The following is a 57671-nucleotide window of genomic DNA, read 5'->3' on the forward strand; positions in this document are numbered from 1 at the left end:
GCACATACGTTATACGATTCGACTTCCTGGATCGTAAGGCAGGGTTTTGATTTCAAACAAAGAAGCGATCCAAAAAAAGAATATTCCGGTTCTTGAATGTTCTTTGTTATAGATTGAGGATCGTGTTTTTTGATTCGAATTATAAATCGTATATCAAAACAATTCCGAGAATTGGAGATTTGTTTTTGAGAAGGATCGTTTGGGGAGAATTTGTCCGTTGTTCCGAGGATTTTACTTAATAAGCGGTCGTCTCCGTCCTGATTTTGGACGGAGTGAGGTGTGGTCATAGAGAGCGAGGCGCTTGAGTTTCTCGGTGACGGACCGCTACGGGCAAATTCGGTTCTATCATAAAAATCGAATAGACGCTAGATGAATTCAGAAGCATCCAACTATAGGGGAGCTCCTACATTTTTTTTGCGGGTAGGCCGCGCATCGAATCAATCCAATTTCATTCTATAACTCGGCGGAACGCTCTCAGGACTCCGCAAAATGCTCCCTACGGGTCGCATTTTGGATCGCGTTGAACTCAGCCGTACAAAAAAAATCCCCGAGTCGACCCGGGGATTTTTTTTTATTTTGAAAGGAAGTGTAAAACTTATTTCAAAGGTTTGAATTCTAAGGTAACCACTCCGCGAGTAGCCGATTTTACTTCCAAAGATTTGGTCGCTAAGAAGGAGAATCCTCTATCTTTTTTGTAAACCAATTCTTCTTGGAAAAGAGCGTCTTTACCCGGATAGATTACTTCCCACTCGGAACCGTTCGTATCGGAAGTTCTTACGTTCACTTCTTTCGCAGCCGTAAACTCGGTCAGATCGTCTTTGAACTTAGTCGCTTCGTCCGCGTTCAAACCGGTAAACTTCAGAACGATCGGATTGTTTTCGGTGAGGTTAAACCATTCTTCTTTTAACTGATTGTTCACTTTTTTAGAAACGGAAGTCGCCCATTCGGTGATCGCCTTTTCTCTGGAAACTTTTTGCGTGATGTCCGCGCCGCGTCCATCCGCGTTTCCACTGTCTACGATTTTACCGTCGCCCCAAAGAAGAACCACTTTGTAAGTTCCTGTTGCCGCGGTGTTATAGATGGTTCTTTCGAGAGCCTTTCCGTTTACGGATTCAAGGGGTTGCTGATCTTCGGTTTCCACGGTCGCAAGAACCAGAACTTCCGCTTGCAGAGCTTCCGCGAGAATCTTGATCAGAGGAGAACCTTCCACTTTCTCGGCGTCCACTTGATTCTTACCGACTTTCTTTGCGGTAAGAGCGGGATCGATGATCTTGTTTCCGCTTTTCTTCAGAGCTTTGATGATCTCCGCTTCTCCGAAATTATTCGGACCTGCCGGAATTACGGGAGCTCCTCCCACTTTTCCGAGAACCAAAACCGCGACTCTAGGATTTCCTACGTCCGCGAGAAGGTTGTCTACCGCGGTGGAGATTTTGGATTCTTCCACTTCGCAGCGAACTGTGAGTTTTAACATCGGCTGAGTATCGATTTTGCCTTCAGCCTCGTCGATGATATCGTAGCTCTTAACGAATGCGTCCGTTTTAGAAAGAAGGCTGGAACCTAAACTTTCTCCATCGGAAGCCTTGCTCTTGTTGCTGATTTCTTCGCCGATTACTTTACGAACGGCGTTGATCTTTGCGTCTTTCAGAGCTCTTTGTTTTGCGATCTGCTTGTCTCCGTTATAAATGGGAGCCTCGCCGATTACGGTAACCTTGTTACCTTCTTTTTCATAGAACTCTTTCTTCTTACCACGAGTGGATCCGGAAGAACCGCAGCTGACTGCGAAAGAGATAACTGCTAAGGCCGCGATAAGCCTGGTGGTAGGGAAACGATTCATTTTGTCGTTTTTCTCCTTGAAGAATAGGTTTGGGGGATTTTTGTAAACAAAATAGGAATTCTCGGATGCTCTACACAAAAATAAAGAAAAAATTCTTCCTTTTAGTCATTTTTTTTCTGTTCCTCCCTTCGGTTGCCTGCGCTGAAAAAAGCTTTCGGAAACATATCGCCGATGCGAAGCTGATTCCTTCGGAAAACGAATTTTATAACAACGTTCTTCCGGGACTTTCAGGCAAAAACGTAATTCTCATCACCAATCCATCCGGTATAGGAAGAAGCCCCGAACGGATTATCCGTGAATTTAAAAAACACGACGTAAAGATCAAACATCTGATCGGACTAGAACACGGATTTCTCGGACTGGAAGAGGACTTCAGTAAATCTCCCGTAACCGTGGATGAATTTTTCAATCTTCCGATCTATCATATCTACCGCGTAAAGAATGCGGAACTACCTGCGATTTTGAAAGGAGCGGATGCGATTCTTTTCGACGTGCAGGATATGGGAATGAGATGTTACACCTATCTCACGGTTTTAAAAAGAATCATGGACGGGATTCCAGATCCTGCCGGAACGAGATTGATCGTACTCGATCACGTAAACCCGGCTTTGTATCTCAAGGGAAGAGGGGAGATGATCGACAAACGGTTTCTCAACTTCGCGGGAGAATTTCCCTCTCTCTTTTTCGGAGGTTTGACTCTGGGAGAATCCGCTCTCTTTTACAACGCGGAATATCTGGATAAAAAAGTTCGATTGGAAGTGATCGCACCCAAAAACGCGAAACGTTCCTTCGATTGGGACAAGGAAGGAATTCCTTGGACGACTCCTTCTCCGAATCTTCCCACCGTCGACTCCGCGATCAATTATCTCGGTTTGGTTTTATTGGAAGGAGTCAACGTTTCCGTCGGACGCGGAACGACCGCGCCCTTTGTTTACTTCGGAGCGCCTTGGATGAGCGAACCCGAAAGGCTGGCGGAAGAATTGAATCAGAATTCCGGCGGAGATTATTACTACCAAACCGTATTTTTCAAACCCGTTTTCGGGCCGTATAAAAACGAAATCTGCCGCGGACTTCGACTAACCGTCGTAAATCGAAAATACGATCCGTTGAAAATGGCTTTTAAGTTGATCGCGGGTCTGAAAAATCAATACAAAGAGTTCAAATGGAGATCGTATCCGGACGGAACGCATAACATCGATTTTCTGTGGGGAACGGAATCCTTTCGAAAAGCGGTCGACAGCGGAAAAAGTTACGATCAGTATTCTGAATTCTTAAATTCTGCCGAGAAAGAATACAATGAGAAGATTAAAAAGTATTACCTCTACTAAAAAATCGTACGTGTTTGAGACTTCGACTCGAATTACGCTCGGAGGAATTCTATTCTTATTTTTGAATGTTTCCTTTTTATCCGCGGAAGAAGCGAAGTGGAAGGAATATTCTCTCCGAGAATTGATCGGAAGATTGAAATATTACACATACGCGAAAGTGGCACAGAGTTTGCGGAGGGAATACCCTACCGCTCAGGAACAAGTTTGGGAGAATTCTTCCTGCACTCTTAGTTTACCGGAATTGCCGGGACCGTTTTTCTGCGGACTTTTGAAACAACAAAGCCCTTCTTCTTCCGAAACGTCCGGAAAAAATCCCGCGGCTTCTTCATCTTTATCTTCCGACAAGGTCACTTCTTCTCCGGAGGTTGTATCTCCGAATTCCGATAAACTTGCTTCCGCAACTCTGCCGCCGATTCCTTCTCAGTCGCTTGGAATGCACGGAAATACGAAGGAATATAAGAATATTCAACTATACTCAGGAACCACGATCTCGGGCAGAAATGTGGTTCAAATCGTTTCCGAAGAAAATCCGGGGGAATCACTGAGGGCTTTCTATCTAAACAACGGACAGCTCAGTCACTACGAATTTCAGGATAGAATCCTGATTTTCGATTGGTCCGGTTCCAAGTTGAACGCTATCTTGGAAGTAAAAGTGGATTCGATCTTAAGACCGCTCGGCGGAAGAGAAATCCTATTTCCATGAAACCGATCGTTTCCGGTTTCCTTCGGATGATGGATCATCAAGGAATCGATCCGGTCTCTTATATCTGGGTCACCGCGACTTACGATTCCGATTCTTCCGAAAAACAAGTGGCGCGTATTCAAGAAAATTCTAAACTTCTAAACTATATCGGACAAAAGGTGAAACTCGAGTTCACCGGAAAGATCCGCTGCGTTTCCTGCGGGAGAATCACCAAAAAAAGTTTCAATCAGGGGAACTGTTTCACTTGTTTTCAAACGTTGGCCGAAAACGATCTCTGCATTTTAAGACCGGATACGTGCCACTTTCATCTCGGAACCTGCAGGGAACCCGATTGGGGAGAATCCCACTGTTTTATTTCGCATACCGTGTATCTCGCCAACAGCTCCGCGATCAAGGTCGGAATCACGAAGGAAAATCCTGTTTCCAATCGATGGGTGGATCAAGGCGCGGTTCAGGGAATCCCTCTGGTCGAAGTGACTTCAAGAAGAGACGCGGGAATCATAGAGAAAGAACTTTCCAAGGTTTTATCGGACAGAACGACCTGGCAAAAGATGGTCGCGGGCGATCCGGAACCGATCGATCTCGCGGAACGCAAAAAGGAATTTCTGCAAAAAATCGAGGAACTCGATTTGGATCTGGATTATAAAATTTCTCCGCAGGAAATCCCGACTACGATTCGGTATCCGGTGCAGGCTTATCCGAAAAAGATTCAATCCTTGGCCCCGGAAAAAAATCCGATTATCGAAGACGTTCTTACCGGAATCAAAGGACAATATCTTCTCTTTCAATCCGGTGTGATCAATATCCGCGCGTACGGCGGTTATGAAACCGTTTTGAGCGTCGACTGAATGTAGGAACTGCTACGATTTTTTAGTAGCAGATAACGGACGGTTTGAACGCAAATTGTGGGAACTCCAGCAAATTCTTATAAAACGCGACTCATTCCACATTCACTGAGAAAGTTGTGGGAACTCCTGCAAAAGATCGTAAACCGCGGCTGATTCCGTAGACGAAGTGTGGGAACTCATACAAGAATCCCCGATTTCCGTCGGGAAAATTCTGCTTTGATTTTGATCGAAGATTCGAAAAGAATGTCTTCCTATGAAAAAGATTTTCCCAAAGCTGATTCCGCTTTTTGTCGTCGTTTATTTTTGGGGATGCGGCGCGATCATTGATTCCGTCGTTCCGATCGAATTGGATCTTCAGATCGGAAAATCCTTTTTGGAAAACGCAAAAGACGGAAAGGAAGGAATGCACATTCTCAAAAATGCCGCTCTGGAAAAATACGTAAAATCGGTCGCGGATAGAATTCTCAAATCGGACAAGATCCAATACAAAAAGGAATTTCCGTATAAGATTTCCATTTTGGACGACGACGATACGATCAACGCGGTTTGTACTCCGGGGGGATATATCTTCGTTTATACCGGACTTTTGAAACTGATTCAGGACGAGGCCACGTTAGCCGCCATTCTCGCGCACGAAATCGCACATGCGGAAAAACGGCACTCCGTAAAACAGATCATCAATTCCCTCGGAATTTATTTCACCATCTATATCGGTCTAACGATTTTTCTCGGATCGGACGCGGCCAATCTGATCAACCTAGGCTCAAGAGTAGGCGGAGAAATTCTCACCTTGGCGAATAGCCGTTCCGCCGAAGCGGAAGCAGACGCAATGAGTTTTGAATATTTGAAATCCACGAAATACTACCCCGGCGCTCTCGAATCGTTTTTCATTCTTATCGAAAAAAAGGAAAAGGAAGAAGGGGGAAGCGGTGCGGAAAAACGAATGATTAAATTCTTATCCACACACCCCTTGAACGACGAACGAATCGCCGAAAACAAAAAGCGTTTGGAAAGTATCGGAAATCCGAAAGCGACTTCCGAAAATCTTTATACGGAACGTTATCAGGCCGCGATGAAGCGCGCCTTCGGCGACGCGGATTGATTTAGAATCGATTTCCGTTTAGAAAACTACTTGTAATCGGATTCAACTTTTCTAAAGTTTTGCAATCTATGCGATTGGAACACAAACTCAAACGATGGGTGGAAGCGGGATTGATTCGCTCCGAACAATCGGACGCGATCTTACATTTCGAAGAAACCCGTAAAACACCGTATCTTTACTATTCGTTTATCATTTTAGGGGTGGTGGTCATCGGAATCGGCGTGATCGCCATCATCGCCGCGAACTGGGAAGAAATTCCGGATGTTCTGAAGTTAGGAGCCGGTCTCGGCGTTTTGTCCCTCGTAGCGGGGCTTGCATTTTGGAAACGGGAGAACGGAAATCTCCTAACGGTCTTTCTAGTTTTGAATTCGATCTTGATCCTGGGAATGATCGGTCTCGTTTCGCAGGTTTATCATCGAGGCGGAGAATACTACGAAGCCGCGGCTCTTTGGTGCGTATTGAACGTTCTCTTTTTGATCGCGACGGATTCAAAGACGTTGATTCATCTTTGGACCGTCGGATTTCAGATCTTCATTACGGGATGGATTTTGGATCAACCCGGCTGGGAGATGAATCGCTGGAATCAGTATTTTTATTTTTCCACGGTCGGATTCTTTACGATCTGGACCGCTTCCGAACGATTCTCCTTGGAATCCAGAAAGGCTTCCTTCTTTTTATGGGCGGTTTTATTTTTAGTGATCGGAAGTTCTTATTTCGGTTTCCGAGGAACCCATGATTATACGTTCTACGGAACTCCCGAAGAAAATCCCGCTCATTGGATGGATGCGGTCCGACAATATCCTTGGACGCAAGTTCTGCTTCGTTTGTTCACGATCGTTCCGGGTATATTCTTAATTTTGAATACGGATGCGTTCACGAAATCGCAGAAGAAGTCTTTCGGCTTCAGTCTGATTATTTTCTTTCTTTTATATCTGCCGATTTATCTGCTCTATTCTCATGGAGAATCGGTTTCCGCAAGCGTTTGGAATCGGATCGTTTCCATGATTCCTGCTTTTCTTTTTATCGTATTTTGGCTGGGAATCGCTTCCGGGTTTCGCGCGCACAAACGGATTTTCGATCTCTCCGTTGCGATTATCGGAATTCGATTCCTGTATTTCTACTTCGACCTATTCGGAAGTTTGACTTATACGGGATTCGGTTTGATTCTTTCCGGGCTCTTGATCATCGGATTTACGATCGGATATTTAAAATTGAAAGGAAGAGTGAGAACTTTCTTGGGAGAACAGGAATGAGAACGTTCAAAATTCTTTTGATCCTTGCGTTGGCGACTCCGGTCGCATTCTTTGCATCCGAAATCGTATATTTGGAATTCGTAAAGAAGTCGGGAAAGGAACTGATTCTTCCCGTAAGCGGATATGATCCGCGCGATCTGTTATCCGGACATTATCTGCGTTACAACATCGAATACCAATCGTATTCTCTCTGTCAGGCGGCCGACGGTGGAGAATCGCTTCGTTCCAAGGCAAAGTCGAGCAAGGACGGTGGAACACATTGTGTTTGTTATTCGCATCCCGGAAAGATCGAAGAAGGGGACGGAACCTTTGTGGAAGGCTGTAATCCCGAAACTCTTCAGGATAAAAAGATCTGCAAGCTGTATCTCCGCGGCGAATGCAGATACGGAAGATTTACGATCGGCAACGAACGTTTTTACGTGAATGAAACCAAGGCTCTCGATTACGAAAAACGCCTTCGGGACGAAAGCGTTCACATTCGTTTGAAGGTCGATGGAGACGGAAAGGCGATTACCGATTCTCTGATTTGGGCGGACGGATCTTCGCTGTAACTTCGTTGAGACTGCAGAAGTCGTTTTCTCCGAAACCGGCTTTCATTCCAGATTCGTAGATCTCAGGAAGATTCTTACAAAGAGAAAGGTTCGTATCGGTTTGTTCGGCCAGTTCCATCGCGTGATGAACGTCTTTTCTCATATTCTTTAAAGAGAAATGAGTTTCGTAGTTTCCGGAAAATACGAACGGAAATTTAAATTCTGCGATCCCCGATTTTGCGGCGGATTGCAGAAGGATGTCCTTTAAGATGTCCGGTTCCACTCCCGAGTTTTTGGCGAGTTCGAATCCTTCCATATATACCTGAAAAATGCCCGCTTGGATCATGTTCAGTGCGAGTTTCGCTTTTTGTCCGCTCCCTACCGAACCACAATAAACCGTATTCTTTCCGCAAATAACAAAGAAGAATTGAATGTCGGCGACTTCTTCCCGATTGGCTCCCACCATAAAAAGAATCTGTCCGTCTCTCGCCGCGTTTTTGGAACCGGTCATGGGAGAATCGTAAAATCGAATTCCGCGTCGGGAACATTCTTCCGCGAGTTTGAGGGTGAGGGGAAGAGAAGTGGTTCCGCAATCGAGGATGATCTTGGGTTTTACATCGAGAAGTCCGGACGAGATCGTTTCCCGGATTACCACCTCGTCTTCCGTCAGACAAAGGATCACAAGATCGGCGCCTTTGGCGGCTTCCGAAGGAGAATCAAAAAGAAGAACGTTTTCCGATTTTAGATCGTAGAGTTTGGAAAGATTTCTGGAATAGAGGCGGAGTTTTTGATTTTCCTTGGCGAGGTTGATTGCCATACCTCGTCCCATAATTCCCGTTCCGATGATGGATATTGTGTATTCTTTCATTATAATATACTAAAATACTTTGCGTCGTTTTTAAATTCGATAAATAATCGCCGATCGAAAAAATCAAACCGCACGGTTTTGAAAAGTCCGATTGCGATTAGAATGCGCTGAGCGCAGCCCGGATAAAGCTCGTAACCGGAGTTTGTTCCCTTGTATCCTCGAGACCTTCCCGAAGTTCGCGGAGAACGATCTGTGCGTCCGTCAAAACCGTGTTTACGTTCTTATGAACGTCGTCGTTGTTGATGAGCCTTCCTAAACTTCCGTCTCCCGTGTTTATTTTGGTCGTGATGTCCGCGATGTTCGAGAATGTTTTACGGATATCCCCTCGGTTTTCGGAGATCAACTCCGATAAACTCACGAGAGGATCTTGCAAAACCCTACCTTTCAAAGCGCCTGCCGCTTTGTAATCGATCATCGTTACGGGTGTGGATCTCTTTTTCAAACGTTCTGATTCCGGATCGGTCGTTCCCGGATCGATGGAAATCACGCGTCCGGTCAAAAGGCTTTCATTTTTAATGATGATGTCGTAGTTGTCGTAAAGGAGAATCCTTTCACGAAGAAGCATCGTGATTTCGACTCTGGTTCCGATTCCTGTTTCTCCTTCTTGGACCTCGGCTCCGTTTTCGTCGATCTGAATCAGCCGAATCGAGGAAACGTAACCGAACGGAACACCTTGAACGGTGACCTTGTTTCCAACCTTGATTCCTTCCGCGTTTCGAAACGTGACCTTCATGAATTCACCGCGTTTTTTTACGGGGCCTCCTTCGGTTACGATCGTAAAATATCCGACCACCGCGATGGCTGCGGTAAAAATAACTCCCACGAGAAGATAACGCAACGAACTCATATTCAATTCTCCTTATGTGATCGGTTCGATCCTATTTGGTTTCCAGGATCATCGGACCGGTTGTCTTTCCGTGAATGAATTGCTGGATCAACTCGTTGTCCGAATTTTGGATTTCTTCCGGGGTTCCGGTAAATACGATCTTTCCCTTATAGATAAAACTGATTCGATCCGCGATCTTATACGCGCTCGACATATCATGCGTGACCACGACTTGGGCAGCGCCCGTTTCCTTTTGGATCTTTAGAACGAGTTCGTTGATGACGTTGGACATCACCGGGTCCAGACCGGAAGTGGGTTCGTCATAGAGAATGATTTCCGGATTGGTAGTGATCGCTCTTGCGATTCCCGCTCTTTTTTTCATACCGCCGGAAATGTCGTTCGGGAAGTTATCCTTGGCTATGACCATATCCACCAGTTTTAATTTCTGCATTACGATTTCCTGAATTTTCTCTTCGGATGCGAGTTTGTGTTCGCGTAAGGGAAGCGCAACGTTATCGAAAACGGTCAGCCAGTTGATGAGAGCTCCCGATTGAAAGAGAACGCCCATTCTCGCGCGTAGTTTTTCCTTTGTTTTGGATCCGACTCGGGAAATGCTTTCTCCGAAGATGAAACAATCTCCAGCATCCGGCTCGAGAAGACCGGTGATGTGTTTGAGCGTGACCGACTTTCCGGTTCCCGAAGGACCGAGAATGACGAGAGTCTCTCCCTTTTTTACATGAAGGTCGACTCCGGTGAGAATCTTTCTTTTGCCGAAAGCCTTATGGACGTTTTTGAGTTCGATTGCAAACGTTTCCATGATCGTCATTCTCTATAAAATAAGGCGGTGATCATATAACCGGTAAAGATCACCATTAAGAACGAAGTGACCACCGATTCTCTCGTGGCGCGACCTACGCCGATCGCTCCGCCCGAGGTTCTAAGACCGTGCGAACAGGAAATCGCGGAAACGATGATCCCGAACACGAACCCCTTAAAAATTCCCACATACAGATCCTTCAGACCGGGAATGGAAGCGATTCGATCGAACACGTCTCGAAAATAGGTAAAGTAATCGATTCCCAGCTGGAAATACCCGACGATCGCTCCGCCTAAAATCCCAAGGATGGTTGAATAGACGCATAACACCGGTACCATGATCGAAAAACCGAAAATCCTCGGAAAGATCAGATAACGCACTGGATCGATGGACATGACTTCGAGCGCGTCCACTTCTTCCGAAACCTTCATCGTTCCGATTTCCGCCGCCATCGCCGAACCGATCGACGCCGCGAGAATCAAAGCAGTCATAAACGGGGACATCTCTCGGGTAAGAGTGATCGTCATCAAAAGTCCGATCTGTCCTTCGGCGCCGAAATCCTTAAGTCCGAGTCCGGTGTTCAACGACATGATCATTCCGGTGAAAACGGCTACGATGGAAACTACGGAGATGCTTCCTACGCCGGTGATATACATCTGATCCAGAATTTCTTTCCGTTTAAAAAAACTGTAAGGAAGATTTAGAACACTCTCATATACCAGAAGGATTGTAAAACCGCTCGCGTAAAAAAATTCGGTAAGGCTTTCTTTGATACGTTCACTCATATTTTGATAAACCAGAGGAGCTGAAGATTCCGGTTCGTTTCGATTCTTTCATAACCGATAAGACCGTAAAGGAATTTCCAGGAAGTTTTTTCGGGGGTCAGCGAAAGTTCCAAAACGAAAGGAATGCTCGCGTGGAATTCCGTTTCCGTCCATCTCTGCGTGTAAGCCCGCATCAATACGGATACCCTTTTTTCTCCGTTGGAAAGTTTCTGGTATTCGAAGATCGACCAGAGAGGATCCCAGACTCGGTCCACGATTTCGGACTTGATCGGAAACAAAGAAAGCACGTTCCAAACCATGTTTCCTTCCCGATCCTTTTGATACTTGAAAACGGGCCAGAGTTTTAAGTAACTTTCGTCCCGATCCCACTGAACGTATTTCCGTTTGGAATGAAAGTAAAACGGAATCAAAAAAGTGTCATCGGATTTGATATGGTACGTGTCCGTCTGCAGGTGAAAGTAGAACGGAGTTACGAACGTGGTTTGTTTCGACGCGAATCTGTAGTATCCGTAAAACGGAAAGAAGATCAGTTTTCTGTAGTCTTCGTCCTGATTGCTTCCGTATTGGAATAGGAAGAAGAGGGCGTTGAAATCCTTTTCTCCCGTTCGGCGATCGTAACCGTAACCGATAAACGATCCAAGCAAAGGAACGATCAAAAATCCTCTCGACTTCATGTTTCCGGCTTCGGAATCCTTGAACCCGAACAAAGGAAAGAAGATCTTGTAATGAACGGGTTCCCGTTTGTCGAGAAACGTGCTTCCCCATTGAAAGAAAGGCCACAAGACCGAATAACGTTCGTATTTTCCTCGATGGACTTTTCGAGAATAAAACGGAAAGAATCGGAATTCTTCCCTGGTTTCCGAGGAAGCCGTCAAAAAGATCGGCCATAAAACGGAAGTCGCCTCGTAGTCCTTGTATTTCCAATTCGAGTAGAGCGGAAATAGAACGAAACTCACTTCCGAATATCCGATCTTGTTTCTCAGTTTTCCGGCAAACGGAAAAAAGCCGAAATACTTCTCACGTGCCGTATCCCCCCAACCCCAGAAAAAGAGAGGAGTCAGGACGTCCGAATCCTCTCCCACGTCTTCGTGTAAGGTGGAAGTTCCCGTAAAGAAAAAGAGAAAGGTCCATACCTTCCAATAGTTCGTTTCCTCGCTGTAATAAATCGGATAGAGAACGGTTTGAAATCGATATGCGGATTTTTCTTCCCGGTAACTCGAGTAGAAGGGACGGAAGATGACCTCCGATTCTCCGGCTCTGATTTCTTTTTGATAGAGAAACCAGAATTGATCATACTGGGATTTGAATTCACCCACCGGTTTGGAAGGGTATTCCGAAAAGATGTTTTCAGAGGAGATGAGCAGAATTACGATGCAAAAGATTCTCAACTTCTTTAGGAAGTTTCGACGGAATCCATTCTTTGGGGAGAATTTCTTTTGGCTAAGATCGCAGTCTTTTTTGGTGGCAGTTCTACGGAACACAGTATCTCGATTCGAACCGGTTGTTTTATTTGTAAGACTTTGCATGCGATGGGGCATTCGGTCAAACCCATTCTCTTGACCAAGGACGGAGGCTGGGTGGTTCCTTTAGAATATCGGATGAATCTCCCGTTCGAGTCAGTGAATTCTCCCGATTCTTTTTTGGAGGAGTTTCAAAAAAGGAACGGTGTCTCCAAAACCGATTCGCTTTCTCATCTCGACGCGGACATCGTTTTTCTCGGTCTTCACGGAGGAAAGGGAGAGGACGGAACGATCCAAGGATTTCTGGGAGTTCTCGGAATTCCTTATACCGGTTCGGGCGTGACCGCTTCCGCGATTGCGATGGATAAAACCCGCGCGAATCGGATTTTCCTGCAAACCGGTCAGAAGGTCGCTCCGTTTTTTGAAATCGGCAAATTGGAATATACGATTTCTCCTGACGCCGCGATTTCCAAATTGGAAACCTTGGGTTTTCCGCAATTTCTAAAACCGGTGGAAGGCGGGTCCAGCGTTTCAACGCATAAAATTACGAACAAAGAACAGCTTGCTCAAGAACTCGAACAGATGTTTCAAACCGACTCCAAGGTGATGAGTCAATCCTTTCTCGCGGGAGTGGAAGTTTCCTGCGGAGTTTTGGAAAGATATAGAAACGGATCGTTTTCACGGATAGCGTTACCCGCAACCGAAATCGTTCCCGGCGGAGAATTTTTCGATTTCGAATCCAAATACAAACAAGGCGGTTCTCACGAGATCACGCCCGCCCGAATTCCGGACGAACAAATGAGGAAGGTTCAAGAACTTGCGATTGCCGCCCACGAATCTCTCGGATGCCGAGGTTATTCCCGGACCGACTTTATCATCGTAAACGGCGAACCTCATATTCTCGAAACGAACACGTTGCCCGGCATGACGGAAACGAGTTTGATTCCCCAGCAAGCAAAGGCCGCCGGAATTTCCATGGAAGAAGTTTTTGCCGATCTGATCGAGATCGGACTCAAAAGTTCGCTTCATTGAGTTGCGTTTTTGGACGGCGCCTATTTTAGGGGCCGAGCTTTAGAAACGACGTCTTCTAATTTGAGTCGCTCGTGTTCCGGAATGTGCGTTTTGTAGTTTGTAATATTTTATAAAATTAGGATATTACAAAAAGCGCAAGCTTGGAAAAGAAATTCGGACGAAAGCGGACGCGGGAAAGATCTCTGAAATACGCCTTGTCCTCGATCTTGAACTTTTGAATTTCGCAGAACTCGATAAAATCGAGGACCGAAAGGAAATGGAGGTTCGGCGTATTGAACCAGCGATAGGGAAGAAGGTCGGTTACGGGAGTTTTGCCCGTGGTCAAAATCGTCCAACGAACGTTCCAATGACCGAAGTTCGGAAACGCAACGATGACTTTTTTTCCGATGCGGAGGGATTCTTTTAAGATTTCTCCCGGGTTCCTCGTTTCCTGGATCGTTTGGTTGAGAATGACGTAATCGAACCGTTTGTCCTGATGGTGTTCCAGACCCTCGTCGATGTCGCCGTGATGAACATAAACTCCTCGCTGGATACATTCCACGATGCAGTCCTCGTCCTTTTCGATTCCTTGGCCTCGGATTCCCTTTTCCTTTAAAAGATACAATAACGTTCCGTTCCCGCAACCCAAGTCCAAAACCCTCGAACCGGACGGAATTAGATTGAGAATATAGGCGAAGTCCGGTCTTTCTTTCAAAGCCAGATCGATGGATGTCTTTTTTTCCAAAGGGGTCATAACGTGGATCGTGTTTCTCTAATTCGGGTTTTCCAAAAATCCTTTGAGGATTTCCATTTGTTTCGGATTCTTCAGTAAAAAGGAATCGTGACCTTCTCCGGATTGAAGTTCCAGATAAAACACTCGTTTGTCGGCCGCTTCCAAGGACTTTACGATCTCCCTCGATTGAGCCGGAGGATACAACCAATCCGAACTATAAGATACGATCAAAAATCGGCACGTCGCGGGGGAAAGGGCCGCGGTCAATTCCTTGCCTTTGCCTAAACTGTAATGATCGAGCGCCTTGGTTACGTAGATATAAGAATTCGCGTCAAAGCGATCCACGAAGCTTTCCCCTTGATAGATGAGATAACTTCCCACGGCAAAGTCGGTCGTTAAGATGTTTCCACGCGGAGGGTTTCTGCCGAATTTCTCTCTCATTTTGTCGTCGGAAAGATACGTGATATGACCGACCATTCTTGCGAGGGCCAAACCTTTCCGCGGAGAATTTTCGTCGTAAAGGCCGTTGTTCCAATTCGGATCCGAAAGAATCGCTTGTCTTCCGACTTCGTTGAACGCGATCTGCATCGCCGAATGTTCCGCGGTGGAAGCCATCACGATACAGTTCGAAAGCGCGTCCGGATAGGCGATGCTCCATTCGAGAGCCTGCATTCCGCCCATCGAACCCCCGGCCACACAAAAAAGTTTTTCAATACCGAGAGATTCCACCAGACGTTTCTGCGCGCGCACCATGTCTTGGATGGAAACGAACGGAAAGCGGGAGCCGTACGGGGTTCCTGTTTCCGGATGAATCGAAAGAGGACCGGAGGAACCTTTACAGCCTCCGATCACGTTAGAGCAGATGATAAAGTATTGATTGGTATCGAAGGATTTACCGGGACCGATGTAGTCGTCCCACCAACCCGGTTTCTTCTCCGCTTCGGTATGAAAGCCCGCGGCGTGCGCGTCTCCCGAAAGAGCGTGGCAGATCAGGATCGCGTTGTCTTTGGAAGGGGAAAGAGTGCCGTAGGTTTCGTACGCGATTACGACCGGAGATAAAACGGAACCGTTGTCCAAAGGAAGTTCTTTGAACTCGGCGTATTTGGTTTCAACAATTCCGATCGATCCGGATTCATTCATAGAGTTGCTTGCCACTTTCCTTTCCACCGGGTAACTTTTCAGTTACTTTCTTGGACGAGAAGGGAAAAGAAAAGTGGCGTCCGATTTCCAAAAAAGTCAGATCGCCTTCGGGATCAAACTTTCTTCAGAGCTTCTTCCAGATCGAAGAGAATATCTTCGATGTTTTCCAAACCGACCGAAAGACGGATGAAGTCCGGAGTTACACCCGCGGAAAGTTGTTCTTCCGGAGTCAACTGTTGGTGCGTAGTCGAAGCCGGGTGAATCGCCAAGGACTTCGCATCGCCCACGTTTGCGAGAAGGGAGAATAACTCGAGACCGTCGATGAACTTCTTCGCTTCCGCAACTCCTCCTTTGACTCCGAACCCGAGGATCGCACCGTAAAGATCATTCTTATGATACTTCTTTGCTAATGCGAAATTCTTGTCCGTTTTCAAACCGGGGTAGTTGACCCAAGATACTTTCGGATGTTTACTCAGGTATTCCGCGACTGCGAGAGCGTTCTCGGAATGTTTGCGGATACGGAGCGGAAGAGTTTCCACGCCTTGCAGGATTTGCCACGCGTTGAACGGAGAAAGTGCTGCTCCGGTATCGCGCAAACCTTGCAATCTCGCTTTGATGATAAATGCGATGTTCGCTCCGCCGAACGGTTCGAACTTACCGAAAACATCCCAGTATTTCAGTCCGTGATAACTCGGATCCGGTTCGGTAAAATTTTTAAATTTCCCGTTCCCCCAGTTGAATTTACCGGAATCGATGATGATCCCGCCGATGGAAGTTCCGTGACCGCCTAAGAATTTAGTCAGGGAATGAACTACGATATCCGCACCGTGTTCGATCGGATTGACCAAATACGGAGAAGGGAGGGTGTTATCCACGACAAAAGGAACGCCGGATTCGTGCGCAACCTTGGCGATCGCGGCGAGATCCAACGTATCTAATTTAGGATTCCCCACGGTTTCCGCGTAAAAGGCTCTGGTCTTATCGTTCACGGCCTTACGGAAATTTTCGGGATTCGAAGGATCCACAAAGTGAACCTTAATTCCCAGTTTTGGAAAAGTATAATGAAGAAGGTTATAGGTTCCCCCGTACAAGGAAGCGGAAGCGACGATTTCTTGTCCCGTTTCCACGATGTTCAAAAGCGCCAGCGTTTCAGCCGCTTGACCGGACGCGGTAGCAAGCGCGGCAACTCCACCTTCCAAAGCGGCGACTCTTTGTTCGAGGACGTCGGTGGTCGGATTCATCAGTCTCGTATAGATATTTCCGAATTCCTGCAGGCCGAAAAGACGAGCTGCATGGTCCGTATCTTTAAAAACGTAGGACGTGGTCTGGTAAATCGGCACGGCTCTGGAAGTTGTGGTTGGGTCGGGGGATTGTCCTCCGTGGAGCGCGATCGTTTCGGGTTTATAATTTCTTGGCATTCGGCTAGTTCTCCTTTTCTCGAATTCTTAGAAATTGGTTTAGAATGTCAAACAAAATTCCGTTATAGCAGACTTAATTTCTGTTTCTGTGGATCGATTTGTAAAAAAATTTCCATTGCAATTCTAGAGTTTTCTGATCTTATTCTCCCCCTAATGCCCGTAAATCGCATATTTTCCGATTTTAGATTCGTAGGAGGAGCGATTCAAGGCTCGTTTCTACCGATAATTGAGTATGCTAAAGATGAAGGAGAATGAACGGGATTTTTAAGAATCTTCGGTGATCCATCCGACATGACCAAACGCTCGAAATATCTATTTTCTTTCCTATTTCTTTTCTTTGCCATTCAGACAGGAATTCAGGCTCAACTCTGGATGCCTCCCGGCAGACAATACATGCATCCCGCAGATCCGTTTACGTATGATCTCGGGATCAACAAATACCAGAACGACTACTATCTCTATGTCGCACCGACGGTGAACTTCAACTTCGGGGGGGATTTCGGAGCGTCTTTGACCGTTCCTTTGAACTTTTTGATGTATGACGTCGATCCGAAACAGGAGAATTCCAAAATCGGAAAGTTGCGTTCCTTCGATTACAACGAAAAGAGCGATTATCTTCGATTGATCAACAATATCTGGTTCGGACAATACGGAAAATACACACCCGGAGAAGTCACGTATTCAGCGTATTTGGGAAAGATGTTCGACGGTTACATCGGACACGGAACGATCGTAAACCGATACGTCAACAACCAACGACTGGATGTGTACAACGTGGGTCTTCAGGCCGACATCAACAGCGATTACGGAGGGGTGCAGGTATTTGCAAACTCCATTTACACGAGAGAAGTCAGTTCCGCCCGCGTTTATATCCGTCCTTTCGCCGTAGGATTCAAACTCTTTGATATCATCACGGGCCGCGCGAAATTCTTAACCATGTTGACCGTGGGACAGGGAAACGTAGCGGACGAGGCGGGAAGAAAAAAGGTCTACGAAGAAGTCGGAGCGGAAGAGAAAGAATCTTATCGCGCTTTGATCGAAGATCAAAAGACGAAAGAGAAAAAAGAGGAGATGATTCCCGCGGATAAAAAACCGGAAAAGCCGCAGAACCTCAAAGAACTTTTCAATCAGGATAACTTTAGCAATCGTTTTGCGATCGGATACACGACCGCATTCGACAACAAGGCCCCTTTGGAATTGAAGTTCGATACGACCGGAAAACTAAGAGTGGACGACAACAACAATCCTCTCGTAAAATCCACGGAGAAGTTGACGATCACCGGTTTCGACTTCGAATACAAATTGTTAAGCGCCAAATATATCGAACTCACTCCGTATTACGACGTGAATAAGATCAAACAGATCGACGGAGCGAAAGGAACGCATTACGGAGCGATTCTTCGTTTGGGCGGCAAGGACATCTATCTTCAGGTAAAACCGGAATACAGAAATATGACCGCCAATTATATTCCGATGTATTTCGACAGTTTCTACGAATTGGAACGCTATCAAAGCAATCTGCAGAGCAATATCCCGCAGACGAAACTCGAAGCGGCAAAGTTAGCCGATCCCGATGCCGCCAAGGTAAAAGGATACTTTACGACCGTGTTGTTCAGCTTTTACAGAATCGCCGTCGAATCCAATTACGAAAATTATTCCGGACCGAACAACTCTCGGGTGTTCGTCGGGGTTTATATTCCATTGGGCACCTTGGTTCTGTTAAACGGATATTATATGAAGAAGGGTTTCGACGAAAACAAGGAAGCCTTTAAACTCGACGATCGTTCTCAAGGCGCCTTGGAACTCGCGATCAATCTCGGATTTGCAGCGGTTCGTTTGCAGAACGTCCGCAAGTGGGTTTACAATACGACATCGAGTCAATACGAAGCGCAGGACGAACAGAAGGTTCTTTTTTCGAGCAACTTAACGTTCTAAAAAGAGTTCCGATTCTTCCAGTCGGGCCAAAAGAAACGCGACGGCGGTTTCGGTCCGCAAAACACGGCTGGAAAGGTGAAGGGTTTGAAATCCTTTTTCTTTCCAAAAATCGATTTCACTTTTGATAAAACCGCTTTCCGGGCCGATAGCCGCCAAAATTTTCAAGGGAGAATCCATTCGAAATTCTGCATGCGATTTTTTTTCGCGAATGATTCTCGACGGAGAATCTCCTTTTCGATCTAAAATCCAACGAAGTCCGAAACCGCTTTCCGCGGAAAGAGTTTCTTCTAAAACAGCGTCCGCTCGTTTTTCGAAATCCCAGCGAACCTTCGGCAGAAAGATATTTTTTCCTTGTTCCATCCCTTCCACAAGTTCCGATTCGATTTCGTTTCGATTCCAAATCGGGGAGGTTCGATATTCTTTTCTGGCGTTCTTACTCAGAAAGAAGCGGATTGTCGCCACACCCCAGGTTCCGGCCAACTGGAGAATCTTTCGAACCGTCGGGGGACGGTTGACCGCGATTAAAAGATGCACTTCCGGAAAACGAGGTTTCGGAATCAGAATCGGTTTGTACGTTCCGGTCAATGCCTTGGGTCCGATTTCTTCGATCTTAAGTAAACCCAGGCTTTTGTCTAAGAGTCCCGTTTTCAGACGGTCTCCCGATCGTTTATTCAGAATTTTGAATATATGTTCGGTGCGTTGCGGATCGTTGATGGAAAAACGGTTCGAGTTTCCGATTCTCCATTCTTCTTTGCAGATTAAAAGATTCAAGGGAAGAGGACGCGCTTAGATTTCAAATTTCGGTTTGGTTTCTTGCTGCGGAGGAGTGGTGGAAGGTTCGTCCGGTATGATTTCTTGCGGCTGCGATTCTTGAGGGGTAGTCTGATCCGGAAACGGATTCTGATTTTGCAGATCGGAGAACGGAGAAAAGAAACAGGTTCGAACGATTCCGATCGCTAAGAGTATGAGTAAAAGATTTCTTGCAAACCGTTTTCCGGGCGTTTGTCCGAAGGTCTGCGCGCTTGCGGTACGAAACCGGCGCCCGAAGTCGGATGTGTTTTGACGGAAACGATTCCAAAAGGTTTCGAGAGAACTTTTACGATAGGGATTGTCTTCTTTGGAATCCTTTTCAAAGTAGCCGTCGCCGTGTTTTCCGGCGTTGTCCGGATCGAATAAAAAAGATTCATAGCACCGCGGACACCGGACGGTCAGTTTTCCCAAATCAATGGGAATCCTGAGTTCCGTCTGGCATCGGGGACAAGGGAGAATGTATCGCACTTTTTAGTAGCGGAGAGATTCCTTCAGAGCGTCTACGTTCTCTTTGTAATTTTCGTTTCCTAACTGATCGTTGTAATCGAAAATTTTGGTAAAGAGTCTATCAAACTGGTCCAGATGTTTGATATAGAATTCCTTTTTGAACGAGTTGCGGATCGGGTGAGTTTTTGTGTTCTCAACGCCCGCGAGGATGTATTTCCCGACGCCTTTTTCAGCGGGGGTTTCCGGACGACCATACTCCGGATAGTTGTCTTTTTGAAAGAAAACTTCCACCTTATCGTTGTGAGACGGTTGAGTGTTCGGTCCTCTGTCCATCACTTCGGAGATGATCTTGTCTTCCAGAACCATATTATTCTTATAGATTTTGGATTTCAGTTTGTTGATATTTCTTGGAGGTTCGGATCTAGGCTCAGGATCATTGCTGTTTTGACCTTCGAAGTAGATCTCCATGTATTTTGCGAGAGATCCTTGAACGGTTTTGTTCAATCCTCTTTCTTCATCGCGGATAAAGTCGTAAACTTCCACACGGATGCAGTTGTTTGCCGGATCTTCCTGATTGAGTGCGGGAGCACATTCGTCGTTGTTCGCCTTTCCTTTAAACAGAACGGTTCTGAACGGGAGAACTCTCACTTTCATCTTCATAAGAACCGTATGACGTGTCAGTCTTTGGTTCAATTCGAAGATCTTTTCATCGAGTTTTCTCTCTGTTTCCAGAATGGACTGGCCTAACTGAGCGTCTGATTGTGATTTCTGGTCTGCGTTGGAATTTTGCTGAGAAAATACCGCAGTAGAAATTGCGACGAGAACTACTAAAAATAGCTTTTGAAGTTTCATTTCCCCTTGTCCTTAGTAAGCGGATATTTGAATTTTACTTATCAGACGTATATAAATCATACGCTGGTCGTAAAATCCTATGTGTATTATCGGGAATAATAGACTCCAGATTGAATGAATGCACCACTTTTTATTCAAAAATCCGATATTATTTCGATCGGGTGGAGCTATTTTCCAGATACAGTTCATACGGTGGTGGGACCGGTTTCAATCCTTTTTCAATGAGATAGGAGGCCCATTTACGCTCCACCAAATCGCAGAAATCCCGAATCGTTCTTCCCGAATGTCCGTTTAAACCTTCTGAGATTTTGGTTCGCTCGGTTTCGGAAAGATGGACGGCATATGTCTCCAGAACCTTAGCACGTTCGGAAAGATCGGGTAACGGGAAGTAGATGGTTCGATCGAATCGGGAGAGAAGAGCGTGATCCAAATCCTGCTTTCGGTTCGTAGCTCCGATGGTAACGGAATTTCTCTGGCTACTGAAACCATCGATCTTTCGTAACAGAACGGAAAGAATCTTACGAGTGGCTTCGAACATTCCTTCTTCTCTGCTTCCTGCGAGCGAATCGATTTCGTCCAGAAAAATCAAACAGGCGGGAAAGAGCGCGGCCGCATCGAAGACGTAGGCCATGTTCTGCGCGCTTTCTCCATAGTATTTACTCATGATGGATTCCACCGGAACATAGATCAAAGGAAGTCCCGTCATACAGGAAACTACGCGGGCCATCGTCGTTTTTCCGACACCCGGATCTCCTTCAAAAAGAACGGCTCGGGGCCTTGTATCGCTCGGAAACTTGCGCGTGAGTTTGGAGAGTTCCGCGAGCATGTCGGGGTTTTTTAAAGGAAGAATGATGGATTCCAGAATCTGTTGTTTTACCCCGTCGTATCCTGCGACTTGATCGAAGGTAACTGATTTTCCGTTCTTCTCCGCGTCCAAGGGATGAAAGACTTCTACGCCCAGAGACGCCAAGAGTTCTTCCGGTTTTGCGGTTTCGGCCCCTTTTTCCGATTTTAAGAATTTAAAGAGTTCGAGGGTCGCGAACAATTCTTCTCTTGTAAAATCTCCCTTTTTGGTGATTTCGACTCGATTTTTGGTTCTTCCGGAATAGAATCGAAAACGGATCGTATCCAAAAGATTTTTGGTTTCGAAGAGATTTTCATGGAGGGCTTGGATGCAGTAGTATCCCGGCTCGAACGTATGAATTCGCAGGTTCTCGATATGATTCTTCAGAATTTGAAGACAATCAAAGAGGGCCGTTTTGGAAACGGAGGAAACACCGAATTCTATCTTAAGATCTTTTTTTTCGGAGGTTACAACGGGAAGATCGGCGTTGGAGAATCCAAGCGCGCTCAGTTCTTCGTGTAAAAAGCTCTTGGTTTTCGTAAAATCGACTTCGGAAGGAATCGTGTTGTCGGAAGCCGATTCGGAGGATGAGGGGGAACTCAAAGTGTATAATACCTCGTTTGAAACTGAAAATACTGTTGTAGGAATCTAGGATTCTGTCGATTTCTTTACTATCGGATTCGTAAAGGAGAAGGAAAAATGGGAGAAGGGTCACTCTCACAGGAAGATATAGACGCCCTTTTGACGGGCGGAGGCGGTGACGCCGCACCTGGAGCCGGAAGCGGATCCGATTTTAATCTCAGTGGAGAATTGGATTCTCTGTTGGGCGGAGGAGGCGATGCTCCCGGAGGCGGAGGGGGCGGATCGGATGCGCCTTCCTTTGCGGATATTTCCGCGGCGCTTGGACCTTCTTCGACCCCTGCACCTTCCGCGCCAAGACCGGCTTCTCGTCAAGCTTCGCCGTCTCAATCCACGAACTTAAACTTACTGATGGACGTAAACCTGGCTCTTACGGTGGAGTTGGGAAGAACCAATATGTTTATCAAGGACGTAAACGGTCTGAACGAGGGTGTTGTCGTAGAATTGGATAAGAATGTCGGCGAAGATTTAGATATTCTTGCCAACGGCCGCTTGGTCGGAAGAGGTAAGCTCGTCGCGATGGACGATTTTTACGGGATTCAAATTACGGAGATCGTGGAACAAAGCAGAAGACTTTGATTTGTATGAGTTTCCACATCCAATCGAATATCGAACGAATTCGTCGTAATCAGAAATTCGTATGAGTTCCCACAAATTTGGAAAATTCCGTGACTTCTACTCCTCTCCGTTTTTGTATGAGTTCCCACACGGAGATTCGTCATACGACAAAATCTCCGTGCTTCGACAAATCGAATCTTAATTTTTCTGATCAACGTTCCCTAAAACGGATTTCAGGATGGAACGGAAATTCGTCAGATTCAACGGAAGAACGATTTCCGTTTTCTTGCCGGAAATCTTTTCAAATTCCTTAATGAACTTCTGGCCGATTCTGAGTTTGACCGCGTCTTTTCCGCCTTTTGCATTGATGGACTGAGCCAAAAGTTCGATCCCTTTTGCGGTAGCGGTTGCGATCGCTTCCACTTCCTTCGCGACCCCTTCAGCCTCGTTGATCCGTTTTTGTTTTTCCCCTTCGGACTTGTTGATCGCTTCTTCCTTAAAACCGAGAGAACGGTTGATTCTCGCGTCGCGATCCCCTTCGGATAAGGAGATTTGCGCCTTCTTCGTGATCTGCGCTTTTTTCTCTTTTTCCATCGCTTCTAAGATCGATTTCGGTGGAGTGATGTTTACGATCTCGTAACGATTCACCTTGATTCCCCAAGGCTCGGTAGCTTGATCGAGCACTTCTAAGATCTTGCTGTTGATCGCGTCCCGTGTTTCGAACGTAACGTCCAAGTCCATGGTTCCGATGATGGCACGCATCGTGGTTTGCGCGAGCTGGGAAGCGGCGAATTGATAGTCGTTGATTCCGTAACTCGCTTTGTGCGGATCCAACACTTTCAAATAAAGAATTCCGTCCATGTCCACTTTCACGTTATCCTTGGTGATACAAGTCTGCGGAGGAACGTCGGTCGCTTGTTCCTTGAGAGTGTGGTAGTAGGCGTCTTTTTCGATAAAAGGCCAAAGAAGATGAAGGCCCGCATGCAGAGTTCTACTGTATTTACCGAACTTTTCGACGACGATACAATCCTGCGCTGAAACGATTCGAATCGAGCGGTAGAGTTTGTATGCGAAGTAGATTCCGAACAAGGTCCAGAATATCATTACGAACGTGGTTTGAAACGTTTCCATCTTATTGACCTTCCTTTTCTTTCGGAGCTTTGGTTTCCGGAAGTTTTCCGGTAACTTTGGAAAGACCTTCGAACACTCCCGCGATGTTTGCGAGTTCGGCCGGAAGGATCGTAGTTTTGGAAACGCTTAGAATTTCACCGAGGCCCGTGAGATAATCTTCCGTGATTTGTAAATTGACCGCTTCTCCGCCCCCTTCGCGAGAAATCGATTCCGCGATCATACGGATTCCTTTGGCTTTTGCCTCTGCGATCAGCTCGATCTCCAAAGCCTTTCCTTCGGCCTCGTTGATCTTTTTCATTTTTTCCCCTTCGGAAACATTGATGGCTTCTTCTTTTTCACCTACGGAGCGATTGATCCGGGAAAGTTTTTCTCCTTCCGAGATCGTGATCTCAGCGCGTTTGACGCGCTCCGCTTTTACTTGCTCTTCCATTTCATGGAGAATTTCTTTCGGAGGGGAAATGTTCTTGATTTCGTATCTTGTCACCTTGATTCCCCAAGGATCGGTCGCTTCGTCCAAAGCGCGCACAACGTGGGAATTGATATCGTCCCGTTCCGCGAACGTCTGATCGAGAATGAGTTTTCCGATTTCGGAACGAAGAGTCGTCTGCGCGAGTTGTTGCGTCGCGAGCATATAATTTTCGATGGCATACGAAGCCTTATACGGATCGACTACTTTCAGATAAAGAATTCCGTCCACCGCGATGGAAACGTTATCCTTTGTGATACACATCTGCGGAGGAATGTCGATCGCGCTTTCTTTGAGACTTTGTCTGTACTTGACGACTTCGATGACGGGCCAGAGAAAATGAAAACCCGCTTCCAAGGCTCCTTTAAAAACTCCCACGCGTTCCACGACGTAACAAAATTGTTGAGGAACGATGATGAACGTTTTTCGAATCAGATAGATCAGCGCTATGAAGAATAGCGTGAATATAAACCCTGCGGACATAGTATCTCCTTTTTATTTTTTATTTCAGAATGAATTCAGTCTTCCGGAAGTTCCAAGGGTTCCACGAGAAAGGTGAGATTGTCTCGGCTTAAAATTCTCGCTTTGCTTCCTTTGGGAATCCGACTCTTTTTGGAAACGGCGTCCCACTCGACTCCTTGAAAGAGAACTCTTCCTCCCTTACGTTCCACAAGAACGTCTTTGACGACCGGAACCAATCTTCCGATCTGATCATTTTCCGGAACCGAGTGTTCTGTTTGAGCCGGAAAGATTTTCCGAATGGTCTCGCTTCCCGCGTAGATGAGAAGAGTGGAAAGCGAGGCCCACAACCCGAGTTGCCACCCGAGGGAAATATCGAAAAAATAAACGACGATTCCCGTGAGAATACCGGCGGTTCCCAAAAAGGCGACGAAGGTTCCGGGTATAAAAAATTCGGCGAGAATCAAAAGAACGCCGCCGCCGATCCAGAGCGTTACGGGAAGGTTGGAAAGAAAATCAGGCATGAAAGACGCATTCTCCCGAGTGGAACAGATTCGTAAATTTTTTTCAGAGTTCAATCCGTTTTTTCTATTTTAAAAAAAAGGGAAACGGACGGAACTATCCAGAGAAAGGCATGAAAAAGAAACTTCTTCTCGGATTCGTTTTAGCGCTCTTCCTCCTGCAATTCCTACCTTTAAACCCTCCCGGTGGAGACAATCGAGAGGAGATCGAAACCTCCGACGAAGTCAAAAAAATATTGAGGAAATCCTGTTACGACTGTCACTCCGATCTGACGGTCTGGCCTTGGTATTCCAAAATTTTTCCGGTCAATGCGTATCTCTATCATCATGTGGAAGAAGGAAAAGCGGAACTTAATTTTTCGCAGTGGAAGACTTTGACGAAAAAGGAAAAATCCACAAGAGGCGATTCGATTTTGGAAACCCTCGAAGAAGGAGAAATGCCTCCGGCGGATTACGTGCTTTTTCATCCATCCGCAAAAATCTCCCCGGAAGAATTGGACGTTTTGAAAAACTGGATTCAAGACCTGGAAGAAGAGTATCAGAAAGAAGAATGAAAAATAATCTGGCAAAGACGTTATGACTGGGAAAGACAAAAAACTCTGGGGCGGAAGATTTCAGGAAAAGGCTTCTTCGATCATGGAACGGATCGGAGAATCCGTATCCTTCGATCATAAACTTTATAAGGAAGACATTCAAGGCAGCGTCGCGCACGCAAGAATGCTGAAACAAATCGGCATCTTAAACGCAGAAGAATTGTCCAAGATAGAAACTTCCCTCGACCAAATCAAAACCGAACTCGAAGAAGGAAAGCTCGAATTCAAAAGCGAGCTCGAAGACGTTCACATGCACATCGAATCCCGATTGACCGAACTCATCGGCGAGACCGGAAAAAAATTGCATACGGCCAGATCGAGAAACGATCAAGTAACTCAGGACGTACGGCTTTATATCCTTCATCAAGGAAAAGAAATTTTAAAATCCATCGTATCGCTCCGACGTTCTTTGTATGAAAAAGCCAAACAAAGCGTGGACGTAATCCTACCGGGTTATACGCATTTGCAGGTCGCGCAACCGATCCGTGCTTCTCAATATCTTCTTTCCTGGTTTTGGGCCTTGGAGAGAGATCAGGAATTTTTTCGGTTTGCGCTCAAGGCTTCGGAAGAATTGGCCTTGGGAAGCGGAGCGATGGCCGGCGTGAATTACCCGACCGATCGGGAATTCTTACGAAAAGAATTGGGGCTTTCTAATATTTCCCACAACTCTATGGACGGGGTTTCCAGCCGGGATCATATCCTGCAATTTCTATTCGCTTGTTCGCAGTGGATGATCCACGCGTCCCGGATCTGCGAAGATATCATTTTGTATTCTTCGCAAGAGTTCGGAATTTTGCGTTTGCCCGATTCGTTGACGACCGGTTCTTCCATTATGCCTCAAAAGAAGAATCCCGATATAGCCGAACTCATCCGCGGAAAAGCGGGAAGGGTCATCGGAAATCTGAATCATCTTCTCGTGATGCTTAAGGGATTGCCTTCCACTTACAATCGAGATCTGCAGGAAGACAAGTTGGCTCTCTTTGATTCGATCGAAACGGTCGGGATCAGTTTGGAAGGAATTCGGGAAATGATCGAGGGTTGGGTTTGGGTTCCGGAAAGGGCGGAATCTTCCTTAAAAAACGGATTTGCTACCGCCACCGATCTCGCGGATTTTCTCGTGGACCAAAAGAAAATTCCGTTTCGAACCGCCCACGAGCTTGTGGGGACGCTCGTCGGTTTATGTGTGGAACGAAAAAAGACCTTGTTCGATATACCGGAATCGGATCGAATTTCGATTTCCGAACATTTTGCGGGAAAGGAATACGAGGACGCCGTCTCTCTTTCTCTTTCCGCCGATAAAAAAATATCTTATGGAGGAACTTCCAAACAAAGACAAGAAGAGCAGTTAAAAATTGCGCTGGAATCTTTACGGGAAGCCGAAACATTGTTTGTATGAGAATCATCACCGGAACCGTTATCCTTCTTTCCTTTTTTGCGTGTAACCGAAATCCGTTTGCACAAAACCGTTACCAACCGGAAGTTTATACTCCTTCTTCGGTCGTAGTTCCCAAGCCGGATGCTGCCGTGATTCCCTTACCGGAAAAACCCGCCGTGTATGCGATCTTCTTAACGACTCAGGGAAACATGGCTGTGGAGCTTTTCGATCAGGACGCGCCGAAAACCGTTCAGAACTTTATCGATCTGGCACAAGGTGAAAAAGAATTCTTAGCAAGAAACGGACAAAAGGTGAAGAAACCTTTTTACGACGGACTTACGTTTCACCGAGTCATAGAGAACTTTATGATCCAAGGCGGTTGTCCGAACGGCGACGGAACCGGAGGACCGGGATACCGGTTCGACGACGAGATCAACGGAAAGTCACTCGGTCTCGACAAGATCCAAGCCGGACAAGCTCCGTATTATCAGTATCAATTGCAAAGAGCAGTCGCCAACGAACTTCAAATTAAAAACAGGGAAGAAGCCGAGTCAAAACGGGAACTGATCGAAAAAGCGTTCGAAGACGCAAAGAAGTTGTCCGTTCTAGAAATTCTTTTTAGAACCGGATATAAATACAATGAAACCTTAAAGTCTCACAGAGCGATCAAAGGTTCTCTCGCGATGGCGAATGCCGGACCGAACACGAACGGATCCCAATTTTTCATCAACCAAGTCGATACTCCTCATTTGGATGGACTTCATACGGTGTTCGGACAATTGGTTTCCGGAGCGGACGTAGTGGATCGGATCGTAAAGGCCGGAAATTCCAAAACGACGATCAAAAAAGTTCTCATCGTAGATAAAAGAGCGGCGGCGACCACGGCACAATGAGCGCCGCGCCGAACAAAGCTCAGGCGGGATTGTATCTCGCCGTGGTTCAGGAACTGGCGAGTTATTCCGCCGGTTCCAGCACGAGCCGCATCCTGGACCGCTTGTCTTTGCTTCCTGCGCACGATCAGGATTCGAGAACCGCCGTCTTGGAAACGAGCGCAGGGAAGAATCTTCCGGATCGTTTGGTGGGAATTCTGAAACTTTTTCGGATCATCCATTCCAAACGTCAGGAAGTGCATTCCTTTTACGAAACGGCGATGTCGAAATACGGAACGATCAATTCCCTCACTGCAAAACGAAGACCGACCGACGACGAAGCCAAGATCAAACAGATTCTGACGGATTATATTCTAAAAATTGAATCTTTTTTCGAAAAGAACGATATCGGGGACGAAGCGCTCATCAAGGAGATCAATCGGTTTCTGACGGAGCTCGAATCCTTCAATTTGTTAAACGAAGACAACCTTTCCTCGTTGATTCTTTCCTCGAAGGCGATCTCTCTGATTCAACCTCCGATGGAAAAGCTTATTTCCTGTTACGACGACTATGAAAAAGTGGAGCCGATCCTCAAACGATTGATCCGAATTGCGGAAATGCTCATAGAAGACGCCAAATCTCCGGGGTAAAAAACCGTATTTTTTCGCGGCTTTTGGGAGAAATTGCCGAAAATAAACCAGAATGATCCGGATTCTTTTCGCAATCGTACTCACGCCTCTGGTTCTCGTTGCGTTTCCTAAACGGGATGCACGCGGTTCCGTATCTGAAAATTATCTCAAACAACAAGGAATCATCACCTTGGATTTGAAAAAGATCCACTATCGGGAAAACGATCGGATTCCCGTAAAGATGTCCATTACGAATACGGGAAACGAAGTCGTCCGCATTTTTCCTTCCGGTCGCGATCTTGAATCCTATCGAATCGTAGTTCGTGACGAGGACGGAAATCAAATCCCGGAAAGAGACGAAGAACGGCGGATCGATCCGGTTTTAAAACGGAGAAACACGATCGAATCTCTGGAAGGAAAAGAAATCAAAGAAATCATTCTCCATAAGGACGAAGTTTTCTCGAAAGAAATCGATCTGAATTCCCGCTTTGATCTGAACCCGGGAAAGAAGTATTTCGTAACGGCCTATTTTCATCCGAACGTTCAGGAAATGCCCGCGCTCTTTATCCGTTCCCGCAATCAGCCTTATTTCTTTTACGAGGAAAAACACAGCGAACCCGTTCTTTCCTCGATTCCGGAAAAAGATCCGACCGTGGATGGGCTCGAGCCGGAAGAGGTGATTCATTTGTTTCTCGGTTCGGAAAAGAAAAAGAATTGGACACATCACTTTAAGTGGATCTATTTTCCGGAATACGTGCAGGCGTATGATCAATATTCGGAAGAATACAATCGCGCGGAAGAATCGGAACGCGATTTTTTACTGGAGAATTTCAAACGATATTTGACCGAGTCCAGAGCGGGACTTCTCCATTCGTATCGAATTTTAAATACCGAAACCGTAACTCCGAGTTTGGCAAAGGTGACCGTTTTTGTGGAAAGAAGACTGAATCGACTGCGTTCTAAATACGAATATACATACACTCTCCGAAGGGTTCCCGACGAACAAGGAGGCTTTTGGAAAGTGTCTAACTTAGTAGCGAAGGTGAAGAAATGACAGAGATTTTATCCCAGGATGAAATTGACGCGCTACTCAGCGCCATCAGTTCCGGAGAAGTCAACGAATCGGATTACGCTTCCGTTTCCGAACAGAAAAAAGTAAAGATCTACGACTTCAAACGTCCGGATAAATTTTCAAAAGACCAGATTCGTACTCTGCAGATGATGCACGAAACTTTTGCGCGTTTGGCTACTACTGGTTTATCGGCGCAGCTTCGAGCCCTCGTATCCGTTCACGTCGCTTCGGTGGATCAGTTGACGTACGAAGAATTCATCCGTTCGATTCCGAACCCGACTACACTTGCCGTAATCAATATGGACCCTCTCCGCGGTTCCGCGATTTTGGAAATCGATCCTTCGATTTCGTTTACGATCATCGATCGTCTGTTCGGTGGTAAGGGAGAACAGGCAAAGATTTCCAGAGAACTTTCAGAGATCGAGATGAGCGTAATGGAAGGGATCATCGTGAGAATCCTCGGGAACATGCGGGAATCCTGGTCCACGGTAATCGACTTAAGACCGAGGCTGGGGAACATTGAAACGAATCCTCAGTTCGCTCAGGTCGTTCCTCCCAACGATATGGTGGTTTTGATCACACTCGAAACCAAGATCGGGGAAGTGGAAGGGATGACGAACCTTTGTATTCCTTACATCACGATCGAACCGATCATCAATAAGTTGTCGGCGCAGTATTGGTATTCTTCCATTCGAAAAGGGGAACTCGACGAGAACCGCGCCGTGATCCAAGAGCGTCTCGATCAGGTTGCGATTCCGTTGATCGCAGAAGTCGGTTCGGTGGACGTTTCCATCAACGACTTCATGAATCTTTCCGTAGGCGACGTGGTAAAACTCGAGAACACGTCCACGAGATCCGAGATGATCGTAAAGGTCGGAGAAAGAAAGAAGTTCAAATGTCTTCCGGGAAGAGTGGGAAGCAGACTTGCGATTCAGATCGGAGATCGAGTCGAGGATATTCCCGACGAACTCTTGGGTTCCACCCGTTCCGAGCAGGAATATTAAGAGAACGCATAAAAAAAGCGGTTTAACGCCGCCTTTTAAAATTCGAAGAAGGCTTCTTGCGGGAAGCCGCTCGACCAGGTTAGGATTTGGAAATTATTTTTTCCACTGGATACATTCGCCCGGGCATTCGTCCATTTCTTTCTGAACGATTTTCCAGTCTTCTTCCGGGATCGGAGCTTGGTTTACCATTTCTCCTCCGATATGAGTTTCCGAAGTATCATTGTCATCCATTTGAAAGTATTTCGGAAGATTGTCCGCACATTGATTGCAGGAAGTGCAGTTGTCCTTGTCTACATACGCAATTTTAGTCGCCATAGGCCTCGATTCTCCTGGGTTGGTTCTCCCGGTCGCTTAAAAAACAGGTTCCAAGATCAATTTTCTAATCACTACTTAGACGGCAAGTCCTTTTCTTAGGTTCTTCCTTTAGGAAAAGCGTCGTTTGAGTCCGTTTCGGTAGAATTCGGGATACTAGATTATGGAAAACAGGGAAAACTGTGGACTTGAAATAAATTTCATGCTACTTTGCCCGGAATAGAATTTGTAAATGGGAGAACCCGAAATGATTCAAAAAGGTTTATGCCTTGCATTGATCGTCTTATTCGCTATCGACTGTGGAAAATCCAAAAAGGATGATTTGCAGGGCGGAGTTTTTACCTTTATCAAAGGAACCGTTAAACTTTCGGATAAAGCAGGAAAGGAAAAGAAAGTAGGACTTTCGGAGTTCATTCTTCCGGAAGATAAAATCGAAACGGGAAAGGATTCCTACGCGGACGTTCAATTGATGGACGGAGTTATCATCCGTATCAAAGAAAATACGAGTCTGACGTTGAACAAGATTTATGTGGATTCGAAAAACGCGGAGATCTATTCGGATATCAGCTTAAACAAAGGAAAGATTTTTTCCAAGGTTGGTACGAAGCTGAACAAGTCCTCCGGATTTAAGGTTTCCACTCCGACTTCCACCGCGGCCGTTCGCGGAACCGATTTCCAGGTGGAAGTGGAAGGAAACAAAACCGAGACGCTCGTTTCCGATGGGGCGGTAGAAGTCGTCGATAACGACAATCCAGATCAAACCAATACCGCGGACGCGGGCGAAAAGATCGTATCCGACGGTAAAACTCAGAAAGAAGAAAAACTTTCCGAAGACGAGTTGAAGGAACTTCAAGAAGACGCTGCGACCGTTCAATCCGTGACCGAAGAACAAAGACAAAGAATCGAAGAGATTCTGAAGGACTTTAAGGAGAATAAAGAAAGAATTCTCCAAGGTTTGGAGGAACAAAAACAAAGAAACCAAGAACTCATCAACGCTACGAAAGAAGAAAATCGTAGAATGATCGACGAGGTGAAAGAGTCGGGCAAAGCGGAAAAAGAAGCGATTAAAAACGCCGCGGACGAAGAAAGAAAGAACATCAAGTCCGGGATCGACAAGGATAAGGAAGCTTTGGAAAATTCCAGAAAATCCCTCAAAGACCAGGTTAAACCTCAATAAATTTAACATTTAAACCGTTTGATTCAAAACCCCCGGCCTTGCTGTTCAACGAAGTCGGGGGTTTTTTGTGATTCTCGGCTTGATTCGAATTTCTTTTTTACATTGAAGTGGCAACCACAATGTTAATACTCTTCGGTAAAAGAGTACCCTTAAATTCTTTGAGATTCTATCCGCCTGTTCGACAAATCAGTGAATTTTATTTGAAAAAAAGACTCTTCTCAAAAAACTGTATTTAAATTTTAAAGTATTCTAAAGGAATCTATGAAACAAATCATCTCCATTTTGGCCTTAATAGGCACGCTCGGTTGTGTGTCGTTACCTGAATCGCTTAAAAAGAAGGCATCTGCCGATCAGTCTATCCTCGCGGTTTCTATTTCATTACAAGCTCCGATTGCATTTTTTTCAAAGGATGCATCTGACGTTTTATTCGTAAAATTGGCGAATCCGAAGGACAAAAAGTCCGTTGCAAAGATTATTCCAAGCAATTTTTCTGCAGATGGTTACGTTTATCTAGTCAATGCCGAACCGGGTACATATACTGTGATCTTGGCAGGCGCTGAAAAACAAAATCAAAATGATACTCCCGTAATTCACTATTTAAACAACGAAACAATTGAAAAAATCAAAATCAACGTGAATAAGAACGAATTAGTTTATGGTGGTAAGTTCACTTTAAATTCTAGCCAAGAAGATACTGCCTGGGGAAGAGTTGATAAAACGAATCGTGATCGAATGTTAACCTCAAGCAGCGGAGGTGATTTTTCTAGAGCTTTATTATACGCTTCTTGGCTAGATAAAGCCGAGTTGAACGATGAAGGAAAACAAAGTTTCTTAGCAAAAGCAAAAGAGATTTTCGCCGAGTCCGAGTGGGCTTCTATAGTTAAATAACTTTTTGAAACCGAGTGCAAAAGAGATTTTTGTACTCGGTTGAATTTTGTCGGAACTCCGACAAAACCTCACTCTCCCTTTGCGTCGTTTCTTAGTTTAAAATAAAGAATAATCGAAGTGAAGATGAACGTGAACACGTTCGCTAAGATGATAGGAAAATCCTGTTTGAGGCAGCCGTAGATAAACCAGAGAACCACACCGGTCACGAAGACGATATACATGTTTCTGGAAATGTCCTTCGTGCTTCCGCCCATCACGATTCGAATGAGCTGCGGTAAGAAAGAAACCGTAGTCAAGAGCGAAGCGATATAACCTAAAAACGTAATGGAGTCCATGTCGGTTTAAAAATCCGTTTAGGTCTTTGAATATTCCCGCGTCACGACGGTTTTAATTCCGCCGCGCGCGTTGTAATCTCCGATCACTTTCAAGTATTTCGGCTGGACCGCTTGGATCAGATCTTCCAAAATCTTGTTCACGAGAAATTCATGAAAGATTCCCACGTTGCGATAACTGAGAATGTATTCTTTGAAGGATTTTAGTTCGATACAACGTTTGGTCGGAATGTAGGAAACGTAAATCACTCCGAAATCCGGAAGCCCTGTCTTTGGACAAACGGCGGTAAATTCTGGAACCGTAAAATCGATTGTATAATCCTTTCCCTCGTAAACATTGGTGAAAGATTCGATTTCGGGAGTTTTCAGAGCAGGAATATGGTCCTGTCTTCCGTCGTAGGTTTCTGGATGATTCGTTTCCATGAATAGTTCCTTGATGACCAGACTTTTCGATCTCTCCACAGCGAAAATTCTTTTTCCCAAATCCGAGTCCGTATCAAAGTCCCAAAGAGGGGTGGAATGGAAATCCAGAAGAAAATTGCCGTAGTAGATTTCGGTGGGCAGTATGCCCATCTGATTGCGTCCAGAATCCGAAGACTCGGAGCCTATACGGAAATTCTCTCCAACGAAGAACCGCTTTCCCATTATAAAAAATACGCAGGCATCATTTTATCGGGCGGACCCGAAAGCGTTTACGAACCGGACTCTCCCACTATCTCGACTGAAATTTTCGAACTCGGAATTCCCGTTCTCGGAATTTGTTACGGACATCAACTCATCATGAAACTTTTGGGTGGCGTGGTCGAACGTTCCGGCACGGGAGAATACGGACCTGCTTCTCTCGAACTGCACGTTTCCAACGGCAATTCCCTTTCTCTTTTGAAGAATTTTGTCGGAGGAGAACAGGTTTGGATGAACCACGCAGACGAGGTGGTAAAACTTCCTTCCGGCTTTACGAGAATCGCCTCTTCGAAAGATTGCGGTTATGCGGTTGTGGAGAATTCTTCCAAGCGAATTTTCGGAATTCAGTTTCACGCGGAAGTCAGTCATAGTGAAAAGGGTTCGATCCTTTTGGACAACTTCGTTCAGATCTGCGGAGCTTCCCGCACCTGGGGACTCGATCAATTCTTAAAGGAAAAAATCAAAGAGATTCGAGCGACCGTAAAACCGGAGCAGAAAATCTTCATGCTCGTTTCGGGCGGAGTCGATTCCACCGTTTCCTATCTTCTTTTATGCAAGGCGCTCGGCGCTGAACGCGTTCTCGGATTTTTAATCGATACTGGCTTCATGAGAAAGGGAGAAGTTCTTCCTCTTCAGGAGAAGCTCACCGCGCAGAACATTCACCTAACGGTGAGAGACGAATCGAATCTTTTTTACGAAAGTCTGAAAGGTAAATCCGATCCGGAAGAGAAAAGAAAAATCGTTGGGAATTTATTTCTGGAAGCGCGGGATCGCGCCGTGAAAGATCTCGATTTGGAACACGGAGATTGGCTCTTAGGACAAGGAACGATCTATCCCGATACGATCGAATCCGGCGGGACCAAACATTCTCATACCATCAAGACGCATCACAACCGAGTCGAAGCGATTCAAAAATTGATCGAAGAAGGGAAGGTGATCGAACCGATCCGCGATCTTTACAAAGACGAAGTCCGCGATCTCGGAGTGATTCTCGGTTTGGAGCCGGAGTGGGTGGGACGTCATCCGTTTCCGGGACCGGGTCTTGTGGTTCGTATGCTCGCCGTGGAGAAACAAGGAAGGCCCGAAGATCAAAAGGCGATCGATTCGTACCTCGCGACCCAGAATGGACTCGAAGGGAAAATTCTTCCGGTAGCGAGCGTGGGAGTCAAAGGCGATCGAAGATCGTATGCCAACTGCGCGGTGTTAAACGATGTCGGAACCGATTGGAAAACCCTCGACCGGGTCGCAACGCATCTTTCGAACCAATTCTACTTTATCAATCGTGTCGTTCTTCTTCCCTTTGAACCGGAAGTAAAGAAGCTGAACTTTCGATTTACGGGAATGCAATTGGACAAAAAATGTTCGGATCTTCTGCGAGAAGCGGATCATGCGGTCGAAACGGTGATTCGAAAAGCGGGGCTTTACGATAAAATTTGGCAGATGCCCGTCGTTCTATTGCCGATCGGTGAAACGGAAGACGAAAAGAGCATCGTTCTTCGTCCGGTGGAATCGCAGGAAGCGATGACGGCGAATTTTTTTCGGATGGAGCGTTCTTTATTGCAGGAAATCAAAACGGAAGTCCATAAAATTCCGGGGATACGTTACGTGTTCTTTGATCTCACGAACAAACCTCCCGGAACCATCGAGTGGGAATAAAGCCGTTAAGCGGGACTTTCGATCTTATATACTTTTACGGCCTGCGACTTTCCTTTTACCTTGACCTCGTCCAAAAATTCATGTTGAAATCGGTCCTTGTCTTTGAGCGATGCGATCGTGACTTCGCTCGCGATGATCGAACATTTGAATTCTTTCGTTAAACCTTCTACTCTGGAAGCCAAGTTCACGCTGTCTCCGATCACAGTTCCTTCCATGCGGTTTTCGTGCCCGATGATTCCGAGCATCAGATGTCCCGTATGAATACCGATTCCGATATCGATCGGATCCTGATTCTTTTCCTTTCGAAGTTCGTTGAATCGACGTAAGGCGCGCATCATAGCGAGAGAAGCTTCCACTGCGTCCTCGGCTCGCGAAGGAAAGATCGCCATGATCGCGTCTCCGATAAACTTATCGATAAACCCGTGGTGCTCTTTGATGACGGGCGCGATCATTCCCAAGTAATCGTTGATAAATCGAAAGTTTTCATTCGGCGTCATCGTTTCCGAAAGAGTCGTAAAACCACGAATGTCCGAGAACATAACGGTCATAAGACCTTCGGTTTGATCGGCAAGCTGCGTTTCCAGAATCGATCGTTTGCTCAAAAGAGAAAGGAGTTCTTTCGGAACGAAACGACTGTAAGCTTCGGATAATTGCTGCTGCGTATGATAGGCCGCGGCGTTTTCGATCGCGACCGCGATCTGATTTCCTACGATGCTCAAAATCATTTCGTCCAAAAGTTTGAACGCGTTGATTTCCGCGCTTTCCACTGCAAAGACGCCGAGCAACTTTTCCTTTACGAGAAGCGGAATCGCGATCTGACTCTTTGCGTCCTTTAATCCGGGAAGTTCGATTTTCTTTTCTTCCATTCCCAAAGATTGTCCGACCTGACCCGCATAGCGCATCTGCGTGCTGATTCCGACCATTCGCATGATCTTTCTTTTTTTTGCGACGACTCCGATCACACCTTTGCCGAATTCTACGGTAGCCCCGATTCCGCCTTCTTCGTAACCGCGGCTTGCTACCACCTTGAGAATTTCGGAATTTTCTTCGACCATCAGAATCATTGCGTGTTTGAACCCGAAAACCTCGTCCATAACTTTCATGATTCGTTCAAAAATTAGATCCAAATCCAGAGTGTTGAGGATTTCGGAGGAGATCGATTGAATGATCTCCACTTCTCTGGTTTTCCGGTTCAGCTTCTGGTTGAGTTCTTCGATTCCTTTTTGGTTCTCGACAAACTGCTTTTTGAAGTCTTCGATTTCCTGTTCGTTCGGCACGTTATGCTTCCTTCGCTTCCGAAAGAATTCTCGCGGAGCGTACCTCGAATATATCGGCCGCCTTCAACTTGAACACTTCGCTCATCCCCGACATGGATGCGATCGCTTCCAACTGCATTTCCATCGCGTCGAACAAATCGCCTTCGGTTTCGGTTCTTTGGTAGTAGATCTCTAAAATCCATGGTTCGAGGGTTTCGGGATTCAAAACCTGCAACATTGCGTAACGGTTTTCCACGGAATTGATATGCGTTTTCCCGAAAAATTGATTCGAGATCGCCACATGAGAAGAATCCACCTGATAGACTTGGCTTACGATGGTTGCGTTCGGAATCCCTTCCTTGGAAGAAGTTACCATGATGCTAGGAACGATTCCTTGAAGACAGGGTTGTAGTGTTTCCGGTATCATTTCAGTTTTTCCCCCGCTTTGGCTCCGGGCGATTGGTCGAAAAGTTCCGACAATTCGAATGTGATTGCGGTTGCGGGTTTAAGAATGTATTTTCCCCAGCCTTCCCCCGCCTTTGGTCCGAAGAACATCGCACTCGTTTCCGAGCCGGCGTTTCGAACGGCGGTCATGAGTTCGTAATCGGAGTCCACGCATTCGCTTTTACGGATTACGTTTCCTTTGAATTGTCTGGTTTGAAAGGAAGACATGTGTGCGACCGTAACGGCGATTTGTCCGTTGTCCTCTATGTCTTTCAGACATTGTGATACGACGACGTTCGGAATCAGAACGGTCATTTGTTTCTGATTTTCTTCGAGTCGAATTCCGAATCCTCTTGCGAAATGCGGTCTTCGTTCTCCATCTCGCGTCGCTACGCTGATGGATAAGGGGCCGATGAGATCGCCCATATCTTCTTGAGATAACATTCTTTAATAATTTCCTCCGATGAAAAGGTGATTCACAATTCTTGGCAAATGAAAATCTGCAAGCAGAATTGAAGATTGAAATCCCGTGACTCTGAAATTTATATTCAATAATTATAAATTACTATTTTAGATTGAATTTCTATTTTTAGGAATCCGCTCAGGATTAAATTCGAATTTTAAATTTGATCCTTGGGTTATAGTTTGGAGTTTTATAATCTTTCTGTGGAACATATTCTTTGCTCCCCGATGTTTGTTGTGTTACGCTGAGACCTCTTGTTTGGCGTTGAAAGAGGAAGGGACTAATCCGTTCTATTGCTTCGCTTTAAAAGAGAGAAGCATTCTTTTGTTTGTTCAATCGGCGGTGCCTTTGTATTCGGAAATAAAATCGAAATTGAAAGAAAATCCTAATGGAGTGAACTAAAGAAGGGCGTTTCTTTATGCAAGAATTGCGCGATCTACTTAGATTTTGAAATGTAAGAACGGCTAAAATCTGCTTTGATTTTGAAATTCTAATCAAAACCCGCTTCGACGATGTTATACAATCCGTAATTGCTGAAATCGTCTGGGCTTAGTTTGATTGTTTTGACATTGTGCTGAAAATGAATTTCCCGTTACGATTCAGTGAGAATCCTCTTTTGAGATCAAAAAGTTTTTTCCTTCGTATTCCAGGAAAAGTTGATTCTCTCGCTGTAAAATTCGTTTGGAAAATTCGAGAAGAAGTTCGGAAGAAAAAGAACCCCATTCGTCGAGAGGGGCGGGATGAGCGAGCGACTCGTGAAAGACCTTGAGATTCTCCGGTTGAAACGAAACGGAATGACTCGGGGAATAGTAGAGATTTCCGTTTTCCAATTTTCGAAATACGAAAATCGTCGTCGCAGGTTGTATGAAATTCCATTCTCCGTTGCAAACGGAAAGGAACGGATACTCGGAATGTTCGCCCGTGTCGTTCTTTCGGATTCTTTCTATAAAAAAATCCAGAAACGCGGGATCCTTGAGTTCTGAAAAATCGTGGAAGAGTCTTCCTCGTCCGTCGATCCGATAAAAATAGGTTCTTCTTTGCCTCATATGGACTTTTCTATTGACACTGATCTTTCCCTTAAAATCATACCCTATAACGGCGTCGTGGCCAAGTGGTAAGGCATGGCTCTGCAAAAGCTTGATCCCCGGTTCGAATCCGGGCGACGCCTCACTGTTTTGTATCTGCCTGGATGGTGGAATGGTAGACACCCAGGACTTAAAATCCTGTGCGAGCAATCGCGTGCGAGTTCGAGTCTCGCTCCAGGTACCAACGGTTTTTTCTTCCTCTATTGCGGCAACGGAAGCACCGTATCGCAAATCTTCCCAAAATACAGTTTCGGAAATTCGATCGGTTTTCCCGTTTCAAAACCGGAAAAACGGATTCTATAATCGCGGAAAAAAACTTCGTTCGGAAATTCCCGGGGAGTCGTCTCGAGAAGTCCTCCGCCTACCAGGATCGGATTTTCTCCGCTTTTTAATGCGACATGGATCGTAAACAGATCCGCTTCTCCGTGCGCCCAGTAGAGCCGGTCTTGATCGAAAGAATCCCGAGATACGATCGTGATCTCCGCGGTTTTGGGAGAATTCTTCGGAGTTTCCGGAAGAAAAATCGTAAAGCTAAACGGTGTTCTGCGAGGAAGAGGCGGATTCGGATATCGGTGCGTTAGACAACCTTCCACCTGGAACGGAAGAGAAGCCTGCTCTATACCGAGCCCCGAGGGAACAAAGACAAATCGTCCTGAACCGAAAGCCGAATCGTCCGGGTGGGAAGGCGAAGTGTCGTCGTCGGCGCCGCTCGAATCCCGATTTAAGATCGATTCGGGCGCATTTCTGAAAGATTCGAATTTTAGAATATTCTTTTGTACTTCTTTAATCAGCGCGGGTTCGGAAGAACGAACTCTTCGGTTATAAACTTCCAGCGGTTCCAAATACAAACGAGGAATCCAAAACAACCAATAGAGAAGAATCGGAACGCCGATCGACGCGAGAATCTGAACGAGAAAAAGTCGGTTTTTGTAGATCCAGGAGAAAAGATCAACACTTCCGAACGATGGAGATACGCTTAGAATCGGCGGGGATGTTTCCTCCGTGCCGAAAATCGATCCCGTCGTTTCCCGCGGATCGGAAAGCGTCGACACTCGATTCGAAACGGAGCTGGAATCCTTCGGATGGACTATCGCGAGCCGTCCTCCCAAAAAGATTCCGCAAAACACGAAAAAGGGAAGAACCACCTCGTCGTCCAAAAGATAACACTGAAAGAATCCGGCCGGAAACAGGCTTAAAATTCCGATCGCCAAAATCGGAATTCCTTGTATGGAAGAGTAATCGGAACGAAAGAAGTTCGAGAACATTCTTCCCCAAAACAGAAGAAACAATAGGACCGCGAAAATTCCGCCGGTGGTAAAAAAATGCAGAAGATCGTTGTGCGCGTGTCCTCTCGGAGTGATATACAGTTCATACCAAAGTTGTTCGTTCGCTTGAATCATCTTTGCGGATTCTTTCCAATGGGAATCCTTGTAATTGCCTCCGCCGACTCCCGCAAACCAATGTTCTCGAATCAATGGAATCGTGTTTTTATAGATGTAATATCGCTGATTTTCCGTATTATGAACTTCGAATATTTGAGAAATCGATCTTTGGATCAGCCAATTGGTTCGGAATAAATATCCCGCCGAAATCAAAACGCCGAGTAAAACCAGTCCGGTCGCAATTCTTTTGCGTACGGAAAAATTCGGGAGATTTTTTCGGATCCCAAAGGTTCCTTTTACCAGAAGAAAGAACAACGTCACAAAAACTCCGAGCCAAACCGATCGGCTTTGGTTGAAAAATAAGATTCCAAATCCTGCAAATACCAAAAGGGTTTTGAAAAACAGCGTTAAATCCCGTTTCCTTTTTACGGACTGAAACCAATCCACGAAAAGTCCGGGTAGGAAGATTCCCAAAAGACCTCCGAACGTAAGGTGCGTGTTCATCATTCCGAGGGGAAGATAGAGTTTGATCGGACCGACGTTCCCCGAAAAATGTTGAAGGCGATCGCCGGGCGCGTAGCGAAATCCGTTGGCGACGAATTTCCCGATTCGTATTTCGGAAAATAAACTGATGCAGCCCAACAGAATCGCGATCGAAGCGGACGCGAAGAGAAATCGTTTCAAAACGATTTGGTTCTTTTCTTTAGAAGCCACCAGAAACGAAGCGGGAAACAAAAGAAGCATCCAAAAATCTCCAAACTCGGATTGTTTTAGAAACTTTTGAAAGAAAGGGGAGAAGCGATCCGCGTGCCAAAGGGAAGAGACAAAAAGGCAAAGATAAATTCCGAAAAAAAGCAAAAACGGAATTCGAATTCGTTTCCAGGTTGTACAGGATTCTGAGTCGAGAAAGAACAAGGGATAGGCGGATGCGATCGTAAGTCCTCCGAAAATCTGAGAGACACTGACGGATTGAGGAAAGCTCAAAAGAAATAATCCGAGAGAAACCAAGGACAGAGTTTGGAGTACGTTTGTGATCCGTTCTTTCAATTGAATGCCCCCGAAGATCGTTTCATTTTCCCTTAAAAAAACCAATGACAGAGAAAGAATTCATTCTACCATTAGAAAAAAGAACCGGTTCCGGGAATCAATCGAACAGATGGGAAAATCAATTCCAGCAAAGAAAAAGAAAGCACAAAAAAAAACGGAAGCCCCTTCCGCTCTGATGGGAAAAAAACTTTCGGTCGCCATCATCACTTACAACGAAGAACGCAACATCGGAGATTGTATCCGTTCCTGCATCGACATAGCCGATGAGATCGTCGTCTTAGATTCGATCAGCACGGACGCCACCGAAAAGATTTCGAAGTCTTTTCCTTCCGTCCGGTTTTATAAACAAAAATTCAAAGGTCACATCGAACAGAAGAACGACGCGATCTCTCTTTGCAAATACGATTGGATTCTTTCTTTGGATGCGGACGAACGGGTTTCACCGGAACTGAAGAATTCGATTCTTACTTTCAAACAAAAACCGGACGACGGAGATCTCGGCGGTTTGCAGGTTTCCCGTTTGACCTTTCACATGGGAAGATTTATCCGTTACGGCGGTTGGTATCCTCAATATCGATATCGCATCTTCCGCAAAGGTCAGGCCGTTTGGGTCGGGGAAAATCCTCACGACTATATCAGCATCGAAGGAAACGGAAGCAGGATTCACGGCGACATCATTCACTACAGTTTTACGGATCTCGCCCATCAAGTGAACACGATCAATCAGTTCTCCTCGATCGTAGCCTACACGAGACAAAGAAAGGGAAAGAAGTTTTCCGTTCTTCGAACGATCTACAAACCGTTTTCCAAGTTCGTGGAAACGTATTTTTTTAAGTTCGGATTTTTGGACGGGTTTCCCGGTTGGGTCATCGCGGTTTCCTCGGCATATTCCACGTTCTTAAAGGACGCGAAACAATACGAGCTTCAGAAAGGAATCACGGAACGACCTTCCAACGTAAAATCGAGTTATGGTAATTAAGTCGTTTTTCGCAAAACTCCTTTCCTTTTTTCGAAGAAAAAAACGGAAGAAAGGTTCCGACGAAGAAGAAACGCTTCCGGTTCGGGAAAGTTACGGTTACAAACGCGAACTCGCGGAACTGCGGGAAAAGGCGGATCGTTTCTTCGTCACCCGAAAGAAAACGGGCGGTCTCGTTCACGAAACGAAATATTATAAACTTCTAAAGAACGGTCCGAAACTTTTCCGTCTCGAAGGAAAGGAAAAATCCGGAAGGGAATATTCCCTCGTCGTTTCGACCGGAAATTTTTTGAGCCTGCAAGGGGAGAAGATTTCAGGAGTCGTTGTGATTCCCGAAGCGGAGTTGAACCGAATTCTTTCCTACGAACATTCCGACTTAAAAAGCGTATTTTCCCGATTTCAACCCGAAGGAATCGACGAAGACCTGAAAGTTTTATACGGAGAATCCGCTTCTTCCCAAGAAACGTGGAAGGACTTTTACAACTGGGAACCGTTTTGGAAACAGCAGATTTTTATTCGTCTGAAACCGAGTATTGTCGCCGTACTTCTTGTGTATATGGGACCGGAGTTCGAACAATTCTTTCAGTCTAATTCTACAAAGCGGCTCAAGAGCATCGTCTCGGACGAACTTTATTTTTTGAATGTGAGCGGAAATCAAAAGGAGAATTCTCCGTATACGGAAAATCTTTCCTTACAGGATTTCGAAAAGGCAAAGAGGGAATTCTTTCAAGTGCTCGAACAGATCCGTAAAAAAAGAGGAAGCAACTAGATGGATATTAAGGAAATCACTCTCGGACAAATCCGGGATTCCGTAGCCACCAAACAGAAATGTATCGATACGATCTTGGACGATATAACCAAGGCGGGAGAAATCGTTTCCAAGGTTTTACAAACAGGAAACACCGTCTTTCTGTGCGGAAACGGAGGTTCCTCCTGCGACGCGTCCCATATCGCGGCGGAGCTCGTTGTTCGATACAAATCCGGAAACGAAAGAAAGGCTTTGCCGGCTCTTTCTCTTTCCGCGGATTCGGCGGTGTTGACCGCTTGTTCGAACGACTACGGATACGAAGACGTATTCGCGAGACAGATCGAAGCCTTCGGAAAAAAAGGGGATCTGCTCATCGGACTTTCCACGAGCGGAAATTCCAAAAACGTTTTGCTCGCGCTGGAAAAGGCGAAAACCAGAGGTTTGAAAACCATATCGTTGTTAGGCGGAGACGGCGGAAAGATGAGGAACCTTTCGGATCTGGACGTAATCGTTCCGAGCAACGTGACCGCGAGAATCCAGGAATCCCATATTTTAATCGGACATATCCTTTGCAGCATCGTGGAATACAATTTGTTCAAAATGGAATGACGCCGATTCGTGATTTCTCCCGTAATTGAAATTTCCAATCTGAAGGTTTCGACACCGGGTCATCATATTCTCAAAGGAATCGATTTCACTTTAAAAGAGGGAGAGGTTCATTGTATCGTGGGCGAATCCGGAAGCGGTAAGTCCACGTTCGCGTCCTGCCTATTGGGAATGACGGACAAGGAACTCTTTCAAAGGTCCGATCGTTTTTCGTTGTTAGGTCAGGACGCGCGGTACCTCACCGAAAGGGAATGGCAGGTTCTCCGCGGAAAAAAAATCGCCTTGGTTCCTCAGAACCCGATCTGGGGTTTTCATCCGTATCGAAAAACCGGTTTGCAGATGATCGAAGCGTTTTCGCTGACCAATCCTTCCGTCGCTCACAAGAAGGAAATTTTACCTCTCCTCGATTCGATCCAGATTCACGATCCGGAAAAAGCCTTTGTATCGCTGCCCGGCCATCTTTCCGGAGGGGAAAGACAGAGAATTCTGATTCTTTTGGCGGTTTATTCCGGCGCTAGAATTGTCGTCGCCGACGAACCTACGGCCGCCCTCGACTCGATCAGCGAGGTGGAAGTCCTCAAACTTCTTCTAAAATTTAGAAAGGAAAGGGGACTTTCCGTCATTTTTATCACGCACGAAATCTCCATCGTCCGCGCCATAGCCGATACTATAAGTATCCTCTATCAGGGAGAATGGGCCGAAGTTCTGACAAGACCGCAAACCGGAGAATGGAAACTCCGTTCCGCTTACGGAAAAAAACTGTTTGAACAAGGGGCCTGATCTATAAGATAGTCGAGTGCGAACGATGGGTTATGCGGTTCTCCTAACACTGATTTTATTTTTCACGCCGCTCTGGGCGCAGAAATCTCCGTTTATCATGGAAGAAGCGGACACCTCTTCCTTTCCGTCGATTCGACTTTCGATCCGAGACAAAAAGCAGTTTCCTTTGGAACGGGAGAATTTTCTGATCCGTGAATCCAGAGGATCGGAAACCCGCACCGTTCTCCGGCCGAAGGTTTTTCGTAAAGAAGGAAGTCTCCCCGTACATTCCGTTTTTCTAATTCAATCCGGAACTTCTCTGGAAGAAAACAACTTCAACACGCGCTTTTTACAAAAGGTCGTGCAGGCTTCCGGAGAGGAGGACCATTTCAGTTTTATCTTTTTTTCGGACGATCTGCTCGTAGTAGAAAAGGACTTGGATCGTCAAGCGGCTCTTGCAAAAGCCCGCGTCCCGGGTTCTCTTAGCAATCGAAACACCGGAACCAATTTGGATCTCGTATTTCAAAAAGTGAATGCGATTTTAACGAGGGAATCCTATCTTTCGCTTCTTGTTTCCGACAACGAGTATAAACTTCCTCCCGGACTCAGACAAGGTTTGTCCACATCCGGTCTTCCCTTGCAAGTGATCGGTAGACGCAATTTTTCCAACTTCGAACTCGTTCGGATTTACGGCGGAGAATTCTACGATGTGGAATCTCAGGACTTTCTTTCTAAGTTTTTAACGGATCTCGAATACTTTCACAAACATCCCGCCGAGATTCAGTACGATTCTCCCTTTCAAAACGATTTTTGGAAAGGAGAAGGGGATTTTATTCGGGGAGATTGGGAATCTTCCAAGGGAGGGAAATTCACGTACACATACAAACCCGGCGTCAGCAAACAGCTTCGATTCGTATTTTTGAGCCCGGGTGTATTTTTACCCACGATCGGATTTCTGCTCATTCTTACTTTGATCGGTCTTTTGCTTTTGTTCCGTAAGGAAAGAGACGCGGACGAGCCTTCCGACCCAAGTGGTGGAGAAGCGGAACGCCGCTTTCACGCGCGCGGTGAAGAACGGGAAGTCTATCAAAGAATGTATGGGGATCAGTTTCATTCTTCCCCGTATGCGAATCCGGAAGGGGTTTACGTTTCCCGTTCCTTGCCGGTGAGCGAAACCGAATTCGATGCGGCCGAAGCCTACGATCTTGCGACTCTGATTCAAAAAGAAGGACGTTCTCCCGGAAAACAGGTTCCGATCCGTAAGGCCGAAACCACTCTCGGCAACGGGGAATTTTCAGACGTCCAGGTCGCCGATCCAGGGGTCAGTAAACTGCACGCTAGAATCCGCAAGATCAAAAACCGTTTCGTATTGTATGATCTGATTTCCGACGGCGGAACATATTTAAACGGAAAGAAAATTCTCCGTCCGCGCGTGTTGTATGATTTCGACGAGATCAGCCTCGGCAAAACGGTCTACGTTTTTCGAGCTCGTTAAAAGTTTCGATCTTCCAAATCCATTCTACTTCGCTTAAAATAGATCCGGGTAGACGAAAAGACCCGATTTCCCAACGATGGAAATTCAGGCGGATGTCCTTTCTCAATTGCGAGAAAAAAATCCAATCCACAAAGTCCGAAAGAATTTCTTTCGGGGAGAATTAGAATCCAATGAAGACAATGTTCGAAAAAATCTGGGAAGACCATCTGGTTGGAGAACTGGATGCGGGATCGTATTTAATTTATATCGATCGTCATCTCATTCACGAAGTTACAAGCCCCCAGGCTTTCGAAGGACTCAAACTCGCGGGCAGAAAAGTCCGCCGTCCCGAGGCGACTTTTGCCACTATGGATCATAACGTATCCACTCGCACTCGGGATCTCAGCCTCGCCGATCCGATTTCCGCGATTCAGATGCAGACCTTAAAAAAGAACTGCGACGAAAACGGAATCCGTCTTTACGACTTTCAAAATCCGGATCAAGGAATCATTCACGTGATCGCTCCCGAGATGGGTTTGACTCATCCGGGGATGACGATCGTCTGCGGAGATTCTCATACGTCCACACACGGCGCGTTCGGCGCGCTCGCGTTTGGGATCGGAACCAGCGAAGTGGAACACGTTCTCGCGACCCAAACCCTCGTTCAAAAAAGAGCGAAAACGATGGAGATCCGCGTAGACGGAAAACTTTCCGATAAGGTCACCGCGAAGGACATTATTCTCGCGATCATCGGTAAGATCGGGACAGCCGGTGCGACCGGTTACGTGATCGAGTATCGGGGTTCCGCGATCCAAGCCCTCAGCATGGAAGCGAGAATGACGATCTGCAACATGTCGATCGAGGCCGGTGCAAGAGCGGGACTGATCGCTCCGGATGAAATCACGTTCAATTATATCAAAGGAAAAGACTTCGCACCGAAGGGAGCGGAATGGGATCTCGCGGTGAAGAAGTGGAAACACTACGTGACCGACGAAGGCGCCAAGTTCGACACGACCGTAATTCTTCACGCGGATGAAATCGCACCGATGGTGACCTGGGGAACTTCTCCGAGCCAAGTCGTTTCCGTCAAAGGAACCGTTCCGAGCCCGAGCGACGCGACCGATCCGATCGACAAGATCGGAATCGAATCCGCGCTCAAATACATGGGTTTAACTCCCGGTGAAAAGATCGAAGACATTACGATCAATAAAGTATTCATCGGTTCCTGCACCAATTCCAGAATCGAAGACTTAAGAGCCGCGGCGGCGACGATCAAAGGAAAACAAGTTTCTTCCAAGGTGCAAGCGATCGTGGTTCCCGGTTCGGGAAGAGTCAAACGCCAAGCGGAACAGGAAGGTTTAGATAAGATCTTTACAGCGGCCGGTTTTGAATGGAGAAATCCGGGTTGTTCCATGTGTCTCGCGATGAACGACGACGTTCTCGAACCGGGCGACCGTTGCGCTTCCACTTCGAACCGAAACTTCGAAGGTCGTCAAGGAAAAGGCGGAAGAACGCATCTCGTAGGACCGGAAATGGCGGCGGCCGCGGCGATCGAAGGCCGATTCGTAGACATCCGAAACTGGAAATAATCGATAGGAATATAAGAATATTATGAAACCTTTTACTGTATTGAACGGCGTCGCGGCTTTACTCGATAGACCGAACGTCGACACGGATCAGATCATTCCGAAACAATTCTTAAGAAAGATCGAACGCACCGGATTCGGAGTTCATCTCTTTCACGACTGGAGATATTTGGACGACGCGGGAACAAAACCGAATCCCGAATTCTCCCTGAATCAGGAACGATACAAGGGCGCTTCCGTTCTCGTCACCAGAGACAACTTCGGATGCGGTTCTTCCAGAGAGCATGCACCTTGGGCGCTGGAAGACTACGGGTTTCGTTCGATCATCGCTCCTTCCTATGCGGATATCTTTTTCAACAACTGCTTTAAGAACGGAATGCTTCCGGTGATTCTCAAGTCGGAGGAAGTGGAGGAACTTTTTCAGGCAGTTTCGTCTAACGTTGGCGCAAAAATCCAAATCGATCTGGACAAACAAACCGTCACCGGACCGACCGGAAAAGTATACTCTTTCGAGGTGGATTCTTTCCGGAAATACTGTCTTTACAACGGACTCGACGATATCGGTCTGACCTTGAAACAGGAAAGTAAGATCGGGGAGTTTGAAAAAAAGCAGAAAGAAGTTGAACCTTGGTTGTACGCTATATAATTCTGCCGAAAACCTATGTTTGATGAAATATCCCGTTCGATAGACGAGTTTGGAAATAGTTTCCTAGGCGCGCTGAACAACATTCAGAAATCTTTTGGACGGGAGCTCAGCGTAGCGAAACCCGTAAAAGAAACGATTCTACAGATGATCGGAAACACTCCGCTCATCCGATTGAATCAGATCGGTTCTCATATCCCCAACGTGGAGTTCTATCTCAAAGCTGAATTCTGCAATCCTACCGGCTCCGTAAAAGACAGAACCGCATTGTCCATGCTTCTTTCCTCAGAACGAAGGGGAGAATTAAAACCCGGAGGACAAGTGATCCAACCGGGATACAACACGACCGCGATCAGTCTCGCGTGGATCTGCACGATTCGTCAGTATAAGTTTCGTTGTCTCGTGGCGAGCGATACCGATCCGCAAAAGATCAAGGACTTACAAACCTTCGGCGCGCACGTGGACATCGTTCCCGAAGCGAAGGGGAACTGGGACGACGCTCTTTTAAAAAAAGCAAAAGAACTCAAAGAGAAAGAAAAGAACACCGTCATTCTAAACGAATACAAGGATATGGCGAACACAAACGCACATTTCCTTTTTACGGGGCCCGAAATCTGGAGAGATCTCAGCGGAAACGTGGACGCGTTTATTGCGGGCGGCGGTTCCGGCGGATCGATATCCGGTGTCGGAAGATTTTTAAAATCCAAGAAGTCCTCCGTTCGTGTCATCATGGGTGTCAGCCAAAAATCCAGATTTATTCGTAAGATGGTGCAACACGAATCCGGAATTCATTTACCCGAGTCCTTTGATCCGAAAATCGTAGACGAATATGTCGGGGTGGATCGGGAACAAGCGCTTTTATATCAATCCGATCTCTATCAAAAAGAAGGAATCTTCGCGGGACAAACCACGGGAACGACTCTTGCGAGCGCGATCCGGTTTGCGGAAGGGCTTCCTACAAGAGACGACCAAAAATCTCAGGTCTACCGCATCGTAGTCCTTTCTCCGGACCGGTTTTGAAAGAACAGAAATTCTCCGATTCCCTTGCGGAGTTGGAGTTCGTTCGAACCGAGTTGGAGCGGGAGAAAAAAGAAGAGGATTCCCTCTTTTCCAAAGACTGGCTTTCGCGTGCCTTGCAGGATCGAGTTCAACTCGGGATCACGTTATATCCTCTTGTCTACGAAGAACAATCTCTCGGAAGGGAAGGAAGTTGGATTCTGACCTTTCGTTTTCCCGATCAGGAAGAATATCCCGCCAAGTTTCAGTCCGGTGCGCCCGTTCAAATCGGAAAGAACGAGGATCGAGCTCGAGCAATATTAGTTTCTTTGCATAAAGAAAGGATCCGGATCGCGATCGACGAGGTTCCCGAATGGGTGGAAGAAGGAAAGTGCTTTTTGGATCTTTTGCCCGACGAAACCTCTTATAAGGAAATGTTTTCCGCGTTAGACGTCCTATCCGCAGCGACCAAGGGAACGCGTTTGTACGTAAATCGAGAGTTACTGCTCGGATATGGAAAGCCCGATCCGATCGCACTTCGAGACGGGGATCGTTCCCGCGTTTTAGGAAGAATGACAGGAACTTTGAACGAATCCCAAAAAAACGCCGCGCTCCACGCGGTTCTTACCGAAGACGTGACGATCATCCACGGTCCTCCTGGGACCGGAAAAACGACAACGTTAACCGAAATTGTAAGTCAAATCGTAGCGGAAGAAAAGACGGTTCTCGTTTCCGCGCCGACTCATTCCGCTTGCGATCTATTGGTGGAATCGATTACGGAGCGGGGAATTCCCGTTCTACGTCTCGGGCATCCCGCCCGAATCAGCGAAGCCGCTCTACATACGACCCTCGACTACAAACTATTTCATCATCCCGACGGAAAATTGTTAAGCGAATACAGAAAGGATGTCATTGAAATTTCCAAACAGGCGAAAAAGTTCAAACGCAACTTCGGTGAAAAGGAAAGGGAAGAACGGAAGAATCTGTTTGCGGAAGTAAAAGAACTCAAGAAAACGATTCGATCCATGGAAAAAGGATTGGTGGACAGTTTGATTTCCTCTCATTCCGTGATCGTTTCCACGCCGGTCGCGTCCGCAAAAACGGTGCTCGAAGGAAGAAACTTCGACTTTTGCGTGTTAGACGAATCTTCGCAGGCGCTCGAACCCGCGGCGTGGATTCCGATCCTGAAATCGGATCGTGTGATTTTGGCGGGAGATCATAAGCAGCTTCCCCCGACCTTGTTTTCGGAAAAGAATTCTCTCGAACTGACGCTGTTTGAAAAGGCTGCGGAACGATTGGAAACTTCCGGTCGCGTATTTTTGCTCGACACGCAATATCGAATGAAGGACGAAATCGCCGCGTTTCCTTCTCGGGAATTTTACGGAAATAATTTGCGATCGGGTCGTCCGGAAGAGGAACGAGGTTCCACGTTTCCGGAAACATTCCCTTTTTTGAATGCGTTTCAGTGGATCGACACGGCCGGAACAGACAGCGAGGAAATCGCGGTAGACGACAGTCTTACCAATCCATTCGAAGCGGATCTTCAGGTTCGCCTGTGTGAGTCGCTCAAGGAAAACGACTGGTCCGAGGAGGAGATTACGATTCTTTCTCCCTATCGAGCGCAGGTTCGATTGATATCCGAAAAATTGAAAGAAGCCGGTTTTACCAAGATTAGCGTATCCACGATCGATTCGTTTCAAGGACGGGAGAATCGTTGTATTCTTCTCGGGTTTGTTCGTTCCAACACGGAAGGCCGCTCGGGTTTTTTAAAAGAATCCAGAAGGATCAACGTCGGGATGACTCGCGCACGCGATCTGCTTTTGTGCATCGGAGATAGTTCTACTTTGTCGGAAGATCCGTTTTTATCAAAGTTGATTCAATTTGCGGAAGCAAAGGAAGTGTTCCGAACGGCATGGGAATTTCGCGACCCGTAGAGAGCGAAATTGCCGTAGATGGCGGAGCCGTAATCGTAGGCTCTTTGCGTAGCAAAGATCATACCTGTAGAGAGCGAAATTGCCGTAGATGGCGGAGCCGTAATCGTAGGCTCTTTGCGTAGCAAAGATCATTACCCGTAGAGAGCGAAATTGCCGTGTTTAAATATCAAAGGTTCCGACAGAGAAGCCGGATTTCACTTTACAAAAGTAGAATTTTCTGATAGAGAAAAATTTGCCGAGGTCTTCCCACGAACCCGCCTCCACCACCCAATTTGGGTGGGGCCGCGCCCTTTCACGGTAGACTTTGTCGGAACTCGACTACCACTTTAGAATCTTCTTAAATACGAAAAAGCCGAAAAAGAACAATCCAACGCTCGTAGTAACGTGCGAAAACAGAATGTGAAACGAGGATTGATCCGAACAAACAAACTTCAAACAAAAGTTCGCAAGCGCCAAGCTAAACACCGAAAGAATCGCCGCAGCCAGGACGGGATTTCCCGGTTTACCGCCTTTCAAAACGTAAATTCCGCTCCCCGCCAGAAGAATGCTGGAAAGAAAAAGAATCGACCAGCAACGCCCGACATGCGAATGAATTTCATGATTTGCAAATACGTCCCAGGCGAATAATCCGACCGAATATATGATCCACAAAAACGCGAGAAGAATAGGAATGCGCGCCGACTTGGAAAAGGATTCTTCCGGAAAACGAAGTTGGGATAAGATCCAAAATGAATACGACGCGATGAGAGCGATCCATAAAAAATCAGGAAACAAGGAAGGAATGTGAACGAAACGACTCGTAACCGGATGCAGAGAAAGAAGATATAAAACGAGTGTAACCGCGAGGATCGGACCTAAAATCGCGAACCAATTCCACGCGCTTCGTCGTGTTGGAGTTTCCGCCGCCATTCTTTGAATCAAGGATTCGGTTGTTTCTTCTTTGCGAGTCATTTATTTGCGTACTATCTTCGGAAATTTTCCAATTTTCAAGAATGGTTGGACAATAAATTCTTCCCCGTGCAAACTGGAAGGAATCGATTTCAGCTCGTAGTCAACGCATTCCAAATCGAAGGACCGTTTGTTTTACTATTCGAAGGTTCCAAGCAGTTAGTTACATGTCAGCTAAAAAAGAAATCTGGGAAGAATGTTCCGTTCTCATCCGCAAGGCAAGGGAAGGAGATCAGAGTTCCTATGAAAAATTCTTACGGCTCGTAACGGGAATTCTCCGGTCCTATCTCATACCCAGAATCGGCAACGCCGAAGATCGGGAAGATCTGGTTCAGGAAATTTTAATCGGACTACACAAAGCCCGCGATTCTTACCGGGAGGACCGTCATCCGGCTCCTTGGGTTTTCGCCATCGCACGTTACAAAACCATCGATTTTCTCAGAAAGAAAAAAGTCGGAGACCGGACGTTCACCACGGACAACCTAGAATTTTTCGCTTCTCCCGAACCGGTGGAGGAAGAAGAACCGGAAAAGGCCCGCGAAATTTTGAGGGAATGGCTGAACATACTCGACGAAAGGCAAAAGCAGATTCTCACTCATTTGAAACTGGATGGGATGAGCGTTCGCGAAGTTTCGGAACGGACCGGACTTTCCGAATCGAACATCAAGGTCATCACGCACAGAGCGGTTCAAAAGATTCGAAAGCATTTTTCACTCGATCTTTGACAAAGTCGTTCTTCAAAGAGTCCAAGGAAATAGCATGTCTTCCCCGTCACAGACCGATATCCGAGTCGAATTCATCGATTCCATCGTTTCGATTTCCAAGGAAGAATGGAACGCGATTTCCGATCCAAAAAGTCCTTTTTTAGAATACGATTTTTTACGATCCCTCGAAGTTTCCGGCTGCATCGGATCAACCACGGCCTGGGTACCGAAATACTGCGTCCTTTGGAAAGAAGGGCGATTTTCCGCGGCGATCCCATTCTTCCTCAAATACGATTCCTACGGAGAATACATCTTCGATTTTCAGTGGGCGCAATTCTTCGCACAATCCGGACTCAAGTATTATCCGAAAGGTCTGGTAGCGGTTCCGTTCACACCCGCGACCGGAAAAAGAATTCTTCATGAAGAAGGTCTCGGCTTAAAGGAAGTCTGCGCGCATCTGATCCCCGCCTTACTTCGATTCGGAGAAGAAGAAGGACTTTCCGGAATCAATTTTTTATTTCTGGAAAAGGAAGAATCCGAAGCGCTCGCCGAATACGGGTTTGCAACAAGACTTTCTCACCAGTATCATTGGATCAACGGGGATTACTCGAGTTTCGAGGATTATCTCACGGCGATGAAATCCAAAAAGAGAATGCAGATCAAACGGGAAAGAGAGATCGTAAAAAGTTACGGACTCGACATCCGAGTACTGGAAGGAAACCAAATCCAAAGATCGGACATCGACGCGATCTGGAGTTTTTATTCCGACACTCATTCGCGGAAATGGGGTTCGGCTTATTTAAACCGAAAATTTTTCGATTCCGCATTCGATACGTTTTTGGATCGGATCGTTCTGGTTTTAGCTTTCAAAGAAGGGAAGGCAGTAGCGGGAACATTCAATCTTCGTAAAGGAGATTTTCTCTACGGCAGATATTGGGGCTGCACCGAATATTATTCCCATCTTCATTTCGAATGTTGTTTTTATCGATTGATAGACTATGCGATCCGGGAAAAGATCCGGGTCTTCGAAGCGGGAGCTCAGGGAGAACATAAATTTCTGCGCGGATTTCCGGCGGTTCCGACCTATAGTTCGCATCGGATTTTTCATCCTCGGGCCCGAAATGCGATTGAACGTTTCTTAAAAGAAGAAACACTGCACATGCAGGAAATGATCCACGAAACCAACGAACATTCTCCCTTAAAAGAAGTTCAAACGAATGTGTCTCTTTGGAGCGACGCATCGGCGGATCCGTCCGAACGCGAATCCGTTCGGGAGAATTTCGAACCATGAGCGATATATTTCGATTCGACACAGAGGAACAAACCCTCACCAAAGAAAAGGTCAAACTAAAAAAACCTTCCAAATACAGAGTCATCATACTCAACGACGATTTTACTCCGATGGAGTTCGTCGTATGGATCCTGCAAGTGGTCTTTCACAGAAGCCGGGCGGAAAGTCAGCAGATCATGCTGAAAGCTCATATCACGGGAAAAGCGTTATGCGGCGTTTACTCGCACGACGTGGCAAGAACCAAAGTCATACAAGTTCAACAAATCGCGGAACAACACGGATATCCGCTCCACTGTACGATGGAAGTGGAGGAAGGAGAGGAGGAATCATGATTCTCACGGAAGAAATGGAACGCACTTTAAAAAAGGCTTGGGAAGAAGCCAAAAAAAGAAGAAATGAATTTATTACGCTCGAACATATCCTTCTCGCATTGACGTACGATTCGGTCGGCAAGGAAGTTTTGGAAGCCTGTGGAGCCGACCTCGAGCGTCTTCGAAAGGATTTGATCGGTTATCTGGAAAGCGAACTGGAAGCCTTCCCCGAATCTTCCGGCGACGTGGACCCGATTTATACGATCGGTGTGCAACACGTTTTACAGCTCGCCGAGTTTCACGTTCAATCCACAAGAAACAAAAAGATGGATGCGGGCGACGTTCTCGCCGCCTTGTTCCGCGAAGATCAATCCAACGCTGTATATTTTTTAGGAACCCAGGATATTACCCGACTCGACATCGTACGTTATATCTCTCACGGAATACGGAAGGATTCCAAAAACAGGGAAAAGGAAATGATCGGCGAGGACGGTGAAAAGATCTCCGATCCGCTGCAAGCGTTCTGTGTGGATCTGACCGCAAAAGCACGGGAAGGAAAACTCGATCCTATGGTGGGACGAGAAGACGAACTCGATCGTACCATTCACATTCTATGCAGAAGAAGAAAAAACAATCCGATCTTTGTGGGCGAGGCCGGGGTCGGAAAAACTTCCATTGTGGAAGGACTTGCACAAAGAGTAGTGGACGGAAAGGTTCCGGAACCGTTGAAGAACTTGAAAGTATATTCGCTCGATATGGGACTTCTTCTTGCGGGAACCAAGTTTCGGGGAGAATTCGAGGAACGTCTGAAAAACGTCGTCACGCAGATTACGGCTCAGGAAGATCATGTTCTCTTCATCGACGAGATTCATACGATCATCGGAGCGGGCGCCGTTTCGGGCGGTTCGCTGGACGCGTCCAACCTGCTCAAACCGGCTCTTTCCAGCGGAGAACTCCGTTGCATCGGAACGACTACCTATAAAGAGTTCAAAACTATATTCGAAAAAGATCATGCGCTTTCCAGAAGATTCCAAAAGGTAGAAGTCGGCGAACCGTCCATTTCGGAGACGGTGGAAATTCTCAAAGGGCTTTTAGAAAAATACGAAAGTTTTCATAAGGTAAAGTATTCCGCTTCCGCGGTGGAACAAGCGGCCGAGTTATCGGCCCGTTACATTCTGGATCGTAAACTTCCCGATAAGGCAATCGATCTTTTGGACGAAGCGGGTGCGCGCGTTCGACTCCGAGAAGGCGGTAAGAAAACGGTAACGGTCCGCGAAATCGAGGATCTCGTTTCTAAAATCGCAAAGGTTCCTTCGGTTACCGTCAAAGCGGACGACCGCGAGAAACTCAAAAACCTCGACGAAGAATTAAAGGCGAAAATTTACGGGCAAGATACTGCGATCGATCAATTGGTTCAATCGATTCGATTGTCTCGAAGCGGACTTGCGGAACCGGGAAAACCTGTCGGTTCATTTCTGTTCGCGGGACCAACGGGCGTCGGTAAAACGGAGCTGACTCGAAAGCTTGCGGAGATCCTCGGCGTGGAACTCGTTCGTTTTGATATGAGCGAGTATATGGAAAAACACACCGTATCGCGTTTGATCGGTTCTCCTCCGGGTTACGTCGGTTTCGAACAAGGAGGACAATTGACCGATGCGATTTATAGAAATCCGCATTGTGTGCTTCTTCTCGACGAGATCGAAAAGGCGCACGAGGATATCTACAACATTCTTCTGCAGATCATGGATCACGCGACTCTCACGGATAACAACGGAAGAAAATCAGATTTCCGTCAGGTGATTCTTGTGATGACGACGAACACGGGCGCGCGGGAACGTTCCACGAATCCGGTCGGTTTTGGAAACGACGTTTTGGAAGATAGAAGTATGAAGGCGATCGAGAAACAATTTTCTCCCGAGTTCAGAAACCGTCTGACCGCGGTCATAGAATTCTCCGCTTTGAATCAGGAAAATGTAACCAAAGTAGTTGCAAAACAGCTTGCCCTTTTGCAGGAACGTCTGAATTCTAAACAAATCGAATTGGAGTTTCAGGAAGACGTACTCGTCTACATCGCCGACCAAGCTTATACTCCGGAGTTTGGCGCAAGACCCGTTCAGAGATGGCTCGATACGCATATCTCCAAACGGATTTCCGAAGAGATTCTTTTCGGAGCGCTCAAGTCGGGCGGAAAGGCGAAACTGATCGCCGGTAAGGATGGAATTGAAATGGAATTCTCCACCGGTAAAAAATCCTAAACAACAACCGATCGAATTAGGGTCCGATGAAACAAATAACTATCCGTATCGTTCTGATACTTTTCCTCTTTTCCTGCAAAGAGGTTCCTCTTACCATCGAAGGAAAAAGTATTTCCACGGATTTACTCGTAACTCCTTCGCATCAAAAAAAACACACCGACTATTTCAGCGAAAGTAAGAATCTTATGATCGCGACCGATTCTCCCGAAGCGACCCAAGCGGGGATCGAAGTGGGCAAGTTAGGCGGAAACGTCGTGGATGTGGTCGTCGCAACTTCTTTTGCGATTTCCGTGACGAGACCGCACTCGACCGGACTCGGAGGGGGAGGTTTTCTGGTTCTTTACTTAAAGGAATTCAGGGAGCCGATCGCGTTCGATTTTCGAGAAAGAGCTCCTAACGCGGCTTCCAGGAATATGTATAAAAGAAAACCGAAAGAGGATTCCCTACTCGGGTTTCGTGCCGTTGGTGTTCCGGGTAACGTGGCCGGTTTGGTTCGTATTCATAAACGGTTTGGAAAACTTCCTCTGAAAACGGTGGTTGCACCGGCGATTCGTCTTGCACAAGAAGGGTTTCGCGTGTATCCCGATCTGAATTCCGCGATTCAAAAGTCCTCCAAAGATATGGACGAAGAAATGAAAGGGATTTTTCTTCCCGGAGGTAAGGTTCCCGAGGTAGGAAATCTTCTCGTTCAAAAAGACTTAGCCGGTTCCTTAAAGATGATCGCCGAATCTGGAGAAAACGAATTCTACCGCGGTAAGATTGCGAACGCACTTACGACCGCGATGAAAAAGAACGGAGGTTTGCTTACTTCTCAGGATTTGGCCGGCTTTCAAGTTCTTGAAAAGAAAACGCTGCAA

57 protein-coding genes and 2 tRNA genes (1 of these 59 cut by a window edge) are annotated in these 57671 nt (G+C 46.3%); 34 read left to right on the top strand and 25 right to left on the bottom strand.

Going from position 1 to position 57671, the window contains the following annotated elements; genetic code table 11:
* Positions 1–595: 595 nt before the first annotated feature.
* Complete coding sequence (locus tag LFX17_RS08240) at positions 596–1834, bottom strand: lipoprotein LipL46 (protein WP_238729832.1); 1239 nt, start codon at positions 1832–1834, stop codon at positions 596–598.
* A gap of 65 nt (positions 1835–1899) precedes the next feature.
* On the opposite strand from LFX17_RS08240, the gene LFX17_RS08245 reads away from it, so the two are divergent.
* The 6 genes from LFX17_RS08245 to LFX17_RS08270 all read left to right on the top strand — a co-directional run bounded on the left by LFX17_RS08245 (position 1900) and on the right by LFX17_RS08270 (position 7619).
* Positions 1900–3162 (top strand): exo-beta-N-acetylmuramidase NamZ family protein, encoded by a 1263-nt coding sequence (locus LFX17_RS08245; RefSeq protein WP_238746032.1) that lies wholly within the window; start codon positions 1900–1902, stop codon positions 3160–3162.
* Positions 3131–3865, top strand: a complete 735-nt coding sequence (locus LFX17_RS08250; protein WP_238746034.1) for an LIC_11883 family protein — start codon at positions 3131–3133, stop codon at positions 3863–3865. Before LFX17_RS08245 ends, LFX17_RS08250 begins: the two co-directional genes overlap by 32 nt.
* Positions 3862–4713, top strand: coding sequence for a DUF2797 domain-containing protein (locus LFX17_RS08255; protein WP_238746036.1), 852 nt, complete (start codon positions 3862–3864; stop codon positions 4711–4713). The genes LFX17_RS08250 and LFX17_RS08255 overlap by 4 nt, the downstream gene beginning before the upstream one ends.
* Before the next feature lie 253 nt (positions 4714–4966).
* Positions 4967–5815 carry a M48 family metalloprotease gene (locus LFX17_RS08260; protein WP_238746038.1) on the top strand — a complete coding sequence of 283 codons (849 nt, stop codon included), beginning with the start codon at positions 4967–4969 and terminating at the stop codon, positions 5813–5815.
* Positions 5816–5883: 68 nt separating this feature from the next.
* Complete coding sequence (locus tag LFX17_RS08265) at positions 5884–7068, top strand: DUF2157 domain-containing protein (protein WP_238746040.1); 1185 nt, start codon at positions 5884–5886, stop codon at positions 7066–7068.
* Positions 7065–7619, top strand: a complete 555-nt coding sequence (locus LFX17_RS08270) for a GDYXXLXY domain-containing protein (RefSeq protein ID WP_238729838.1) — start codon at positions 7065–7067, stop codon at positions 7617–7619. Before LFX17_RS08265 ends, LFX17_RS08270 begins: the two co-directional genes overlap by 4 nt.
* Here the strand turns inward: LFX17_RS08270 and LFX17_RS08275 are convergent.
* The 5 genes from LFX17_RS08275 to LFX17_RS08295 all read right to left on the bottom strand — a co-directional run bounded on the left by LFX17_RS08275 (position 7579) and on the right by LFX17_RS08295 (position 12375).
* On the bottom strand, positions 7579–8466 hold the full coding sequence (locus LFX17_RS08275; protein WP_255723564.1) for an NAD(P)-dependent oxidoreductase: 888 nt from the start codon (positions 8464–8466) through the stop codon (positions 7579–7581). The genes LFX17_RS08270 and LFX17_RS08275 overlap by 41 nt on opposite strands.
* A 97-nt stretch (positions 8467–8563) precedes the next feature.
* On the bottom strand, positions 8564–9313 hold the full coding sequence (mce, locus tag LFX17_RS08280; RefSeq protein ID WP_238729839.1) for a mammalian cell entry protein Mce: 750 nt from the start codon (positions 9311–9313) through the stop codon (positions 8564–8566).
* 31 nt (positions 9314–9344) lie between these two features.
* Positions 9345–10109: an ABC transporter ATP-binding protein gene (locus tag LFX17_RS08285; RefSeq protein ID WP_238729840.1), complete on the bottom strand. Its 765-nt coding sequence runs from the start codon at positions 10107–10109 to the stop codon at positions 9345–9347.
* A 5-nt stretch (positions 10110–10114) separates the two neighbouring features.
* Positions 10115–10894, bottom strand: a complete 780-nt coding sequence (locus LFX17_RS08290; RefSeq protein WP_238729841.1) for an MlaE family ABC transporter permease — start codon at positions 10892–10894, stop codon at positions 10115–10117.
* Positions 10891–12375, bottom strand: a complete 1485-nt coding sequence (locus LFX17_RS08295; protein WP_238746045.1) for a hypothetical protein — start codon at positions 12373–12375, stop codon at positions 10891–10893. The genes LFX17_RS08290 and LFX17_RS08295 overlap by 4 nt, the downstream gene beginning before the upstream one ends.
* Here LFX17_RS08295 and LFX17_RS08300 point away from each other — a divergent pair.
* A complete protein-coding gene (locus LFX17_RS08300; protein WP_238746051.1) occupies positions 12331–13386 on the top strand; it encodes a D-alanine--D-alanine ligase in 1056 nt (351 codons plus the stop codon). The genes LFX17_RS08295 and LFX17_RS08300 overlap by 45 nt on opposite strands.
* 115 nt (positions 13387–13501) lie before the next feature.
* On the opposite strand, the gene metW is transcribed toward LFX17_RS08300, so the two are convergent.
* The 3 genes from metW to LFX17_RS08315 all read right to left on the bottom strand — a co-directional run bounded on the left by metW (position 13502) and on the right by LFX17_RS08315 (position 16656).
* Positions 13502–14119 carry a methionine biosynthesis protein MetW gene (gene metW / locus LFX17_RS08305; RefSeq protein WP_118965710.1) on the bottom strand — a complete coding sequence of 206 codons (618 nt, stop codon included), beginning with the start codon at positions 14117–14119 and terminating at the stop codon, positions 13502–13504.
* Positions 14120–14137: 18 nt separating this feature from the next.
* Entirely contained in the window at positions 14138–15238 is a 1101-nt protein-coding gene (metX, locus tag LFX17_RS08310) for a homoserine O-acetyltransferase MetX (RefSeq protein ID WP_238731552.1), read from the bottom strand.
* 113 nt (positions 15239–15351) lie between these two features.
* Positions 15352–16656, bottom strand: a complete 1305-nt coding sequence (locus tag LFX17_RS08315; protein WP_238729844.1) for an O-acetylhomoserine aminocarboxypropyltransferase/cysteine synthase family protein — start codon at positions 16654–16656, stop codon at positions 15352–15354.
* 291 nt (positions 16657–16947) lie between these two features.
* On the opposite strand from LFX17_RS08315, the gene impL63 reads away from it, so the two are divergent.
* Entirely contained in the window at positions 16948–18591 is a 1644-nt protein-coding gene (impL63, locus tag LFX17_RS08320; RefSeq protein WP_238729845.1) for a cytoplasmic membrane protein ImpL63, read from the top strand.
* On the opposite strand, the gene LFX17_RS08325 is transcribed toward impL63, so the two are convergent.
* The 4 genes from LFX17_RS08325 to LFX17_RS08340 form a co-directional block, all read right to left on the bottom strand.
* Complete coding sequence (locus LFX17_RS08325) at positions 18580–19362, bottom strand: 16S rRNA (uracil(1498)-N(3))-methyltransferase (RefSeq protein ID WP_238729846.1); 783 nt, start codon at positions 19360–19362, stop codon at positions 18580–18582. The genes impL63 and LFX17_RS08325 overlap by 12 nt on opposite strands.
* A gap of 15 nt (positions 19363–19377) precedes the next feature.
* Positions 19378–19812 (bottom strand): hypothetical protein, encoded by a 435-nt coding sequence (locus tag LFX17_RS08330; RefSeq protein ID WP_238729847.1) that lies wholly within the window; start codon positions 19810–19812, stop codon positions 19378–19380.
* Between the two features lie 60 nt (positions 19813–19872).
* Entirely contained in the window at positions 19873–20700 is an 828-nt protein-coding gene (fcpB, locus tag LFX17_RS08335; RefSeq protein ID WP_238729848.1) for a flagellar-coiling protein FcpB, read from the bottom strand.
* 148 nt (positions 20701–20848) lie between these two features.
* Positions 20849–22147: an AAA family ATPase gene (locus LFX17_RS08340; protein WP_238746053.1), complete on the bottom strand. Its 1299-nt coding sequence runs from the start codon at positions 22145–22147 to the stop codon at positions 20849–20851.
* 96 nt (positions 22148–22243) lie between these two features.
* On the opposite strand from LFX17_RS08340, the gene fliN reads away from it, so the two are divergent.
* Positions 22244–22762: a flagellar motor switch protein FliN gene (gene fliN / locus LFX17_RS08345; protein WP_238729850.1), complete on the top strand. Its 519-nt coding sequence runs from the start codon at positions 22244–22246 to the stop codon at positions 22760–22762.
* A gap of 177 nt (positions 22763–22939) precedes the next feature.
* Here fliN and LFX17_RS08350 read toward each other — a convergent pair whose 3' ends face one another.
* From LFX17_RS08350 to LFX17_RS08360, 3 genes are read right to left on the bottom strand one after another with little or no spacing between them, the layout of a single operon-like run.
* The gene (locus LFX17_RS08350; RefSeq protein WP_238729851.1) at positions 22940–23872 is read right to left on the bottom strand and encodes an SPFH domain-containing protein; all 933 of its coding nucleotides are present in this window, start codon (positions 23870–23872) and stop codon (positions 22940–22942) included.
* 1 nt (position 23873) lies between these two features.
* On the bottom strand, positions 23874–24821 hold the full coding sequence (locus tag LFX17_RS08355) for an SPFH domain-containing protein (RefSeq protein WP_238746055.1): 948 nt from the start codon (positions 24819–24821) through the stop codon (positions 23874–23876).
* A 35-nt stretch (positions 24822–24856) separates the two neighbouring features.
* Positions 24857–25321 carry an NfeD family protein gene (locus LFX17_RS08360; RefSeq protein WP_238729853.1) on the bottom strand — a complete coding sequence of 155 codons (465 nt, stop codon included), beginning with the start codon at positions 25319–25321 and terminating at the stop codon, positions 24857–24859.
* A gap of 110 nt (positions 25322–25431) precedes the next feature.
* Between LFX17_RS08360 and LFX17_RS08365 the strand changes: the two genes are divergently transcribed.
* Genes LFX17_RS08365 through fliM form a run of 6 tightly spaced genes read left to right on the top strand, consistent with a single transcriptional unit; the run spans position 25432 to position 30860 of the window.
* Positions 25432–25872, top strand: a complete 441-nt coding sequence (locus LFX17_RS08365; RefSeq protein WP_238729854.1) for a heme-binding domain-containing protein — start codon at positions 25432–25434, stop codon at positions 25870–25872.
* Between the two features lie 22 nt (positions 25873–25894).
* The gene (gene argH / locus LFX17_RS08370; protein ID WP_238746057.1) at positions 25895–27307 is read left to right on the top strand and encodes an argininosuccinate lyase; all 1413 of its coding nucleotides are present in this window, start codon (positions 25895–25897) and stop codon (positions 27305–27307) included.
* Positions 27304–28179: a peptidylprolyl isomerase gene (locus LFX17_RS08375; protein ID WP_238729856.1), complete on the top strand. Its 876-nt coding sequence runs from the start codon at positions 27304–27306 to the stop codon at positions 28177–28179. The genes argH and LFX17_RS08375 overlap by 4 nt, the downstream gene beginning before the upstream one ends.
* Positions 28176–28805 (top strand): hypothetical protein, encoded by a 630-nt coding sequence (locus tag LFX17_RS08380; protein WP_238729857.1) that lies wholly within the window; start codon positions 28176–28178, stop codon positions 28803–28805. The genes LFX17_RS08375 and LFX17_RS08380 overlap by 4 nt, the downstream gene beginning before the upstream one ends.
* A 52-nt stretch (positions 28806–28857) precedes the next feature.
* Positions 28858–29838, top strand: a complete 981-nt coding sequence (locus LFX17_RS08385; RefSeq protein ID WP_238729858.1) for a hypothetical protein — start codon at positions 28858–28860, stop codon at positions 29836–29838.
* Positions 29835–30860: a flagellar motor switch protein FliM gene (gene fliM, locus LFX17_RS08390; protein WP_010574938.1), complete on the top strand. Its 1026-nt coding sequence runs from the start codon at positions 29835–29837 to the stop codon at positions 30858–30860. Before LFX17_RS08385 ends, fliM begins: the two co-directional genes overlap by 4 nt.
* 93 nt (positions 30861–30953) lie before the next feature.
* Here fliM and LFX17_RS08395 read toward each other — a convergent pair whose 3' ends face one another.
* Positions 30954–31175 (bottom strand): ferredoxin, encoded by a 222-nt coding sequence (locus LFX17_RS08395; RefSeq protein ID WP_004460119.1) that lies wholly within the window; start codon positions 31173–31175, stop codon positions 30954–30956.
* A gap of 244 nt (positions 31176–31419) precedes the next feature.
* Between LFX17_RS08395 and lsa33 the strand changes: the two genes are divergently transcribed.
* Positions 31420–32349, top strand: coding sequence for a surface adhesin Lsa33 (lsa33, locus tag LFX17_RS08400; protein WP_238731553.1), 930 nt, complete (start codon positions 31420–31422; stop codon positions 32347–32349).
* A 261-nt stretch (positions 32350–32610) separates the two neighbouring features.
* Positions 32611–33237, top strand: a complete 627-nt coding sequence (locus LFX17_RS08405; RefSeq protein ID WP_238746060.1) for a hypothetical protein — start codon at positions 32611–32613, stop codon at positions 33235–33237.
* 68 nt (positions 33238–33305) lie between these two features.
* On the opposite strand, the gene LFX17_RS08410 is transcribed toward LFX17_RS08405, so the two are convergent.
* Positions 33306–33572, bottom strand: a complete 267-nt coding sequence (locus tag LFX17_RS08410; protein WP_238729859.1) for a SemiSWEET transporter — start codon at positions 33570–33572, stop codon at positions 33306–33308.
* A gap of 18 nt (positions 33573–33590) precedes the next feature.
* Positions 33591–34100, bottom strand: a complete 510-nt coding sequence (gene queF, locus LFX17_RS08415; RefSeq protein WP_238731554.1) for a preQ(1) synthase — start codon at positions 34098–34100, stop codon at positions 33591–33593.
* Here queF and guaA point away from each other — a divergent pair.
* On the top strand, positions 34089–35906 hold the full coding sequence (guaA, locus tag LFX17_RS08420) for a glutamine-hydrolyzing GMP synthase (protein WP_238746062.1): 1818 nt from the start codon (positions 34089–34091) through the stop codon (positions 35904–35906). The genes queF and guaA overlap by 12 nt on opposite strands.
* Before the next feature lie 5 nt (positions 35907–35911).
* On the opposite strand, the gene LFX17_RS08425 is transcribed toward guaA, so the two are convergent.
* The 4 genes from LFX17_RS08425 to LFX17_RS08440 form a co-directional block, all read right to left on the bottom strand.
* Positions 35912–37183 carry an adenylate/guanylate cyclase domain-containing protein gene (locus LFX17_RS08425; protein WP_238729861.1) on the bottom strand — a complete coding sequence of 424 codons (1272 nt, stop codon included), beginning with the start codon at positions 37181–37183 and terminating at the stop codon, positions 35912–35914.
* A 1-nt stretch (position 37184) separates the two neighbouring features.
* Positions 37185–37589 (bottom strand): pyridoxamine 5'-phosphate oxidase family protein, encoded by a 405-nt coding sequence (locus LFX17_RS08430; RefSeq protein WP_118956697.1) that lies wholly within the window; start codon positions 37587–37589, stop codon positions 37185–37187.
* Complete coding sequence (locus LFX17_RS08435; protein WP_238746064.1) at positions 37586–38050, bottom strand: hypothetical protein; 465 nt, start codon at positions 38048–38050, stop codon at positions 37586–37588. The genes LFX17_RS08430 and LFX17_RS08435 overlap by 4 nt, the downstream gene beginning before the upstream one ends.
* A 618-nt stretch (positions 38051–38668) precedes the next feature.
* Complete coding sequence (locus LFX17_RS08440) at positions 38669–39115, bottom strand: DUF4505 family protein (RefSeq protein WP_238746066.1); 447 nt, start codon at positions 39113–39115, stop codon at positions 38669–38671.
* Positions 39116–39166: 51 nt separating this feature from the next.
* Between LFX17_RS08440 and LFX17_RS08445 the strand changes: the two genes are divergently transcribed.
* Positions 39167–39237 (top strand) — tRNA-Cys (locus tag LFX17_RS08445).
* Positions 39238–39252: 15 nt separating this feature from the next.
* Positions 39253–39338 (top strand) — tRNA-Leu (locus tag LFX17_RS08450).
* Between the two features lie 16 nt (positions 39339–39354).
* Here the strand turns inward: LFX17_RS08450 and LFX17_RS08455 are convergent.
* Positions 39355–41583 (bottom strand): O-antigen ligase family protein, encoded by a 2229-nt coding sequence (locus tag LFX17_RS08455; protein WP_238746068.1) that lies wholly within the window; start codon positions 41581–41583, stop codon positions 39355–39357.
* Positions 41584–41692: 109 nt separating this feature from the next.
* Between LFX17_RS08455 and LFX17_RS08460 the strand changes: the two genes are divergently transcribed.
* The 9 genes from LFX17_RS08460 (at position 41693) to LFX17_RS08500 (ending at position 51305) form a co-directional block, all read left to right on the top strand.
* Positions 41693–42562: a glycosyltransferase family 2 protein gene (locus LFX17_RS08460; protein ID WP_238746070.1), complete on the top strand. Its 870-nt coding sequence runs from the start codon at positions 41693–41695 to the stop codon at positions 42560–42562.
* Entirely contained in the window at positions 42552–43328 is a 777-nt protein-coding gene (locus tag LFX17_RS08465) for an LBBP_01157 family protein (protein WP_238746072.1), read from the top strand. Before LFX17_RS08460 ends, LFX17_RS08465 begins: the two co-directional genes overlap by 11 nt.
* Positions 43329–43916, top strand: coding sequence for a D-sedoheptulose 7-phosphate isomerase (gene gmhA, locus LFX17_RS08470; RefSeq protein WP_238746074.1), 588 nt, complete (start codon positions 43329–43331; stop codon positions 43914–43916).
* A gap of 9 nt (positions 43917–43925) precedes the next feature.
* Complete coding sequence (locus LFX17_RS08475) at positions 43926–44693, top strand: ATP-binding cassette domain-containing protein (RefSeq protein WP_238729868.1); 768 nt, start codon at positions 43926–43928, stop codon at positions 44691–44693.
* 25 nt (positions 44694–44718) lie between these two features.
* Positions 44719–46167 carry an FHA domain-containing protein gene (locus LFX17_RS08480; protein ID WP_238747725.1) on the top strand — a complete coding sequence of 483 codons (1449 nt, stop codon included), beginning with the start codon at positions 44719–44721 and terminating at the stop codon, positions 46165–46167.
* A 170-nt stretch (positions 46168–46337) separates the two neighbouring features.
* Complete coding sequence (leuC, locus tag LFX17_RS08485) at positions 46338–47735, top strand: 3-isopropylmalate dehydratase large subunit (RefSeq protein ID WP_238729869.1); 1398 nt, start codon at positions 46338–46340, stop codon at positions 47733–47735.
* Positions 47736–47757: 22 nt separating this feature from the next.
* Positions 47758–48378 (top strand): 3-isopropylmalate dehydratase small subunit, encoded by a 621-nt coding sequence (gene leuD / locus LFX17_RS08490; protein WP_238729870.1) that lies wholly within the window; start codon positions 47758–47760, stop codon positions 48376–48378.
* Positions 48379–48393: 15 nt separating this feature from the next.
* Positions 48394–49395 carry a PLP-dependent cysteine synthase family protein gene (locus LFX17_RS08495; protein ID WP_238746076.1) on the top strand — a complete coding sequence of 334 codons (1002 nt, stop codon included), beginning with the start codon at positions 48394–48396 and terminating at the stop codon, positions 49393–49395.
* Entirely contained in the window at positions 49392–51305 is a 1914-nt protein-coding gene (locus LFX17_RS08500; RefSeq protein ID WP_238746078.1) for an AAA domain-containing protein, read from the top strand. Before LFX17_RS08495 ends, LFX17_RS08500 begins: the two co-directional genes overlap by 4 nt.
* A gap of 318 nt (positions 51306–51623) precedes the next feature.
* On the opposite strand, the gene LFX17_RS08505 is transcribed toward LFX17_RS08500, so the two are convergent.
* Positions 51624–52256, bottom strand: a complete 633-nt coding sequence (locus LFX17_RS08505) for an NrsF family protein (protein WP_238746080.1) — start codon at positions 52254–52256, stop codon at positions 51624–51626.
* Positions 52257–52420: 164 nt separating this feature from the next.
* On the opposite strand from LFX17_RS08505, the gene LFX17_RS08510 reads away from it, so the two are divergent.
* The 5 genes in view from LFX17_RS08510 to ggt are tightly spaced (at most 34 nt apart) and all read left to right on the top strand, a layout consistent with a single transcriptional unit that may run on beyond the window.
* Positions 52421–52978, top strand: coding sequence for an RNA polymerase sigma factor (locus tag LFX17_RS08510; protein WP_238729874.1), 558 nt, complete (start codon positions 52421–52423; stop codon positions 52976–52978).
* Between the two features lie 34 nt (positions 52979–53012).
* Entirely contained in the window at positions 53013–54248 is a 1236-nt protein-coding gene (locus LFX17_RS08515; protein ID WP_238746082.1) for a GNAT family N-acetyltransferase, read from the top strand.
* The gene (gene clpS, locus LFX17_RS08520) at positions 54245–54580 is read left to right on the top strand and encodes an ATP-dependent Clp protease adapter ClpS (RefSeq protein ID WP_238729876.1); all 336 of its coding nucleotides are present in this window, start codon (positions 54245–54247) and stop codon (positions 54578–54580) included. Before LFX17_RS08515 ends, clpS begins: the two co-directional genes overlap by 4 nt.
* Positions 54577–56814 (top strand): ATP-dependent Clp protease ATP-binding subunit ClpA, encoded by a 2238-nt coding sequence (clpA, locus tag LFX17_RS08525; RefSeq protein ID WP_238746084.1) that lies wholly within the window; start codon positions 54577–54579, stop codon positions 56812–56814. Before clpS ends, clpA begins: the two co-directional genes overlap by 4 nt.
* Before the next feature lie 26 nt (positions 56815–56840).
* Positions 56841–57671, top strand: the 5' portion of a protein-coding gene (gene ggt, locus LFX17_RS08530) for a gamma-glutamyltransferase (RefSeq protein ID WP_238746086.1). Its footprint extends 903 nt past the window's final position; the window shows 831 of its 1734 coding nt (coding positions 1–831); its start codon is at positions 56841–56843; its stop codon lies beyond the right edge, outside the window.

This window comes from Leptospira sanjuanensis (assembly GCF_022267375.1).
Taxonomy (GTDB): domain Bacteria; phylum Spirochaetota; class Leptospiria; order Leptospirales; family Leptospiraceae; genus Leptospira; species Leptospira sanjuanensis.

What these genes read in the sequence shown, in the direction of transcription:
- LFX17_RS08240 (WP_238729832.1), bottom strand. Translation starts at nt 1,834, where the DNA reads ATGAATCGTTTCCCTACCACCAGGCTTATCGCGGCCTTAGCAGTTATC.
- LFX17_RS08245 (WP_238746032.1), top strand. Translation starts at nt 1,900, where the DNA reads ATGCTCTACACAAAAATAAAGAAAAAATTCTTCCTTTTAGTCATTTTT.
- LFX17_RS08250 (WP_238746034.1), top strand. Translation starts at nt 3,131, where the DNA reads ATGAGAAGATTAAAAAGTATTACCTCTACTAAAAAATCGTACGTGTTT.
- LFX17_RS08255 (WP_238746036.1), top strand. Translation starts at nt 3,862, where the DNA reads ATGAAACCGATCGTTTCCGGTTTCCTTCGGATGATGGATCATCAAGGA.
- LFX17_RS08260 (WP_238746038.1), top strand. Translation starts at nt 4,967, where the DNA reads ATGAAAAAGATTTTCCCAAAGCTGATTCCGCTTTTTGTCGTCGTTTAT.
- LFX17_RS08265 (WP_238746040.1), top strand. Translation starts at nt 5,884, where the DNA reads ATGCGATTGGAACACAAACTCAAACGATGGGTGGAAGCGGGATTGATT.
- LFX17_RS08270 (WP_238729838.1), top strand. Translation starts at nt 7,065, where the DNA reads ATGAGAACGTTCAAAATTCTTTTGATCCTTGCGTTGGCGACTCCGGTC.
- LFX17_RS08275 (WP_255723564.1), bottom strand. Translation starts at nt 8,466, where the DNA reads ATGAAAGAATACACAATATCCATCATCGGAACGGGAATTATGGGACGA.
- mce (WP_238729839.1), bottom strand. Translation starts at nt 9,313, where the DNA reads ATGAGTTCGTTGCGTTATCTTCTCGTGGGAGTTATTTTTACCGCAGCC.
- LFX17_RS08285 (WP_238729840.1), bottom strand. Translation starts at nt 10,109, where the DNA reads ATGGAAACGTTTGCAATCGAACTCAAAAACGTCCATAAGGCTTTCGGC.
- LFX17_RS08290 (WP_238729841.1), bottom strand. Translation starts at nt 10,894, where the DNA reads ATGAGTGAACGTATCAAAGAAAGCCTTACCGAATTTTTTTACGCGAGC.
- metW (WP_118965710.1), bottom strand. Translation starts at nt 14,119, where the DNA reads ATGACCCCTTTGGAAAAAAAGACATCCATCGATCTGGCTTTGAAAGAA.
- metX (WP_238731552.1), bottom strand. Translation starts at nt 15,238, where the DNA reads ATGAATGAATCCGGATCGATCGGAATTGTTGAAACCAAATACGCCGAG.
- LFX17_RS08315 (WP_238729844.1), bottom strand. Translation starts at nt 16,656, where the DNA reads ATGCCAAGAAATTATAAACCCGAAACGATCGCGCTCCACGGAGGACAA.
- impL63 (WP_238729845.1), top strand. Translation starts at nt 16,948, where the DNA reads ATGACCAAACGCTCGAAATATCTATTTTCTTTCCTATTTCTTTTCTTT.
- fcpB (WP_238729848.1), bottom strand. Translation starts at nt 20,700, where the DNA reads ATGAAACTTCAAAAGCTATTTTTAGTAGTTCTCGTCGCAATTTCTACT.
- fliN (WP_238729850.1), top strand. Translation starts at nt 22,244, where the DNA reads ATGGGAGAAGGGTCACTCTCACAGGAAGATATAGACGCCCTTTTGACG.
- LFX17_RS08350 (WP_238729851.1), bottom strand. Translation starts at nt 23,872, where the DNA reads ATGGAAACGTTTCAAACCACGTTCGTAATGATATTCTGGACCTTGTTC.
- LFX17_RS08355 (WP_238746055.1), bottom strand. Translation starts at nt 24,821, where the DNA reads ATGTCCGCAGGGTTTATATTCACGCTATTCTTCATAGCGCTGATCTAT.
- LFX17_RS08360 (WP_238729853.1), bottom strand. Translation starts at nt 25,321, where the DNA reads ATGCCTGATTTTCTTTCCAACCTTCCCGTAACGCTCTGGATCGGCGGC.
- LFX17_RS08365 (WP_238729854.1), top strand. Translation starts at nt 25,432, where the DNA reads ATGAAAAAGAAACTTCTTCTCGGATTCGTTTTAGCGCTCTTCCTCCTG.
- argH (WP_238746057.1), top strand. Translation starts at nt 25,895, where the DNA reads ATGACTGGGAAAGACAAAAAACTCTGGGGCGGAAGATTTCAGGAAAAG.
- LFX17_RS08375 (WP_238729856.1), top strand. Translation starts at nt 27,304, where the DNA reads ATGAGAATCATCACCGGAACCGTTATCCTTCTTTCCTTTTTTGCGTGT.
- LFX17_RS08380 (WP_238729857.1), top strand. Translation starts at nt 28,176, where the DNA reads ATGAGCGCCGCGCCGAACAAAGCTCAGGCGGGATTGTATCTCGCCGTG.
- LFX17_RS08385 (WP_238729858.1), top strand. Translation starts at nt 28,858, where the DNA reads ATGATCCGGATTCTTTTCGCAATCGTACTCACGCCTCTGGTTCTCGTT.
- fliM (WP_010574938.1), top strand. Translation starts at nt 29,835, where the DNA reads ATGACAGAGATTTTATCCCAGGATGAAATTGACGCGCTACTCAGCGCC.
- LFX17_RS08395 (WP_004460119.1), bottom strand. Translation starts at nt 31,175, where the DNA reads ATGGCGACTAAAATTGCGTATGTAGACAAGGACAACTGCACTTCCTGC.
- lsa33 (WP_238731553.1), top strand. Translation starts at nt 31,420, where the DNA reads ATGATTCAAAAAGGTTTATGCCTTGCATTGATCGTCTTATTCGCTATC.
- LFX17_RS08405 (WP_238746060.1), top strand. Translation starts at nt 32,611, where the DNA reads ATGAAACAAATCATCTCCATTTTGGCCTTAATAGGCACGCTCGGTTGT.
- LFX17_RS08410 (WP_238729859.1), bottom strand. Translation starts at nt 33,572, where the DNA reads ATGGACTCCATTACGTTTTTAGGTTATATCGCTTCGCTCTTGACTACG.
- guaA (WP_238746062.1), top strand. Translation starts at nt 34,089, where the DNA reads ATGGAAATCCAGAAGAAAATTGCCGTAGTAGATTTCGGTGGGCAGTAT.
- LFX17_RS08430 (WP_118956697.1), bottom strand. Translation starts at nt 37,589, where the DNA reads ATGATACCGGAAACACTACAACCCTGTCTTCAAGGAATCGTTCCTAGC.
- LFX17_RS08435 (WP_238746064.1), bottom strand. Translation starts at nt 38,050, where the DNA reads ATGTTATCTCAAGAAGATATGGGCGATCTCATCGGCCCCTTATCCATC.
- LFX17_RS08440 (WP_238746066.1), bottom strand. Translation starts at nt 39,115, where the DNA reads ATGAGGCAAAGAAGAACCTATTTTTATCGGATCGACGGACGAGGAAGA.
- LFX17_RS08460 (WP_238746070.1), top strand. Translation starts at nt 41,693, where the DNA reads ATGGGAAAATCAATTCCAGCAAAGAAAAAGAAAGCACAAAAAAAAACG.
- LFX17_RS08465 (WP_238746072.1), top strand. Translation starts at nt 42,552, where the DNA reads ATGGTAATTAAGTCGTTTTTCGCAAAACTCCTTTCCTTTTTTCGAAGA.
- gmhA (WP_238746074.1), top strand. Translation starts at nt 43,329, where the DNA reads ATGGATATTAAGGAAATCACTCTCGGACAAATCCGGGATTCCGTAGCC.
- LFX17_RS08480 (WP_238747725.1), top strand. Translation starts at nt 44,719, where the DNA reads ATGGGTTATGCGGTTCTCCTAACACTGATTTTATTTTTCACGCCGCTC.
- leuC (WP_238729869.1), top strand. Translation starts at nt 46,338, where the DNA reads ATGAAGACAATGTTCGAAAAAATCTGGGAAGACCATCTGGTTGGAGAA.
- leuD (WP_238729870.1), top strand. Translation starts at nt 47,758, where the DNA reads ATGAAACCTTTTACTGTATTGAACGGCGTCGCGGCTTTACTCGATAGA.
- LFX17_RS08495 (WP_238746076.1), top strand. Translation starts at nt 48,394, where the DNA reads ATGTTTGATGAAATATCCCGTTCGATAGACGAGTTTGGAAATAGTTTC.
- LFX17_RS08505 (WP_238746080.1), bottom strand. Translation starts at nt 52,256, where the DNA reads ATGACTCGCAAAGAAGAAACAACCGAATCCTTGATTCAAAGAATGGCG.
- LFX17_RS08510 (WP_238729874.1), top strand. Translation starts at nt 52,421, where the DNA reads ATGTCAGCTAAAAAAGAAATCTGGGAAGAATGTTCCGTTCTCATCCGC.
- LFX17_RS08515 (WP_238746082.1), top strand. Translation starts at nt 53,013, where the DNA reads ATGTCTTCCCCGTCACAGACCGATATCCGAGTCGAATTCATCGATTCC.
- clpS (WP_238729876.1), top strand. Translation starts at nt 54,245, where the DNA reads ATGAGCGATATATTTCGATTCGACACAGAGGAACAAACCCTCACCAAA.
- clpA (WP_238746084.1), top strand. Translation starts at nt 54,577, where the DNA reads ATGATTCTCACGGAAGAAATGGAACGCACTTTAAAAAAGGCTTGGGAA.